This window comes from Agromyces cucurbitae (assembly GCF_058349945.1).
On sequence record NZ_JBYRES010000001.1, the window covers coordinates 709,710 to 767,380 of the forward strand.

The window sequence follows — 57,671 nt, forward strand, 5'->3', positions numbered from 1 at the left end:
CGACTGCCGCCGACTGGATCTCGGGCGCCCGCCTGCGCACGCTCCCGCTCGCGATCGCCCCGGTCGCCCTCGGCACGGGAGCCGGCGTGCTCGCGATCGCCGACGGCCCGTGGCATCCGGCCCGTGCCCTGCTCGCCCTCGTCGTCGCGCTCGCGCTGCAGATCGGCGTCAACTACGCCAACGACTACTCCGACGGGGTGCGCGGCACCGACGACCACCGGGTCGGCCCGGCGCGGCTCACCGGTTCGGGCGCGGCGAAGCCGAAGCACGTGCTCGCCGTCGCACTCGCCTTCTTCGGCCTCGCGGCGCTCGCGGGCCTCGCGCTCGTCGTCGTCACCCAGCAGTGGTGGCTGCTCGCGGTGGGCGCGGTCGCGATCGTCGCCGCGTGGTTCTACACGGGCGGCAAGCACCCGTACGGCTACTACGGCCTCGGCGAGCTGTTCGTGTTCGTGTTCTTCGGCATCGTCGCGACTGCCGGGTCGGCGTTCGTGCAGGCCCTCACGGTCAACCTCGAGGCGTGGCTCGGCGGCGTCGGCGCCGGGCTGCTCGCGTGCGCCGTGCTCATGGCGAACAACCTGCGCGACGTCGCGCAGGACCGGCTGGCGCGCAAGCGCACCCTCGCGGTGCTCGTCGGCGAGCGCGCGGGCCGCGCGCTCTTCGTCGTGTTCACGCTCGTGCCGTTCGCGATCGCGGCCTTCCTCGCGCTGTTCTACCCGACGGCGTGGCTCGTGCAGTTCGCGCTCCTCGCGGCGCTGCCGGCGTGCCTCATCGTGCTCACCGCGAAGACGCCGCGCGAGCTCATCACGGCGCTTCAGCTCACGAGCCTCACGGCGCTGCTGTACGGCGTCGGGCTGGGGCTCGCGCTCGTGTTCTGACGGAGCGCGTTACTCGGGCTTGCGGGTGGCGTCGGTCGCGGCATCCAGTGCCGCGTCCTCTTCGGCGTCGTCCTCGCGCATGAGCGGCTTCTCGCGGTGGCGCGCCTCGTAGAGGTCGCTCGACATCGCGTTGCGGGGCTTGCGCAGGAACACGAGCGACGCGCTCAGTCCGAACAGGGCGGCGACCGCCGCCGACACCCATACGTTCACGCCTGCGATCAGCAGCACGGCGAGCGGCGCGGCGAACAGCACGACGCGGATCGCCGTGTACCAGATCCAGACGGGTACGGATTTCACCCTGACAGTGTAGGCGCGGTGCCTGCGTGCGACTCCCAGCCTGCCGTGACTCTCGCGAGCATAGACTTGGGGCATGGCACGGCTGCTCTTCGGACTCGTCGTCGCCGTGGCGATCTTCATGATCTACGCGGTCGTCGACTGCGCGATGATCGATCGCTCCCGCATCCGCGGCATCGCGCGCGGCTGGTGGATCATCGTGATCCTCGTCATCCCCGTCATCGGCGGCCTGCTGTGGTTCATCGTGGGTCGCGCTCGCGCCGAGCGGCTGCCCGGCGGCCGCCGCCGCACGGTCGCCCCCGACGACGACGCCGACTTCCTCCGCCGCCTCGGCGACGACCAGGCGCAGTCCGAGCGCATCCGCCGCCTCGAAGAGGAGCTCGCCGATCTCGACGGCGAGACGGATGCCTCGGCCGACGGCCACGGCGCCGGTCACAAGGCCGAGCCCGGCAAGCGACCCGACAACCCCGAGACGCCGGGCGATTCCGGTTCCACGGGCCGGCCGAATGCCTGAGGGCCCGACCGCCCCCGCCACCGCCTATTCGGTCGCGCTCTTCGACGCCTTCGTCGCGGCGGGCGTCACCGACGTGGTCGTCGCACCGGGCTCGCGCTCGCAGGCGCTCGCGCTCGCGGCCGCCGAGTTCGAGCGGCTGGGCCGCATCCGCCTGCACGTGCGCATCGACGAGCGCGGCGCCGGGTTCCTCGCGATCGGCCTCGCGGTCGAGACCGGCCGCCCGACGATCGTCGTCACGACGTCGGGCACGGCGGTCGCGAACCTGCACCCGGCGGTGCTCGAGGCGCACCACTCGGGGGTTCCGCTCGTGCTGCTGACCTCCGACCGGCCGGCCGAGCTCCGCGGCATCCGCTCGAACCAGACGACCATGCAGCCGGGCATCTTCGCCGGTGCCGTGCGGCTCGAACGCGACGTGACCGCGCCAGAGGGCGCGCCCGGCGAGGCGGATGCCGCGGCCCGACTCGCTCGAGAGGCGGTCGCCGCGGCGCTCGGTCGTGACCTTGAGGGCGGGCGCATCGCGCACCCAGGGCCCGGGCCCGTGCACCTCAACCTGCAATTGCGTGAGCCGCTGTCGTCGGCGTGGAGCGCTGCCGCCGGATTCGGAGATTCTTCGCGACACGCCGATCCCGGCGGCCGCGCGCACCGCGTATCGGCAGGATCTCCGAATCCGGCAGCACCCGCCGGCGCGCTCATCGCCCGCGGTCCCCGCACGGTCGTCGTCGCGGGCGCCGGGGCGGGCGATGAGGCCGAGGCGTTCGCCCGGGCGGGCGACTGGCCCCTCATCGCCGAGGTCACGAGCGGGGCGCACTTCGGGCCGAACCTCGTCGTCGCCTACCGCGAGCTCCTGCGCGAGCCCGGGTTCGGCGACCAGGTGCAGCGGGTCGTCGTGTTCGGGCATCCGACGCTGTCGCGCGAGGTGCCGGCGCTCGTGCAGCGCGACGACGTGGAGTCGATCGTCGTGGCACCGTCGGGCATCGAGTGGTTCAACCCGGGCCGCCGCGTGCGCCGCTTCGAGCGCGCCGTGCATGCCGCCGAGACGCCGCCGAGCCCCGAGGAGCGGGGGTGGGTGCGCCGGTGGGTGCACGCGAGCCGCATCCTCGTCGAGGCCGGCCTGCCGACCGCGCCGCCGCCCGTGTCGCCCGGCATCGACGAGACCGGGCACGTGCACGACTTCGAGGCGCACCGCGAGTTCATGCGTGCCCAGCTCGACGGCGTGCGGGCCCCGATCACCCGGCGCATGCTCGTCGACACGGTGTGGGCGGCGACCTGGCCGCACGACCGGCTCGTGTTCGGGGCATCCCGGCTCATCAGGGACGCCGACCGGGCGGTGCCCGGGCGCCGCATCGTCGTGCATGCGAACCGCGGTCTCGCCGGCATCGACGGCACCGTGGCGACCGCGCTCGGCATCGCGATCGCGAGCCAGGCGGATGCCGCGGGCGCGGCGCCGAGCCCGATGCATGACGCGTCGGTGTCGCCGGTCGAGGAGCGCCCGACGGAGGAGGACGCGTCTCGAAACCAGCCCGACGCCGACCTCCCTGAGCCCGACGAGGCCGGCAGCGAGCTGGCCGCGGTGCTCGCGCAGGCGCAGGCGGTCGAGCGTGCGATCGCGGCGTCGCGCGGCGGCTCGGCCGACTCGAGCACCACGCGTGCGCTGATCGGCGACCTGACCCTGCTGCACGACGTCGGGTCGATGCTGCTCGGCGCGGGTGAGGCGAGGCCGCGGCTGCTCGTGATCGTCGGCAACGACGGCGGCGGAACGATCTTCGACTCGCTCGAGGTCGCCGGCACGGCGCCCGCCGACGCGTTCGACCGGGTGCAGTACACGCCGCAGCAGGTCGACCTCGCGGCGCTCGCCACGGCGTACGGCTGGAGCTACGTGCGGGCGACGACGCGCGGCGAGCTCGACGAGGCGCTCGCGTCGCGGGTCGAGGGCCCGACGATCCTCGAGGTGCCACTGCCGCGGTGAGGCTCTCGCCCGCCCGTGGCTCCCGCCGGTTCGCGCCGGAACCAACTTCCGGCACGGGAACCAGTTCGCAGGGTGGTTCCAAGGGCAGAACGTGGTTCCGATGCGCGCAGGCGGCGGGGGTGCGGGTGGGTCCACCCCTTGCCCGGGCGTCGGAGCCACCGGCAGGATTGCCGCATGAGCCGCGAATCGTTCTGGACCGCCGACCCCGCCGACCTGCTGCGCGTGCGCGAGGGGTTCCGTCTCGCCGACGCCGAGACCGACACGCACCCCGGCTTCGACGGCGGCAAGTCCGAGGGTAAGCAGGCGCTCGCCGAAGGCGCCGACATCCTCGCCGAACTGCAGGAGCGACTCTTCGCGGGCAGCCGCATGGGCGGCGACCGCCGTCGCATCCTGCTCGTGCTGCAGGCGATGGACACGGCCGGCAAGGGCGGCATCGTGAAGCACGTGATGGGCGCGGTCGACCCGCAGGGCGTGCACCTCGCGTCGTTCAAGAAGCCCACCGAGGAGGAGCTCGGCCACGACTTCCTCTGGCGCATCAGCAAGGAGACGCCCGCGCCCGGCATGATCGGGGTCTTCGACCGGTCGCACTACGAAGACGTGCTGATCGCGCGCGTGCGCGAGCTCGCCCCGCCCGAAGAGATCGAGCGCCGCTACGACGCCATCAACGAGTTCGAGCGCGGGCAGGTCGCGAACGGCACGACCGTCATCAAGGTCATGCTGCACATCTCGGGCGACGAGCAGAAGGCGCGGCTGCAGGACCGCCTCGATCGCCCCGACAAGCACTGGAAGTTCAACCCCGGCGACATCGACGAGCGGGTGCTCGCGCCCGCCTACCAGGAGGCGTACCAGCTGGTCTTCGACCGCACCTCGAAACCGGATGCCCCGTGGTTCGTGATTCCCGCCGACCACAAGTGGTACGCGCGGCTCGCCGTGCAGCACCTGCTCATCGACGCCCTCGAGTCGATGGACCTCTCGTGGCCGCTGGCCGACTACGACCTCGCGACCGAGCGGGCCCGCCTCGCCGCGAGCTGACGAGGCGGCTCGTCGGTCGAGTAGGCACGCAGCGCCGTATCGAGACCACGCCGGGGTGGCCTCGACACGCTCCTTCGTTGCTACTCGACCGACCAGCTCCGCACCGAGGCGTAGGCTGTACCGGTGAGTCAGACGCACGCCCAGGCGCGCCTCGTGGTCAGAACCGTGGCCGTCGACGAGACCGAACCGCTGATTCCGCGCACCGACCCGCGTCACCCGCTCGTCTGGCTGCGCCGTGGCGAGGGCATCGTGGGGCTCGGCGAGGTGCTGCGCATCGAGTCGTCGGGCGCCACCCGCATCGAAGACGCCGCGTCGGCGTGGACCTCGCTCGCCGAGGCCGCCGACATCGACGACCGCGTCGGCCTGCCCGGTACGGGCCTCGTCGCGTTCGGGGCGTTCGCCTTCGCCGACGAGTCGGCCGCCACGAGCGTGCTCATCGTGCCCGAACTCGTCATCGGGCGTCGCGACGGCCGGGCGTGGGTCACGCGCATCGGCTTCGAGACGCCCGCCGAGGTCACCATTCCCGAGCCGTCGCCGAAACGGCAGGTGCCCCGCGTGACCTTCGAGGCCGGGTCGATGCCGCCCGAGGCATACGAGGCCGCGGTCGCCGAGGCGGTGCGGCGCATCGACGGCGGCGAGTTCGAGAAGGCCGTGCTCGCGCGCCAGCTCGTCGGCACGCTGAGCGACGACGCGGGCCTCCGGGCGACGATCAACCGGCTCGCTGAGGACTACCCCGACACGTGGGTGTTCGCGGTCGACGGGCTCATCGGCGCGAGCCCCGAGACCCTCGTGCGCGTCGACCACGGCACGGTGTCGGCGCGCGTGCTCGCGGGCACCGCGCCGAGAGGTGCGGGCGAGGCATCCGACCGCGATCATGCCGCCGCCCTCGCGGCGAGCGAGAAGAACCTGGCCGAGCACGCGCTCGCGGTCGCGAGCGCGGTGCAGCGGCTCGCACCGCACACGACCCGGCTCGACACGAGCCCCGAGCCGTTCACGCTGCAGCTGCCGAACCTCTGGCACCTCGCGACCGACCTCAAGGGCACCCTCGGCGACGGGTCGAACTCGCTCGATCTCGTCAAGGCGGTGCATCCGACGGCGGCGGTCGCGGGCACTCCGCGCAAGGTCGCGCTGCGCGCGATCGCCGAGCTCGAGGGCTTCGACCGGCGGCGCTACGCCGGCCCGATCGGCTGGGTCGACGGCGACGGCGACGGCGAGTGGGCGATCGCGCTGCGCTGCGCGCAGGTCGACCCCGACGGCACGGTCACGGCGTATGCCGGTTGCGGCATCGTGCACGACTCGGTGCCGGCCGAGGAGCTCGCCGAGACCGACATGAAGTTCCGTCCGATCGTCGAGGCGTTCGGCGGCTGACGGCTGCGACGTCGCGCGCGTGTCACCCGATCTGCGATCGACCGTCGACTGGGTGACGCGAACACATCATGTGAAATGCGTGATGCGGAGTCGTTGTCTCCTTCGCGACGGTATGTCGGGGGATCCTCAGCGACGGTGACGGGCACCGCCTGCGGGGGACAGGGGGAACGATGTCGGTTCAGCGTTTCAACATGGGCAGCATCGAGTCACGGGCGCGGGGGCGCCTCGTGTTCGTGTTCGTCGCGGTGCTCGCGATGGTCATGGGGCTCGTGCTGCCGGGGGTGGTGCAACCGGCGTGGGCCGGCCCCGGCAGCCTCATCTCGGGCGTCGCGTGGGCGGATACGAACCGCAACGGCGTCCGCGATCCGGGGGAGCCGGTTCGAGCGGGCGTGCCGGTGCAGCTGCTGTCATCGCCCGGCGGGGCGGTGGTCACGTCGACCACGACGAATGCTGCCGGCGCGTACAGCTTCGCGAATACGGGGGACGGTGCCTACGTCGTGCGAGCCGATGCCCCGGGCGCATTCACGTTCCCCGACGCGACGAGCGGCCAGAACGACTTCGCCCGTGCCGGTACCCCGAACCCCGGTGAGCCCGAGCGGGGCGTGACCTCGCCGATCACGATCGCGGGCGCGACCCAGGTGACCGCGCTCGACGCGGGCCTGCAGCCGATCGCGAACCTCGTCGTGGCGAAGCTCCCAGAGGCCGATGCGTGCGACGGCTTCGCGATTACGGGCACGCCGCCGTTCGATGCGGTCGAAGGGCCGGGCAAGGACACCGGGCCGGGCAACTGCATCGTGCGCACCGGCGACACGGTGATGCAGTCGTACTCTGTCGCGCTCACCGGGCTTCCGACGGGCGCGTCCGTGCCGAACGTGGTTGCGCAGTTCGTCGTGTCGTCGCCCGACGGCGCGAAGCTGCAGCTCGCCGGTCCTGGGACGAACGGCATTCCGGCCGGATGCCTCGGGGCTGCGAACGGCGCGAACCCGCCGTCGTCGCGCACGCTGAACGCGGACGGCTCCATCACCGTGAACTGCAACCTGGGAGCGATGTCGTCGAACGTCGCCGCTGTGCAGTTCGCCTACCGGTTCGCTTCCGACACGCCGATCCCGGCGCATGCAGCCGTGCAGATGAGCGCGTTCGCGGGCGGCGGCGACGCGGGCGTCTCGAACATCGTGTCGGGTCCGACGGTCGAGGTCACCGGTGCCGCGGCCTGGGAACTCCAGAAGACCCCGCTGCCCTCGTGGGTCAACACCGGCCCGGGGCCCGACTTCACCCAGCAGACGGTGAACGGCGTCGACGCCGAGGGGTACATCGTGCGGTACGAATTCCGCGTCGACGAGATGTACGGACCGGGCGCGACCGAACTCGCGTGGCCGGTGTCGTTCATCGACGCGATGCCCGGGTTCCCGAACGCGAGCATCACGCAGTGCCGTGCGGGCCGTCTCGAGCAGGGCACGACCACGCCGTGGACGCTCACCTGCCCGATCGGCGAGCCGCAGGGCACCGACGGGTGGCAGCTCAGCATCAAGCCCAACAGCGGAGTCGGTGGGATCGGCAGCCAGGGCATCATGTGGATGGACGTGTTCATTCCGCTGGACGACATGAACCGGTACATCGACCCGACCTGGGAGCCCGGTGACCCGTACCCGACCGGCACCTTCGACTTCGACAACCTCGCCAAGGGTACCGACAGCTGGGTGATGAACGGCGGTGCGCCGAACTTCGGCGAGGACCACGAGAGCGGGTGGGACGGCACCGGCAACAACGTCGCCAACATCGCCGCGAGCGCCGCCGCTCCGAACTGGGACCTCGCGAAGGGATTCGCCGGCGGTCCGTACTACGCCACCGAGACCATCAACGGAGTGGCGACGAGTGGGTACTACGTCGACTACCGTCTGGTGATCCGAGATCTCGCCGGGCCGGCGAACGTTGCGCCGTGGCTCGATCGACCCGTGACCTTCAAGGACCGGTTGGTGAGTCATCCGGGTGCGTACCTCGTCTCTTGCCGACCGGTGACGAACGAGGGCGCGTTCCTCAACAACGGCACCGCGACCTGCGAGACCGGTGCGCAGCCGGCGGACGGCTGGGACATGAGCTTCGTGCCGAACAACTGGGGTTTCGACACCCGGCGCGGTGACTTCTACGCCCGCGTGTTCATTCCCATGGACACGCTGCCGGCCGACCCGTGCACGTCCAACGTCACGCTCGACCTGCGCAACGAGGCGATCGGCTCCGAGCACTGGACCGTCGACGGCGAGCCCAACAACGGCACCGGGTTCGAGCCGGGCTGGGACGGTACGACGGCGTCCGGCAACAATGTGATCGAGAACAAGATCCGGCCGTCGAGTGGCGACTGCGGTGTGATGAGCGGCGACAAGCGGTACACGACGTACTACGCCGACCCATGGCGGGTGCCGGCGGTGTTTGCCGGCGGCTCGGCCGACTCGACCGTCGCCGTGGGGGCCAACAACGACCGGGTGAAGGTCACGGACCTGCGCCTCTGCGACGTCTTCGACGTGTCGACCCTGCGGGTCCGTCCGGGCGCCGAGCCCACCATCACGGGTGACGCGGCCGGGGTCGTCGACCCGAAGGACTACGTGATCGAATACGCGGTCGGACCGAATGAGGTCGACACCCTGGTCGGCCCCATCGATGGTACGGGCCTGCATCCCATCGACTCGTCGTCACTCGGTGCCGCGGTCAAGGACTGCCGAAACTATCCGGGTCCGTGGTCGGCCGACCCCGAGACGGACTTCGGGTCGAACTGGCGCGACCTCGCCAACATGGTGCGCATCCGGCCGATCGACCCGACGCTCACCGAGATCGGCCCGTTCAGCGTCACGCTGCTCACGCCGCTGCAGGGACGGTCCGTCTACAACGGCGGACCGGACGCGGGCAAGCCCATCGAGCACCTCATCCGGCTCTCGAACTGGGGCGGTTGGCCGACCGGCGCCGACGGCAGCGGCTGGGCCACCGTCGAGCGGCATCGCCGCTACGAGACCGCCTCGCTCGCGGTGGCGAAGATCGTCTCGCCCACGCAGTACCTCCCCGGCGACCGCGCCGTGTGGGACCTCGACGTCCAGGCCATCCAGACGGCGGCCGGCATGACGATGTTCGACGTCAAGGTCATCGACACGATCCCCGAGAACCTGAACTTCGACCTGACGTGCACGCAGAACCTGCTCCCGACGGGAGTCACGGTGAATTACAACGCCGCGACACGGCAGGCGACGTTCAGCGGTGGAGACGTACCGATCACGAGCACGACCGGCAGCCAGTGGATCTTCCACCCGACCGCCGCCGGTGCGAGACACCTGCGCATCTGCACCACGGTCGACACGCTCGCCCAACCGGGCGACACCTACGTGAACACGATGCAGGCGACCGCCGCCAACTCGGCGAACAAGCCGACCGCCACCGCGACGATCCAGGTCGTCGGCTCGGGGCAGATGGGCATCACCAAGCGGGTCGACAAGCCGTACGTCGCGAGCGGCGAGCAGTATTCGTGGTCGCTCGACTGGGGCAACACGTCGACGGTGCTGTCGTTCCAGGCGCCCGACGTGATCGACGTGCTGCCGTGGAACGGCGACGGCGACCCTGCATCGGGGTCGGCGCGCGACCAGTTCTCGTCGGACTACACCGGGCTTGCGCGGCTCTCGGGTGCACTCGCGCCGCCGACCTACCTGCGTGGCGGCACGGGCGACGTGCCCGGCACCTGGTACTACACGACGGCCGACCCGTCGACGCTGAAGCACGATCCACGCGATGCGTCGAACGGCAACCCCGGCGCGGCCGGCGGGCTGTGGCGCACCGCCGCCGAGATCAGCGACTTCGACGACGTGACCGCGGTGCGATTCGTGTCGAGCTCGCCGCTGCCGACGCAGTCGCGGATCCGTGCGCAGATCACCGCGGTGTCGACGAGCACGACGCTCGACAACGTGTACGTGAACCGGGCGATGATCTTCTCGGGCACGTTCCAGGACCAGCCGCTGCTGTCGAACGAGCCGTACGTGCTCATGCCCGGATTCACCCTCGGCGACCTGGTCTGGATCGACTCCGACGGCAACGGCACGTTCGGTGAGAACGAGCAGGGCGTCGCGGGCGTGACCGTGCAGGTGCGTGACGAGAACGGCCGCCTCGTGGCCACGGCGGTCACCGATGCCGACGGCCGTTGGTCGGTCGAGGGCATCGCGGCGGGCACGTATAGCGTGCACATTCCGCCGGCGATGTTCGCGCCGGGCGGCCCGCTCGCAGGCAACGTGGTGCGCACGGTCGCCTCGAGCGACGCGCTCGACCCGAACGAGAATGCCGACAACAACAACACGGCGACGCCGGACCCGGTGACGACGGGTCTGACGAGCACCCCGGTCACGCTGTCGTACGAGTACACCGACGGCAACCTGGTCGGTGCGAACGGCCCCGACGGCGATGATGTCGCCGGCCTCGCCGATGACCTGATCCCCGACGACTTCACCGCGTTCACGGTCGACCTCGCGGTGATGCCGGCGCCGTCGATCGACCTCGAGAAGTCGACGAACGGGCAGGATGCCGACACCGCACCCGGTCCGCTCGTCGCGGTCGGCGGCGAGGTGCGCTGGACCTACGTCGTCACGAACACGGGTGGCGTCGACCTGGCGAACATCACGGTGACCGACGACCAGGTCGACGCGGCCGACATCGACTGCGCCGACACCGGGAGCAACGTCGTCGCCGGCCCGATCGGACCGGGCGGTACGTTCACGTGCGTCGCGACCGGCACCGCTACGGCAGGCCAGTACGAGAACACGGGCACGGTGGTCGGCACCGACCCGACCGATGTCGAGGTGACCGATGACGACCCGTCGCACTATCTCGGCGCCGAGCCTGCGGTCGATATCGAGAAGTCGACGAATGGTGAGGATGCCGATGAGGCGCCGGGTCCGCTGGTCGCGGACGGCGGCACGGTGGCGTGGCGGTATGTGGTCACGAATACGGGCAATGTTCCGTTGACGAACATCACGGTGACCGACGACAAGGTGGATGCTGCTGACATCGACTGCGCCAGCACTGGGTCGAACGTGGTCGCGGGTCCGATCGTGCCGGGCGGCACGGTGACGTGCGTGGCGGTCGGCGTGGGCGTTGCGGGCCAGTACGAGAACACCGGCAGCGTGGTCGCGACCGGTCCTGAGACGACCGACGTCGCCGGCGAACCGGTACCGGGCGTGCAGGTCGATGACGACGACCCGTCGCACTACTTCGGGGTCGACTCGGCGATCGACATCGAGAAGGCCACGAACGGTGAGGACGCCGATGAGGCGCCCGGCCCGCTGGTCGGGGTCGGTGGTGACGTCGAGTGGACCTACGTCGTGACGAACACGGGCAACGTGCCGCTGACCGACGTGACGGTCACCGACGACCAGGTCGACGCGGCCGACATCGATTGCGACGGCACGGGCGGCAACATCGTCGCGGGGCCGCTCGAGCCCGAGGGCACGTTCACCTGTGTCGCGACTGGTATCGCGACGGCGGGTCAGTACGAGAACACGGGCACCGTGGTCGGCACCGACACGATGGACGCCGAGGTGACCGACGACGACCCGTCGCACTACTTCGGCGTCGCGTCGGCGATCGACATCGAGAAGGCAACCAACGGTGCCGACGCCGACGAGCCGACCGGCCCGTACATCACGATCGGTGGTGCGGTCGAGTGGACGTACGCCGTCACGAACACGGGCAACACCGCGCTCACGAACGTGACGGTGACCGACGACCAGGTCGACGCGGACTCGATCGACTGCGATGCGACGGGCTCGAACGTCATCGCGGGGCCGCTCGCGCCGGGCGACACGTTCACGTGCGTCGCGACGGGCACGGCCACGGCGGGCCAGTATGCGAACCTCGGCACGGTGACCGGCATCGACCCGCTGGAAACCGAGGTGACCGATGAGGACGCGTCGCACTACTTCGGTGCGGAGCCCGCGGTCGACATCGAGAAGGCCACCAACGGGCAGGATGCCGACGAAGCGCCCGGCCCCCTGGTCGCGGTCGGCGGCGACGTCGAGTGGACGTACGTCGTCACGAACACGGGCAACGTGCCGTTGACCGACGTCGCGGTGACCGACGACCAGGTCGACGCGGCCGAGATCGACTGCGACGCGACGGGCTCGAACGTCATCGCGGGGCCGCTCGAGCCCGGCGACACGTTCACGTGCGTCGCGACGGGCACCGCCACGGCGGGCCAGTACGCGAACCTCGGCACGGTGACGGGGCTCGACCCGCTCGAGACCGAGGTGACCGACGACGACCCGTCGCACTACTTCGGTGCGTCGCCTGCGGTCGACATCGAGAAGGCGACGAACGGCGCCGATGCGGACGAGCCGACGGGCCCGTACATCGCGACCGGCGGTGACGTCGAGTGGACGTACGTCGTGACGAACACGGGCAACGTGCCGCTCACGAACGTCACCGTCACCGACGACCAGGTCGACGCGGCCGAGATCGAGTGCGACGCCACTGGCGGCAATGTCATCGCGGGGCCGCTGGCCCCGGGCGCGTCGTTCACGTGCGTCGCGACGGGCACGGCCACGGCCGGGCAGTACGCGAACCTCGGCACCGTCGTCGGCACCTCGCCCGAGACCACCTCGGCCGAGGGTGAGCCGGTGCTCGGCGTCGAGGTGACCGACGAGGACGCGTCGCACTACTTCGGAGCGTCGCCGGCCGTCGACATCGAGAAGGCGACCAACGGTGACGACGCCGACGAGCCGACCGGCCCGTACGTCCCCACCGGCGGTGACGTCGAGTGGACGTACGTCGTCACCAACACCGGCAACGTGCCGCTGACGAATGTGACCGTGACCGACGACCAGGTCGACGCGGCCGACATCGACTGCGACGCCACGGGCGGCAACGTGATCGCGGGGCCGCTCGCGCCCGAGGCATCCGTCACCTGCGTCGCGACCGGCACGGCGACCGCCGGCCAGTACGCGAACCTCGGCACGGTGACCGCCCTCGACCCGCTGCAGACCGAGGTGACCGACGAGGACGCGTCGCACTACTTCGGTGCCGAGCCCGCGATCGACATCGAGAAGGCCACCAACGGGCAGGACGCCGACGAGGCGCCCGGCGTGCCGCTCAAGGTCGGCGCCGACGTCGAGTGGACGTACGTCGTCACCAACACGGGCAACACGCCGCTGGTCGACATCGCGGTGACCGACGACGAGGTGGATGCCTCGGCGATCAGCTGCGGCGACGGCGACTCGAACGTGTTCGACGGGCCGCTCGCGCCGGGTGAGTCGTTCGAGTGCACCGCGTCGGGCACGGCGACCGCCGGGGCGTACGTGAACACCGGCACCGCGACCGGGCAGGTGCCGGGCTCCGAGCTCGTCGTCACCGACACCGACCCGTCGCACTACACGGGCACGGTGACGACCACTCCGCCGACCGAGACGCCGACGCCGACCGAGACGCCCGACCCGTCCGACCCACCGGCGACGACCGCTCCGGCGAGCCCGGCCGGCGACCTGCCCGACACGGGTGTCGCCCCCCTGGCCGGAATCGTCGGGGGAGCGCTCGCGATCATCGCGGGCCTCATCGTGATCGCCGTCGTCCGACGCCGCAGGGCCTAGGCGATCACGAGACCGAGCCGCGCCCCATGCCCCGGGGCGCGGCTCGGTCGTGTCGGCCGGGGCACGAGGCCCCTCGGTAGACTCGAAGGATGACGCGCGCAGACCTCGGCAAGGACCCCCGCGAGGTGTCGGCGATGTTCGATCGCGTCGCCGCCGCGTACGACCGCACCAACAACGTGCTCTCGGTCGGCAACGCTCCGCTCTGGCGCGTCGCGACGACCCGTGCGGTCGACCCGAAGCCCGGCGAGCGCATCCTCGACGTCGCCGCCGGCACGGGCACCTCGAGCGCGAGCCTCGCGAAGTCGGGCGCCTCGGTCGTCGCCGCCGACTTCTCGCCCGGCATGATCGAGGTCGGTCGCAACCGTCAGGCGCACGTGCCGAACCTCGTGTTCGTCGAGGCCGACGCGACGAAGCTGCCGTTCGACGACGAGTCGTTCGACGCCGTGACGATCTCGTTCGGCCTGCGCAACGTCAACGAGCCGAAAAAGGCCCTCGACGAGTTCTTCCGCGTGACGAAGCCCGGCGGCCGGCTCGTGATCTGCGAGTTCTCCCACCCGCCCGTCGCGTTCGTGCGGCTCGGCTACGACGTCTACCAGCGCTACGTGATGCCGCCGCTCGTGAAGCTCTCGAGCTCGAACGACACCGCCTACGACTACCTCAACGAGTCGATCAAGGCGTGGCCCGACCAGCCGACCCTCGCCTCGTGGATCCGCGAGGCGGGGTACACGAAGGTCGCGTGGCGCAACCTCACGATGGGGGTCGTCGCCCTGCATCGGGCCACGAAGCCGCTCGCCTGAGCGGCGAAGCCGGAGGCATCCGTTCGCCGTCGGTGACACGGCCCGGCATATCGGCACCGGTAGGCTGGTACGCGTGAATCCGAGCCACCCGGTCGCACGTCGCGGCTCAGCGCTCGCCGCCAATCTGGGGCTGAGCGAGCGGGTCTTCGCGTCCGCCGCCGACAAGGCCATGGCGCGGGCGATCGACGAGGGCATCGAACGCGTCGAGGCGGGCCTCGTGCGCGAGGTGCAGTTCGCCGACTCCATCGCCGACGTCTCGACGCGGTACCTGCTCGAGGCGGGCGGCAAGCGGGTGCGCCCCATGCTCACCCTGCTCACCGCGCAACTCGGCGCGGGCGTGACCGACGACGTCGTCACCGCCGCCGAGGCGATCGAGATCACGCACCTCGGCTCGCTGTACCACGACGACGTGATGGACGACTCCGACCGTCGCCGCGGCGTGCCGAGCGCCCACTCGGTGTGGGGCAACTCGGTCGCGATCCTCACGGGCGACCTGCTGTTCGCGCGCGCGAGCCAGCTCATGGCGAGCCTCGGCGAGCGGGCCATCAAGATGCAGGCCGACACGTTCGAGCGGCTCGTGCTCGGCCAGCTGCACGAGACCGTCGGGCCGACCCCGGCCGACGACCCGATCGAGCACTACATCCAGGTGCTCGCCGACAAGACCGGTTCGCTCATCGCGGCGGCCGCGCAGTCGGGCATCGTGTTCTCGGGCGCCGACCCCGCCTTCGAGGCGCCCATCATCGAGTTCGGCGAGAAGGTCGGCGTCGCCTTCCAGCTCATCGACGACGTCATCGACCTGTCGCCGCAGCCCGAAGAGACCGGCAAGGTGCCCGGCACCGACCTGCGGGCGGGTGTGGTCACCCTGCCGTTGCTGCGGCTGGCCGAGATGGCGAAGACGGATGCCTCGGCGGCCGAGCTGTACGCCCGCATCGAGCGCGACGTGCTGCCGGCGAAGCCCGCCGAGCTCGGCGATGCGCTCGACACGAACACCATGGCGTCGCGCATCGTGCCCTCGCGTGCGACGGTCGACGGGATCGTGGCCGAGCTGCGCGAGCACGAGGCCACGAAGGCGACGCTCGCCGAAGCGCACCGCTGGGCGAACGAGGCCGTCGCCGCGCTCGCCCCGCTGCCCGACGGCAGTGTGAAGAAGGCCCTGACCCGGTTCGCCGAGACGGTGGTCGACCGCCACAGTTGACACGCGACAGTTGAGACGCAGAGGAGAGACGTGACGAGGAACAAGCTGCGACTGGCGATCGTCGGAGCCGGCCCCGCCGGCATCTACGCCGCCGACATCCTGCTGAAGGCCGAGCGCAACTTCGACGTCTCGATCGACCTGTTCGATCACCTGCCGGCCCCGTACGGTCTCGTGCGCTACGGCGTCGCGCCCGACCACCCCCGCATCAAGGGCATCATCACGGCGCTGCGCGAGGTGCTCGACCGGGGCGACATCCGCATCTTCGGCAACGTGCGCTTCGGCGAGGACATCACCCTCGACGACCTCAAGCGCCACTACAACGCCGTCATCTTCGCGACCGGCGCGGTGCGCGATGCGCCGCTCAACATTCCGGGCATCGACCTCGAGGGCTCGTACGGTGCCGCCGACTTCGTGAGCTGGTTCGACGGGCACCCCGACGTGCCGCGCACCTGGCCGCTCGAGGCCGAGTCGGTGGCGGTCATCGGCAACGGCAACGTCGCGCTCGACGTGTCGCGCATGCTCGCGAAGCATGTCGAAGACCTGATGCCGACCGAGATCCCCGCCAACGTGGCCGCCGGGCTCGCGGCATCCCCGGTCACCGACGTGCACGTGTTCGGTCGTCGCGGCCCGACGTCGGTGAAGTTCACGCCGCTCGAGCTGCGCGAGCTCGGTGAGCTGCGCGATGTCGACATGATCGTCTACGACGAGGACTTCGACTACGACGACGCGGCACGCGCCGCGGTGTCGGGCAACAAGCAGGTGTTCGTCATCGACAAGGTGCTGAACCAGTGGCGTCAGCGCGAGGTCGGCCAGGCGTCGCGTCGGTTGCACCTGCACTTCTTCGCGAAGCCGCTCGAGATCGTGGGAGACGGCGACGGCAAGGTCGCGGGCATCCGCTGGGAGCGCACCCAGTCCGACGGTGCGGGCGGGGTCGTCGGTACGGGCGAGATCCGCGAGCTGCCGATCCAGGCCGTGTACCGTGCGGTCGGCTACTTCGGGTCGCCGCTGCCGGGTGTGCCGTTCGACAAGAAGTTCGGGGTCATCCCGAACCACGAGGGTCAGGTGCTGATTCGCGACAAGGAGACGGGCGAGTCGCGCCAGATGTACGGCGTGTACGCGACCGGTTGGATCAAGCGCGGGCCCGTCGGTCTCATCGGTCACACGAAGTCGGATGCGATGGAGACCATCAAGCACGTCATCAACGACCTCGGCAATTGGTGGCGGCCCGAGTCGCCGTCGGAGGAGTCGGTGATCGAGCTGCTCGAGTCGCGTGGCATCCGCTGGACCGATCTCGACGGCTGGCATCGTCTCGACGAGCACGAGATGGCGCTCGGTTCGGCCGAGGAGCGAGTGCGCATCAAGGTCGTGCCTCGCGACGAGATGGTCGACGTGTCGCGCGGCGAGGTCGCGTAACCACCGTCGGTCGAGTGGGAGGCCACGTCACGTACTGGTCGGTCGAGTAGGGCGAAGCGAGACCACGGCCGGTACTCGTCGGTCGAGTAGGGCGAAGCCCGTTTCGAGACCACGGTCGAGCGGATGCCTCGCGGCGGTTCCGCTTGCGCGAGTCGGTGGTGAAGCAGAGTTGCAGAGTGTGCCGGCCGATCGCGGCGCCGAAGGCGTCAGAGGCTGTTGCGACCCCGGTCGATCTGGCGCTGCACCTCGGCGAGCTCGCGCTGCAACTGCGGGTCGTGCGCCTTCGCGGTGAGCGGCCGGCGACGATTCATCACGGCGACGATGCCGACCAGAGCGGCAGCGGCGGTGATCGCACCGGTGGTGACGAGGGCGATGACGTAGGCGCTCATGTCGGCTCCTTCGGAGACTCGGTCGGTGACCCGTGATGGGTGTGCCCAGACTACGTGGGCCGGCCGGCGGCGGCACCCCTTCGCTCCTGTGCATCGGCCGTGAGTCGGGTCGGCCGCTCGTCCCATCCGTGTTGGCGTATCGCGACTTCGTCGCTTACAGTTTCGAACATCAGTTCGAATCCGTGAGGAGGTCACGATGCTCACGATCAGCGACGCCGAACCGGTGGCCGTCTGGCTCGACGGCTCCGAGCGGCCGGCGCGTCTCGTCTATCACGGCACCCGGTACCGGGTCATCGACACCCCGACTCCGCTCGCTCGGCAGCCCGAATGGCCGTCGGGCATCAGCCATCCGCCGGTCGACGTGCTGCTTTCGCCGGGCTGGCGGGTCACGGGGCGCACCGACGACCACGAGGTGCTCGTCTTCGACCTGCGGTTGGCCCCCTCGGGGTGGGTCGTCGAAGCGATCTACGAATGAACCGCGCGAATTACCGATCGAACCGAGCGCAGCGCCCGATGCGGCCCGCGCTGCACGCCGCCGGCCACGCGACGAACCCGCCGGGGGAGCAGTAGTGGGCACCAACCGCCGCTACCCCGAGCGAGCCGACGAGCGCACCGACGAGCTGCAGCTCGAGCAGGCGAAGCGTGGTGCGCCCGTGTCGCTCACGACCTCCGAGGTGCGTCGCACCGGGCGGCGCAACGACGCCCGCGAGGCCGTGCCGGTGACGGCCACGATCAGGTATCGCGTCGCGTACGAGGAGCCCCGTGACGTGCAGGGCGAAGCGATCGCCTGGACCCGCGGCGCCGTGCTCGTGAAGTACCCCGACCCGGCCACCCGTCACGACAACTTCGTCTGGGTCTACGCGAACGCCGTGCGCCGCCGCAGCTGAGCGGCGTCGAGCGGTCGGTCGAGTAGCGGCGACGCGGTTCGCGACCGCCCGCGAGGCCACTGGCGCAGCGGCGTCCACCCAGGCCCGAGGCATCCACACCCGCCCCGCCCTTCGGCCGCATTGCCGCTACGCTGCTCACCATGCTGCTCGACCCGCCCGCGCTCGTCACCGCGCTCGCCGCCGTGGGCGTCGGGTTCGTGCTGGGGTGGTGGCCGCTGGCCAGGTGGGCCGAGCAGTCGATGAAACATGGGCGGATGCCGCGGCGCACGATCCGCGTCGCGTCGGCCGTGACCGCCGCGATCACCTTCGGGCTGCTCGCCCTGCGCGTCGGCCCCACCTGGCTGCTGCCGGCGCTGCTCGCGTTCGCCGCGTTCGCGACGGTGCTCTCGATCGTCGACCTGGCCGAGAAGCGGCTGCCGAATGCCGTCGTCTTTCCGGCGCTCGCGACCGTCGGGGTGCTGCTCGTTCCCGCCACGTGGGCCACGGGGGAGTGGATTCGGCTCGTGTGGGCGCTGGCCGGAGCATCCGCCATGTTCGTCGCCTATTTCGTGCTCGCGCTCATCTCGCCGTCGTCGATGGGCATGGGCGACGTCAAGCTCGCGCTCGTGGTCGGCCTGCTCGCCGGATGGTTCGGCCTGTCGGCGTGGCTCATCGCGCTGCTCGCCGCGTTCGTGATCGGCGGCGTGCTCGCGCTCATCGCGCTCGCGCGGCGGAAGGTGACGTTGCGCGGGTCGATTCCGTTCGGGCCGTCGATGCTCGCGGGCGCGCTCGTGGCGGTGTGGTTGGCCGCGGGCTGAGCTCTCCCTCGAGCGGGTTGAGGAGCGAGCGCAGCGAGCGTCTCGAAACCCTCGGTGGTCGAGTAGCGACGACGCGTATCGAGGCCCTGCGCCGCGAGCACCCTCTGCATCCGGAAGTTGGACTCGCGAGGATCACGTTCTCGGGCATCAACCCACGAGTGCAACTCCGAGGCGGTCTGGCGCCCTGCCACGGATTCCGACTCACCCTGCCCCCGAGTGTCCCCCATCTATGCCATCGCGGGGTACTCCCCGTTCGAGGGGTGCGGAATGCAACGGCATACTGTCCTTCGTGAACCTCGACGAGGAGTGGTGGGACGTCGTCGACGCCGATGGCGTGCCGACCGGTGAGCTCTACCAGCGTGGTGCGCCCGGCTGGCCGAACGGACGCTTCCACCTCATCGTCGCCGTCTGCGCTCAGCACGCCGATGGACGTGTGCTCCTCACTCAGCGCGCGGCGCAGAAGCACGAGTTTCCGCTCGCGTGGGAGTTTCCCGGCGGCAGTGCCCTGGCCGGCGAGACGAGTCGCGAGGCGGCGAGCCGCGAACTGCGCGAGGAGACGGGCCTCGACGTCGAGCCCGATGTGCTCGAGCCCGTCGGCCGATTCGCCGAGGCATCCGCGTTGCTCGATCTCTACGTCGCCCGGGACGCGTTCGAGGCGGACCTGGCCCTCCAGCCCAGCGAAGTCGCCGCGGCCGAGTGGGTCACGGTCGCCGAGGTCGAACGCCGACTGGGTGCGGGCATGATGGCGGAGCCGTGGACCGCGCGGCTGGATGCGCTCTGGCCGTGGGGCGGTGGGGACGCTCTGCGGGGTGGGCGCGCCGTCGGAGAGCCGAGGGACCAGTAGCCGCGCGGGCACTCCAACGGGGACTGGCGCCGTCGGCTCCCGACCGCTTGTCTGGGTGCATGTCGGATGCCTCGAGCGAGACCAGGCCGCCCAACGCCATCGGCGCTCGAAACCGTGCTCCGAGCATCGGGCTGACCGTGCTCTGGATGCTGCTGCTGGTCGCAGGCTTCGGCGTCTTGTATTGGGGCAGTTGGCTGCTGGTCGCCCCCGCATACGGGATGCCGCGCGGTTTCGGCATCTTCACTGCGGGAGTCGCACTGATCGTCGTTGCGGCGATCATCGCGCTCACGGCCGGGGCTCGGTGGTGGCAAGCGCTGCTGATGGTCGCTCCGATCGCGGGTGTCCTGCTGGCGAGAGTCGTTCCGTCACCCGTGCCCATCACCTTCCTCGTCATCTACGTCGGCGGTTTCGTGGCGGGCGCGGTCGGTGCCGCTTTGGCTCTCGCTCGCATGTTCGGTCGACCGCTCGTCGCCGATGAGGCCGCTCAGGTCGAGATGCCGCGAACCCCGGTACGTCACAAGACGCTGCGGATCGTTGTGACGATCATCTGGATGCTGTTGGTCATCTACGGGGTCTGGCTGATCTTCATCAAGTCGTTGGAGGCGCTGTTTCAGCTCGCCCCGGTCACGATCGAAGAGGTCATGCCTGCCTACTTGGGATTCGCCGCGGGCGCCGGCCTCGTCATCGTCGCGGCGGTCATCACGCTCTTCCTCGGCGCGCGGTGGTGGCAGGCCCTGATGATCGCAGTGCCCGCGTTGAGCCTTCCGCTGGCCCTCATCTTCGGCGAGAACCTGCTGATCGTCTGGGTCGTGCTTGGAATCGGCGTCATCACCATTCCGATGGGTGGAACGGGGGCAGTGCTCGCGACGTTTCGGCCGCCTGCGGTCGAGTGGCCCGGGCGCGAAGCGACGCCATCGGCCGAGTAGCGCCGGCGCGCGGCATGGAGGCGCGGTGCCGATTTGGCGCAGGTCGAACGAGGCGGACGAGCCGGGTCCGTCACCATATCCGGGGTACATCTGTACCCCGGATATCGGGTACGTCTGTACCCCATCCCTGTACCCCGAAGAACCCCCAGACCGGGGGGCAAGCTGTTGCATCTTGCGCAAACAAGGGCGGATCTACGCCTTTCTTGCGCCCGGGCCGGGCCATCTCCCCCGAAGGGGGGCATAGGTCACCCGAACAACGGCGGATAGCTTCATTCCACCGCATGAACCGTGCGGCACCAGCCATCCTTCGGGGTGGCGAAGTGTCCCATCACCCGAAGGAACATCATCATGCTGAAGGCATACGCCGCGCTCCAGGCGCGTCTCAACTCGCTCCGCACCGACGAGGACGGCAACGCCGCCGAGTACGGACTCATCATCGCGATCGTCGCTCTCGGCATCGTCGTCGGCCTGGGCGCGCTCGCGCTGGCGCTGAACGGCATGTTCAACGACGTCGCAGCCAAGCTCTAAGGGGCTCGAGTCCAAGTTGCGCGGGCGGGCGGTGCCGATGGCACCGTCCGCCTCGGTGGCTTCTCATGATGAATCGACAACGCGACCGTGAACAAGGCGCGGCGGCGGTAGAGTTCGCGCTGATTCTCATCCCGCTCCTCGTCCTCCTGCTGGGCATTATCGAGTTCGGCTATGTCTTCAACCAGCAGCTCACGGTGACGAATGCCGCCCGCGAAGGTGCCCGCGTCCTCGCTATTACGAAAGACTCCGGCGAGGCAACCGCGGCTGCTGCATCGGCAGCGAGCACCTTGGGTGGCACTCCGACCATCAGCATCGTGCAGGTCTGCCCGACGAGCGGTGGCGGTGGAGACGCGGAGGTCACGTTGAGCTTGCCCATGACAACCCTCACCGGGATTGAATCCCTCGTCCCAGGGTTTCCGAGCATCACACTGACCGGGCGAGGAGTGACGCCATGCGGGGGATAATGCGACGGCTGCACGATGCGTTCAAGCGTGAGCGCGGGGCCTCTGCGGTCGTCTTTGCGCTCGCGCTCGTTCCATTGCTTGGCGCGGGCGCGATCGCGATCGACGTCGGGGCGCTGTACGCGGAGCGCGCGCAACTGCAGAACGGCGTTGACGCTGCTGCGCTCGCAGTGGCTGCCACGTGCGCGAAGAGCGAGTCCACCTGCGGTGGCAGCGCTGGGACCAGTGCTCAACGGTACGTCGATGAGAACGCCGCAATCGTCCGCGACCCGGCGGCCGACACTCCGAACATCAACTACACCGACAATACGGTGACCGTCACAGCAGCGACCGATGTCGACCACGTCCTGGCGCAGCTCATCGGCGCAGACTCCAGTGTTGTGACAGCGTCTGGATCGGCCGAATGGGGTCAGCCGGTCGCAGGATCGACATTGCCGCTGGCGATTGGGGTCTGCGAGTTCAATCAGTATCCGCCGCTCGATCCCACTGTGCCGGCGTCGAAGATACTCGTGCAATACAACACGACTGCCAGAGCGGGGTGCGACGAAACCTACGCGCCCGGTGGATTCGGCTGGCTTGATGCCACCGACTGCATCGCGAACCTCGACGTCTCAGGCGGAGCTATGTGGCACAAGGGCGACCGCGGCAACAACCTCTCGAAGAGTGGATGCGACGCAGATGCGGATATCGCACCGCTCCGTGGTACGACGGTGCTGATTCCGATCTACGACTCGTACAAGAAGGTCAACTCGACGTGCTCTGAGGCCAACATCGCGAGCGGTGGAACAGTCTGCTTGCGAATCGCCAAGTTCGCCGCCTTCGTGCTTACTGGTTTCAAACTCAGCGGTAGTAATGCGTACGTCGACTCAGGCGCACCTCCCTGCACCGGATCCTGCCGCGGACTGCAGGGGTACTTCGTCAAGTACGTGTCCGTTGATGAGGCATTCGAACTCGGCGATGGCGATCCCGACGGCCTCAGCGTTGTGCGGATGATCATCACCCCGGACGAGCTTGCCGACCTGACGGACTAGCAACCACGCGATATCTCCCGGCCGTGTCCCGGAGCCCTACAAGAAAGCGGACATCGTGAAGACCCGAATTATCGGCGCTATCCTCGCTGTACTGCTCGCCGTCGCCGGCGGGTTCGCCCTCTACCTGTACGCCCGCAGTGCTGATGCGCGCGCGACGGCGAACGCGGAATTCGTCGACGCATATGTGGTCGCCAAGGATGTTCCGCTCGGCACGCCCGGTGCGACGATCGGCGACTTTGTTGAAGTAAGCCGTGTGTCGAAGTCGGCGATGCCAGATGACGCGGTCCAGGCCCTCGATGACCTCAACGGGCTGGTTGCGACGACAGAACTCCTCACCGGCGACATCCTGCGCGAAGGTCGCTTCGCAGATCCACAAGACGCCGCGGCCGGAACTGTCGCGGTTCCCGAAGGTATGCAGGAGGTCACAGTCACACTGCCCGTTGCGCGCGCAGTCGGTGGAGACGTGAAGCCCGGAGACTACGTTGGACTCGTCTACTCCAGCAGCACGGCCTCACAAGCCAACAGCGAGCAACTAGCACTGACGAAGTTCGCCTTCCATCGCGTCCTGGTGACGAAGGTCACGCCCGGCCGAACGATTCAGACGTCGAGTGAAGATACGACTACGCAGGTCGACGCGTTCATGGTCACGTTCGCCGCGACGACGCCCCAGGTCGAGAAGATCGTCTACGGCGCCGAGCAGCAGGAAGACGGATTCGGTGGTATCTGGCTGACGCTCGAGCCCGAGTCGGCGACGCAGACCGGATCCACCTTGCGCAGCGGAGAGAACATCTTCCAGTGACCCGTTTTCTGCTCGTCAGTCGTAGCGCGGAGTATGAGAATCGGCTTCGTCGCCTGCTAGGCGCGCGCTTGCAGACGGTCCCGGGCGAGTATCTGGCGTTCGGTACGGCCGAGGTGGCGGGTCAGGTGCAGGCCGATCCAGCGATTGCGATGCTCGGTCCGCTGTTGAGCTTTGACGAATCGCGTGCCATTGCTGCTGCCCTTAGGGAGCGGAACCCCGGGCTCGGAATCATCGTCGTTCGTGAGCAACGATCCGACCTCGAGGACTGGGTCGACGCGATGGATATCCAAGCCGTGTTGAGCCCAGAAGCAACGGACACCACTACTCTCGATCTGATCGAGCGTCTCGACACGTGGCTGGTGGGCGCAGGCCGGGCGACACCGTACGTCGGTGACGATGCAGGGGATGAAGCCGATTCGGGCGCGGCATTGGCATTCGTCGAGCTCGAGTCTGATGACGAGGCGGAGACGGACGAGGACACAGCAGCCGCCGTCGAGGCGCCTGACCTCGAGGTCTGGGTACTGCCGCCGATGGATCCGGCCATTCGGAGCGAAGTCATTACCGTCGCGGCACCGAAGGGCGGTCAAGGCAAGACGACGATGGCCGTCAACCTCGCCGTCGGACTCGCCGAGGTCGCGGCAAATTCGGTGGTCCTCGTCGACGCAGATCTCCAGTTCGGCGATATCGCGAACGTCCTCGATCTTCGTCCGACTCGCGATCTCGCGGACTTCGTGCGAGCGGCCGATGACGAAGTGCGGATCAAGACGCAACTGATACGGCATCCCGATGACTTCTTCGTCGTGCCCGCGCCGCTCTCGCCGGAATTCGCGGACGACATCGACGCGGCAAGCCTGGGCAGACTCATCGACCAGTTGGCGACGATGTTCCGATACGTCATCGTCGACACGACTCCTGGTCTCGGTGAGCACACGATCACTGCGCTCGAGCACGCCACCGACGGTGTTTTCGTGAGTTCACTCACGGTCGCGAGTCTTCGTGCACTGCGCACGGAGTTCCAACTCCTGTCGGCGCTCGCGTTGATCCCCCGCAACCGTCACATCGTGTTGAACAACGTCGAGAAGAACACAGGTCTGATTCCGAAAGACGCGACGGCGATCATCGGAGCGGAGGCAGACGTCATCGTGCCGAGATCGCCGGGCGTCCTGCTCGCTGCGAACGCCGGGGTCCCCCTTATCCATAACGATCCGCGCGATGCCGCGGCGAAAGCAGTCCGATCCCTTGTCCAGCGGATCGATCCTGCCGCAGTGCCCACGCGACGTCGGATCCACAGAAAGGTGCGACAAGATGAGTCTGAGTGATCGGTTGCGGGCACGAACCACCAACCCGACCGACGTCGAACCCGGAACTGAGCACCTCGACGTCACGTCGCCGGACCAAGCAACTCCTAAGTCGGTCGACGCTGCGCAGACCACATCCCCCGCTGTCGAAGGTGGTTCCGCGCCGGGTTCGGCAAGTGGCGTGGAGTCGTCCCACACCTCTACATGGGAGGCTCTCGCGAGCCCGCATCAACCGCTTTCTACGGCAGTGGACCCGTTTGCAGAACTGAAGGAACGATCGGCGGACGAACTATTCCGGCGGATCGGGGGACGGCTCAACGATCCCAACCTCTCGGAGGAACAGCTCCACTCGATCGCGCGTGAAGAGCTCAGCCGCATCATCGAATCCGAGCAAGTGGCGTTGACAGCAGTCGAGCGCAACCGCCTGATCGTCGACATCGGCGCCGACGTGCTGGGATTCGGCCCGCTTGAAGCCTTGCTCGATGATGTGTCGGTCTCAGAGATCATGGTGAACCGATTTGACCAGATCTACGTCGAACGCAACGGTCGACTCTTCGAGTCGCACAGTCGCTTCTCGAGCGAAGCTCAGCTCCGGCGCGTTATCGAGCGGATCGTGTCGCGCGTGGGGCGACGTATCGATGAGGCTTCGCCGCTCGTCGATGCGCGCCTCGAGGATGGTTCGCGTGTCAATGCGGTTATTCCCCCCCTCTCCGTCGACGGGTCCTCCCTGACCATTCGAAAATTCTCGAAGACGCCCTACACCGTCGAAGATCTCGTTCGCTTCGAAACGATCGACCGTGAGATTGCCACGGTGCTCGATGCCGCAGTCCGCGCCAAGCTGAACATCTTGGTGTCCGGCGGAACCGGTACAGGCAAGACGACACTTCTCAACGTCCTGTCGGCGTTCATCCCGAACGACGAGCGAATCATCACGATCGAAGATGCCGTCGAGTTGCAGCTTCAACAGGAACACGTTGTCCGGCTCGAGTCACGCCCAGCCAACATCGAAGGGCGAGGCGAGATCACGATCCGTGATCTCGTCCGAAACTCGCTCCGCATGCGACCTGACCGCATCGTCGTCGGCGAGGTGCGCGGAGGCGAGAGCCTGGACATGCTGCAGGCTATGAACACGGGACACGAGGGATCGATCTCGACGATCCACGCGAACTCACCACGAGACGCTCTGGCTCGCCTGGAAACGCTCGTTCTGATGGCTGGGATGGACCTTCCGCTGCGCGCGATTCGAGAGCAGATTGCCTCGGCGATCGATGTGATCGTGCAGATCGGTCGTCTTCGCGACGGTACGCGCCGAGTGGTGAGTATCACCGAGGTACATGGCATGGAAGGCGAGGTGATCACGATGCAGGATGTCTTCGCATTCGACTACTCCGCCGGCACCGACAGCAACGGACGGTATCTGGGCCGCGCCGAGCCGACCGGCGTACGCCCGCGCTTCGTGGAGCGGTTTTCTGAAGCCGGCATCGAAGTGCCCGTCAGCGTCTTCCAGTATCAGCCGCGGTCGGGAGCGATGCTCGGAGAGATTCGATGAATGTCCTGCTCGCGTTCGGCATCATCTTCGGCGCTCTCGCGTTGTTCGCGATCGTGTTTCTCGTAATCGCGCCACCCCCGCGACGGGTTGCGGTCGAACGACGGATCGCTCCCGGCGAGGAACACGTTTCGGCGCTGAGCAAGGCGACGGACCGTGCGGTCGCCACGATTGAATCGGTCTCGTCGAAGCGCGAAGACCGAATGTTCGGTGAGACGAGACTGGAGTTGGCGGGCATCAAGACCGAGCCTTCAGCGTTCCTCATCGTCGTTTTCGCTGTCTCGGCAGTGCTCGGCCTGCTCGGGGTGGTCATCGGATTCGGTTCCTTCTGGTCATTGATCCTCGGCGTACTTTTCGCGGCGCTCGGTCCGCTCTTCGTCTCGCTCTTCCTCTCGAGCCGAACGGAGTCGCGCCGGTCCAAGTTCGGAGACCAGCTGGACGATACGTTGCAGTTGGTATCGGGCAACCTTCGGGCCGGGCACGGATTGATGCAGTCGATCGATTCCGTCGCTCAGCATGCCGACCCGCCGACGTCCGAAGAGTTCGCGCGCATCGTCAACGAGACGAGGATCGGGCGCGATCTCGGCGATGCGCTTTCGGGAACGGCAGAACGGATGAGATCCGACGACTTCACCTGGGCATCGCAGGCGATCCAGATCAATCGCGAGACGGGCGGAAACCTGAGTGAGACGCTACAGCGCACTGCCGCGACAATCCGGGAGAGGAACCAGATCAGGCGTCAAGTCAAGGCGTTGAGCGCGGAGGGTCGTCTGTCGGCGACGATTCTGATCCTCTTGCCCATTGTCGTCGTGCTGGGAGTCGTCGTGCTCCGTCCGGAATATCTGGCGCCGTTCGTCGAAACGCCCATCGGGTGGGTGGCGATGTTCGTCGCGTTCGTTCTGATGATCATCGGCATCGTCTGGATGATCGCGGCTGTCAGGGTGAAGTTCTAGGAGCTCGAATGAACGTCGTCATGATTCTCTCCGTCGCCGCTGTGGCCATCGGCATCGGGCTCTTCGTCTTCCTGCTCGTGTCTGCGATCCCTTCGAATGCTGATGTGCGAGCTGCCGTCTCGCCGACATCCGAGCAAGAGCGCCTGAGCGTGGAACGCCGAACGTTCTCCCAGACGATGGTCGCCGTCATGCCGACCGGTTACACCGGCTGGATTCAGCGCAAGATCATCTATGCCGGTCGAACGAATCAGTGGACGGTCGGCGGATACGTAACGGTCCGAGTCCTCGTCGGGATCGTTGGACTGCTCATCATCGTGCTCACGCTCATCTTCGCGAAGGGCGTGCTTCCGATCGTCGCCGGACTGCTGTTCGGTCTATTGATCACGATCGCACCGGATGTCATGCTCTCGAGTCGGGCAGACGATCGTCAGAAGGCGATCCTGCTCGCGCTCCCGGACACGCTCGATCAGATGACGATCGCTGTCGAGGCCGGTCTTGGTTTCGAAGCCGCGATGGCGAAGGCCGCTCGCGGTGGGAACGGTCCGCTCTCGGAAGAGCTCATTCGAACGCTCCAGGACATGTCGATCGGTCGTTCGCGTTACGACTCGTACGACGCTCTGCTCGCGCGAACCGATTGCGCCGACTTGAAGCGATTCGTTCGAGCTGTGCAACAGGCCGACCGATACGGCATCGCGATCGCTGACGTGCTTCGCGTCCAATCGGCTGAGATGCGGATCAAGCGTCGTCAGCGCGCGGAGGAGTCCGCGATGAAGGTTCCGATCAAGGTCGTCTTCCCGTTGGTCTTCACGATCCTCCCGGTGCTGTTCATCGTGCTGCTGTTCCCTGCTGTCGTCGGCATGGTGAAGACATTTAGCGGCTTCTGACGTAATTGGCTCCCTGATCAGCGAGGGGCCACTGACCCCACCTCGATAGGCTGACCCCACACACGCCGCCCAGGGGAGGGGGAGCCGTGGCCGAGCCGACATCCGCCGAGGCGAAGCCCTCCGTGGCGCTGCCCGATGGACGGACCCGGCCCGGCGAGACGCCGAGCTGGCGCCCCGACATCCTCGGCCCCGGCTTCGAGCAGTTGACGTTGCCGCTCGGCGACGATGCCGAGGGCGACGTCGTCGCGACCCTGGTCAGGCACCGGCCGGCTCGGCGGTGGAGGTGGCGCAAGCCCGAGGCATCCCGCATCGATGTGCTGTACGTGCACGGCTGGAGCGACTACTTCTTCAACCGCGAGCTCGCCGAGTTCTGGTCGGAGCTCGGCGCGCGCTTCTTCGCGCTCGACCTGCGCAAGTACGGGCGCAGCCTGCGCCCCGGCCAGACGCCCGGCCTCGTGACGAGCCTCAGCGACTACGACGCCGACATCGCGGCCGCGCTCGCGGCCATGCGGCAGGGCGGGGATGCCGCGGGCCGGCGCCTGCTCGTCATGGGGCACTCGACCGGGGGACTGACGCTGTCGCTCTGGGCGGCGCGCCACCCGGGCGTCGCGTCGGCGATCGTGCTCAACAGCCCGTGGCTCGAGTTCCAGCTCTCGCGCATCGGGCGCGAGGCGGTGGCGCCCCTGATGCAGTTCGGGGCGCGGGTGCATCCACTCGCGCCGCTGCCGAACGTCGACCTCGGGTTCTACACGCGCGCGGTCGCGAAGGAGCAGGGCGGCGAGTGGCAGTACGACCACGACTGGCGGCCCGACCGCGGGTTCGCGACGAACTCGGTGTGGCTGTCGGCGGTGCTCGCGGGGCACGGCACCGTCGCGGCGGGCATCGAGGTGGGGGCGCCCGTGCTCACGCTGCTGTCGAGGCGGTCGACGATCCAGGCCCGGTGGGACGAGGCGATGCGTTCGTCGGACTCGGTGCTCGTCGTCGACGAGATCGCCGAGCGGGCGACGCGGCTCGGGGCATCCGTCACCATCGACCGCATCGACGGGGCGCTGCACGATGTGGTGCTCTCGGCCGAGCCGGCGCGGGGTGCGGCGTACGCGGCGATCAGGCGGTGGGTGCGGGCGTACGGGTGAGCGGTCGGGTTTCGAGACGGCGCTGGCGCGCCTCCTCAACCAGCGGACCGCGCGGCCGCCGATAGGATTTCTCACGAGTGGCTCGGTGTGGGCCGAGAATGAGGGGCCATGGCCGGCATCGAAGAGGTCGCGAAGCTCGCGGGAGTCTCGACCGCGACAGTCTCGCGCGCGCTCAGCGGGCGCGGCCACGTCTCGGCCGCGTCGAAGGCGAAGGTCGTCGATGCCGCCGCTCGGCTCGGCTACGTCGTGTCGTCGAACGCCTCGTCGCTCGCGTCGGGGCGCACGCGCAACATCGGCGTCGTCATCCCCTTCTTGAACCGGTGGTTCTTCTCGTCGGTGCTCGAGGGCGCGCAGCAGGCACTGCTGCGGCACGGCTACGACCTCACGCTGTACAACCTCTCGGGCGACGGGCAGGAGCGCGCGAGCGTGTTCGAGCACTTCCTGCTGCGCCAGCGCGTCGACGCGGTCATCGCCGTCTCGCTCGAGCTCACCGAGCCAGAGGTCGCGCGGCTGCACGAGCTCGGCAAGCCGCTCGTCGGCGTCGGCGGCCCGATCCCGGGCGTGCGCACCCTCACGATCGACGACGTCGCCGTCGCACGACTCGCCACCGAGCACCTCATCGGCCTCGGCCACCGTCGCATCGCGCACATCGGCGGCGACCTCGAGTTCGACGTCGACTTCCACCTGCCGACGAACCGGCGGCTCGGCTACGAGGGCGCGCTTCGGGATGCCTCGGTCGAGGTCGACCCGCGGCTGTTCGCGCCGGCCGACTTCACCATTCGCGGCGGGTACCATGCGGCGAAGCAGCTGCTCGGCGCCCCGCACGACCGGCCCACGGCGATCTTCGCGGCGAGCGACGAGATGGCGATGGGGTCGATCCTCGCCGCACGCGACCTCGGGCTCGTCGTGCCGCGCGACGTGTCGATCGTCGGCATCGACGACCACGACCTCGCCGACTTCTTCGGGCTCACGACGGTCGCCCAGTTCCCCCGCCTGCAGGGCGAGCAGGCGGTCGAGATCCTCATGGACGAGCTCGAGCCGGCGAACGGCGGCGCGCCCGCCCCCGACTCGACGCCCCTGCCGTACGAGCTGCGCGTGCGCTCGTCGACGGCGCGGCCGCCCGAGTAGGGCTCCCGCGGGTTGAGGAGCGAGCGCAGCGAGCGTCTCGAAACCCGAGTTCGTTCGTGCGGGTTTCGAGACGGCGCTGGCGCGCCTCCTCAACCCACCGCATTCGCGAGCTGCTCGGTAAACTGGCGCGCATGGCAGATGCAACGTTCGACATCGTGAGCAAGGTCGACAAGATGGAGGCCGACAACGCGGTCAACCAGGCGCGCAAAGAGGTCGAGCAGCGCTACGACTTCAAGAACGTCGGCGCCTCGGTCGAGTGGAGCGGCGAGAAGGTCCTGCTGAAGGCCCAGACCGAAGAGCGCGTCAAGGCGGTGCTCGAGGTCGTCGAGTCGAAGTTCATCAAGCGCGGCATCACGTTGCGCGCGCTCGACACCGGTGAGCCCTACGCGTCGGGCAAGGAGTTCCGCATCGAGATCGGGCTCAAGAACGGCATCGACAGCGAGAACGCGAAGAAGATCTCGAAGATCATCCGCGACGAGGCGCCGAAGAGCGTCAAGAGCCAGATCCAGGGCGACGAACTGCGCGTCTCGTCGAAGAGCCGCGACGACCTGCAGGCGACCATGGCGCTGCTCAAGGGCAAAGACCTCGACGTCGCGCTGCAGTTCACGAACTTCCGGTAGGGTCTCGAGACGCGTCGCCTCCGGCGGCGCTCCTCGACCAGCGGGTGGGCGTCGCCTCCGGCGGCGCTCCTCGACCAGCGGTGGGCCGACCGGCGAAGCCCGACCGGGGCTCGCGCGGCGCGCCGCGCCCGCCCCGAGGCATCCGTGCGGTAAGAATGCCGGGTCAGGGCTCGCTCGTGGGGTGGCGGCATGCCGCCGCACGAACATGAAGGGAAACGCAGAACCATGAAGTTGGTCAAGCGCATACTCCTCGGCCTCGTCATCGTCTTCGCCGCGTTCTACCTGATCACGCGGCCCGAGGACGCGGCCAACGCGGTGCAGGGCGCCGTCGACGCCGTCTTCAACGCGATCGCCTCGATCGGCACGTTCTTCATGTCGCTCGTCTCCTAGCGCAGGCGGGCGACCTCGTGGGCTTCTTCGATCCGCACGTCGAGCGGCACCTCATCGCCGATGAGGGCGAGGTGATCGTCGACGAGGTCACCAAGCACTGGGCGGCGAACGTCGCGGCGTCGCTCGAGATCGCGGCGGCGGTGCCGGTGCTGCTGCTGATCGGCGTACTGCCGTCGCAGGCCTACTTCATCCCGATCTTCGGCGCGCTCTACCTCGTGCTCGACGGGCTGCGCCGCATCCTCGGCCGGCGCATGGACCGCTTCGTCGTCACCAACATGCGCGTGTTCCGCGTGCACGGAATCCTCTCGCAGCGCATCGCGACCATGCCGCTCACCCGAATCCTCGACATCTCGGTGCACAAGCCGATCATCGGGCGCGTGCTCAACTACGGCCACTTCATCTTCGAGTCGGCGGCGCAAGACCAGGGGCTGCGCGAGATCCGCTTCGTCGGGTCGCCCGACCAGCGCGGCCTGACCATCCAGCGCGTCATCCAGCGGGCGGGTCTGCGCGGCGGCGGGCGCGGCGGCGCGGCATCCGCCATGACCGGGATGCCGCAGCAGGGCGCACCCGATGAGCCGAGCCGTTCGGGCGCGGGCTTCGACGACGGCGAGGCGCGCACGCAGCCCGTGCCCGTGGTGAACGGCAGCCACCAGGGCTGGCTGTCGACGGCCGAGCGCACGCGCGACGAACTGAACACCACGTCGCCCATCCGTGCCGACGGCACGCGACGCGACCAGGGCGACACCACCGAGGTGCCCTGGTGGCGGCCGTCGGACTGACCGCGATCGGGTGACGCGACGCGGCTGACGCGCGGCCGCGCAGCCCGCACGCGCCGCCGCTCGCGCACCGCCGTTCGCTCGCAGCCGTTCGCGCGCGGTGGTGCGCGGTGGCGCGCGGTGACGTGCGGATGCTGGCGCCCGTCGCCCCTCGTGTGCGAGCATGGCGAGCATGGCGAATCGGGGGACATCGCTCGCAGCACTGGTCGGCGCCGTCGCACTGTCGTGCACGGAAATCGCGTTCGGGGCGGTCGCGCCCGCGGCGGCGGTCGACCCGGCCACCGAGATCGGCGCGTACGCCGACTGGACGGTGACCGGATCGGCGAACGCTTTCACGGCGACCGGCGCACTGCCGGCGTCGACGGGGTTCGGTGGGCCCATCAGCCTCACGACCGACTCGATCTCGCTCGGCGAGGCGTCGGGCGCGAGCGCGTTCCTCAACGCGTCGACCGACTTCGGCACCGAGTACGGGTCGAGCCGGCTGCAGCCGTACCTCACGATCCGCCCGCAGTCGGGCGCGCTCGCGCCGACCCCGCCGTCGGCCACCACTCCGCCGCCCTCGCGCACCGTCGTCGACCTCGGCGCCGACCGCGGTGACGACTGGGGCTTCGTGCTCGGCGACGTCGACGCCGACTGGGTGTTCGTGACCGCGTTCGACGACGCGGGCGCGGCGCTGCCCGTCTCGGCGCTCGGCGCGATGACGCCCGCGAACTACTGCGCGGCAGGCTCGCCCAAGCCGAGCACGTGCGCCGGACCCGGGCCGTTCACCGACATTCCCCGATGGGACGAGTCGGCGACGATCACGGACTACGGCATCGGCTTCGTGCCCGGCACCGTCGTCGGCAACTTCGACGACACCTCGGGCGCGTACCTCGGGTTCCGCCCCGACGCGTCGGTGCGCCGCATCGAGCTGCTCTACGGCGCCGTCAACGGGTCGCCGTCGTACCAGCTCTGGATCGCCGCGGCCGCGGCGAAGACCACGATCACCGGCACGGTCGAGCTCGATGACGGCGCCGCGCCGCCCGCCGGCACGGTCGTCGAGATCGAGGATGCCGCGGGCGAAGCCGTGCGCGACGTGCTGGGCGAGGAGCTGCAGGTGCCCGTCGCCGACGACGGCACCTACGAGGTCGACCTGCCCCAGGACGACAGCTACACGATCATCGTGGTGCCGCCCGCCGGGTACACCGCCCCCGAGCCGGTGACCGTCGACGCGACCGAGGCCGAGGTCGTCGCGCCCCCGATCGTCGTCGCGCCCGTCGTCGTCACGCCGCCATCGACCCCGCCGGCCTCGCCGCCCGCGTCTCCGCCGGCGTCGCCGTCGGCGTCGCCCACCCCGTCGGCACCCGCCGCCTCGCCCGCCGCGAGCGGCGACGAGCTCGCCGAGTCGGGGGCGAACGTCGCGCCGTTCATCGCGATCGCCGCGGTCGTCATCGCCGCGGGCGCCATCGCGCTCCTGGTCGCGGCGCGTCGGCGTCGGGCTGCTCCGGCAGCGTCGGCCACGGCCCCGGCGGCGGCGCCTCCGGCGGGGGCGGCCGACGGCAGCGCGCCGCCGAGCGAACCCGGGCAGCAGCCGTAGTCGCACGGCCCGGCGCGTCGTCGCGCACTGCGCCGTGAGGGGCGCCGGCCACGGGGCATCCGGCCCCTCGACGTCGCGCCCGCGGGCGGTTCGGACTCGATTTCCGCGAGAGGGCCTCTGCGGGTATCCTTGTCAGGCCCCCGGTTGTGTGCAGAACGTGGTCGGGTGCGACGGCGAGTTACCCAAGCGGCCAAAGGGATCTGACTGTAAATCAGACTGCATTGCATTCGGGGGTTCGAATCCCTCACTCGCCACCAGCAAAGCCCCGGTTCGCCGGGGTTTTCGCGTATCGGGGCACGGTGCCGTCCGCGTCGTGATCGCCGGCGTCCTTCTGACGTGGCTCGCGGCGGTGCTGCCGCCGGTCGCGGCGGCAATAGGATCGCGAACGTGCGCCACGAGTCCGTCGAACCGCATCCGCTCACCGAAGCCCACGCGGGCGAACTGCTCACGCTGCAGCGCGCGGCGTACGTCACCGAGGCGCAGCTCTATCGCGACGCCTTCCTGCCCGCGCTGACGCAGACGCTCGACGAGGTGCGGCGCGAGCTGCGGCATCCCGCGCTCGGAATCACCGACGACGGGCGACTCGTCGCCGCCGTGCGGTGGACGGTCGACGGACCGACCGCGCACATCGGGCGGCTCATCGTCGCGCCCGACCAGCAGGGGCGCGGACTCGGCACGACCTTGCTGCGCGCGGCCGAGGCGGCGAGCGGGGCCGACGTGTTCGAGCTGTTCACGGGTCATCTCAGCCAGGCCAACATCAGGTTGTACGAGCGCGAGGGGTATCGCGAGTTCCGCCGCGAGGCGCTGCAGCCCGGGGTCGAGCTCGTGTTCCTGCGCAAGACGGGCGCGGCCCGCAGAGGTCGTGGACCGGTGCTGTTCAGCTGATCGACTCGGCGAGGGAGACGATCACGCCCGCCGGGCCGCGCAGATAGCAGAGGCGGTAATAGTGCTCGTACTGCACGATCTCGCCGATGAGCTCGCCGCCGTGCGCGCGGAGGCGCTCGACCGTGTCGTCGATGTCGTCGACCTCGAACATCACGCTGCGATAGCCGAGCAGGTTCGGCGTCGCGTTCGACGGGGCGGGGGTGAGCACGTCGGGCGAGTCGAACCGTGTGAGCTCGAGGCGGCCGTGACCGTCGGGCGTGTGCATCATCACGATGTCGAGGCGCAGGCCCTCGATCGCGTTGATGCGGTCGACCCACTCGCCCTCGATCCGCGCCGTGCCCTCGGGTTCGAGCCCGAGCTCGGCGAAGAACGCGATCGCGGCGTCGAGATCGTCGACGACGACGCTGACATGGTCCATCCGGAGTGCCGTCATGGGGCGAGCCTACGCGCGGTCGGGCGGACGGGATGCGCTCAGGAGGGGCGAGGGTTGACCAGGGCGATGCGGATGCCGGTGCGGTGGTGGCGCGGGAGCGAGTTCTGGTGCGGGTGTCGGTGCGGGCTCGGGTGCGGCCTCGGGTTCGGGTTCGGGTTCGGGTGCGGGTGTCGGTGCGGGCGTCGCCGGGCGGGGCTAGCGTGGGGGCATGACCGAGCACGAGGCATCCATCGACCCTGCCGAACTGCCGGCGCTGCTCGCGCTCGTGCGCGAAATCGCCGTACAGGCCGCGGAGTTCGCAGCGGAGTCACGACGCGCGGGCGTCGAGGTCGCCGCGACGAAGTCGACGCCGACCGACGTCGTCACCGCGACCGACCGCGAGACCGAGGCGCTCATCCGCTCGCGCATCCTCGAGCAGCGGCCCGATGACGGCATCCTCGGCGAAGAGGACAGCATGCTCATCGGCACGAGCGGGCTGACCTGGGTCGTCGATCCCATCGACGGAACCGTCAACTTCCTCTACGGACTGCCGGGGTGGGCGGTGAGCGTCGCCGTCGTCGCGGGTCCCCCCGAGCCGTCGAGCTGGCGCGCGCTCGCCGGGGTCGTCGTGAACCCGTCGACCGGCGAGGTGTTCGAGGCGAGCGCCGGCGGGGGAGCGCGGCTCGGCGACCAGGTGCTGCGCGTCAACGAGGGGGTGCCGCTCGGGCGTGCGCTCGTCGGCACCGGGTTCGGGTACTCGGCCGAGCGGCGGCGCGAGCAGGCCGAGGTGCTGCTCGGGGTGCTGCCGCAGGTGCGCGACATCCGCCGGGCCGGATCGGCCGCGGTCGACCTCTGCGCACTCGCCGCCGGGCGGCTTGACGCGTTCTACGAGAAGGGCCTCAACCCGTGGGATCATGCGGCCGGCGCGCTCATCGCCCGCGAGGCGGGGGCGCTCGTCGGCGGTCCGCACGGCGGGGCCGAGAGCGACGAGCTCGTCGTGGCCGCGGGGCCCGGCCTGTTCGACGAGCTGTCGGTGGCGATCGCAGAGGCGGCGACGCGCGGGGAGTGAGCCGGCCGAGCGGCCCGGCCCGACGCGCGGGGAGTGAGACGGCCGAGCGGCCCGGCCCGACGCGCGACACGGCGGAGCGCGTCGTTCACCCGACCTGCGCGCGACGGAAACCGGACTTTCACATGGTGTTCACCGTCGAGAACGGGTACCCTTTATCGAGTTGTTATCTCGGCGCTCGCGTCGGGATGAGTACCTCCCCTGCAAACCTCTCGTCCCCGACGCCGAAAGCCCCCAACACGTGCTCGAGTCCCCCCTCGTGCCCGACGGATCTTCGCCAGGCACTCAGGCCGCCGCGCGGCCCGAGCGTCCCCTGACCCGTCGTGAGCTGCGCGAGCGCGAGGCGGCCGAGGCGCGTCAGTACGAGGCGGCAGCGGGTTCGGTGCAGGCTCAGTCGGCTCCGGTGTATCCGGCGCAGGCTCAGGCGGCGCCCGCTCAGGCGTATCCCGCGTATCCGGTTCAGGCTCAGCCGGCGCCGGCGCCGGCGCCGGCTCAGGCGGCCCAGGCGTATCCCGCGCAGGCGCATCCGGCGTATCCCGCGTATCCGATTCAGGACCAGGCGGCCCAGGTGAATGCGGCTCAGGCGCAGACGGCTCAGGCGTATTCGGCGCCGGCGTCGCCGGCTCAGGCGCACTCGGGTCAGGCCCACCCGGCTCAGGCGCATCCGGCGCCGGCGTCGGCGGCTCAGGTGCATTCGGCGCAGGCACCGGCACCGGTGTACCAGGGGCAGCCGCAGGCTCGACCGGCGCAGGCGTCCGCAGGTCCGTCGCAGCCCGCGCAGTCGCGCCCGGCCTCAGCTGAAGCACGCGTGGCACCGACCGCATCAGTTGCCGGCACTGCTGGGGCATCGCTCAGCCCGACGGCGCCGGCCGCACCGGCTGAGGCGCCGCGTCGCCCCGCGTTCGACGATCTCTTCGCCGGCCTCGGAGTCTCCGACTCGTCGCCGCCGTCGGTTGCCCCGGCGTCGGTCGACCCGCCGCGCGTCGCCGATCGGTCGGCGGCGGCCGCTGCTGCGATGACTGCTGCGTCGAGCGCAGCGACGGCTGCTTCGGGAGCGGCTGCCGCTCCGGTGACCGCTGCGCCGGCTGCTGCCGCTGCCGCTGCCACTCCTGCTGCTGTCACTCCTGCTGCTGTCACTCCTGCTGCTGCCGCTCCGGCTCCTGCCGCTCCGGCCGCCGCTGTCCCTCCTGCCGCTGCCGCTCCGGCTGCTGCGGCCGCCGCTGCTCCGGCGCCCGTCGCTGCCGGTCCCGTCACTGCCGCATCGGCGACCGCCATTCCGACGCCCGAGGTGCTGACGGGCGATTCCGCCGTCGACGACCTCGCCGCGCTCATCGCCGGATCCGGCTTCACGTCGAACGACGCACCCGCCGAGCCGGCGTCGACGCCTGCCGCCGGGCGTGCGTCGCGCTCGGCAGAGCACCCGGCGTCGAACCGTCGTGCACGGGCGGCCTCGGCTCCTGCGGCCGACGTGCACCCCGCGGCATCCGCCCGTCGTTCGAAGCGCCCGTCGCGTGGTGTTGCGAGCGGCGCCGGCCCCGCGGCATCCGCCCCGGTCGCGCGCAGCGCGTCGACCCGACCCGCCGCGGCTGCGAAGCCGGCCCGTCGCATCGGCCGCCGCCTCGCGCCCGTCATCGCGATGGGGTTCGCCGGCATGCTCGCGGTCGCCACGTCGGTGCCGGCGATGTCGCTCATGACGCCCGCCGAGGTGCAGGCGCTGGCGCTCGAGGGCTCCGGGTCGGCGTCGATCGACGGCCAGAGCATGCAGATCGCCGACGGCGTCGTGGCCGAGGGCGTCGACAGCGAGGGCTACAAGACGCAGACGATCGAGGAGTACGCCGAGGCGGCGGGCATCCGGCCCGAGGCGACGTTCACCAACAACCCCGCGGGCACGATCCAGTGGCCGTTCGCGATCGGCGTGCACATCGGCGACCGCTTCGGCTACCGCGACTGCGCCGGCTGCTCGAGCGACCACCACGGCCAGGACTTCAACCCGGGCTACGGCGCCGACATCCAGTCGATCGCCGACGGCGTCGTCGTGAACTCGACCGACGAGGGCGGATCACTCGGCACGGTCGTCATGATCCAGCACGAGATCGACGGGCAGATCATCGTGAGCGTCTACGCGCACATGATCTCGGGCTCGCGCCTCGTCGAAGAGGGCGACACCGTCGAGGTCGGCCAGGTCATCGGCGAGACGGGCAACACCGGCATGTCGACCGGCCCGCACCTGCACTTCGAGATCCGCATCGGCGGCATCGACGGCGAGTGGGTCGACCCGCTCGAGTGGCTGTACGCGAACACGAACTGAGTTCTCCACAGCGTGCGGTGATCCGGCGCTCGGCTGCTCGCAAGGCGGCAGACTCGCTGCATGCATCCGCCGCACGTCGTCGCCGCGCTGATCACGGCGAACGGCGGTGTGTGTTCGCTTCAGGCGCTCGCTGAAGCGGGCCTTCAGCGCGGCGACGTCTCCGCCGCGATAGCGGCGGGGGTCGCGACGCGCGTGCGCCGCGGGTGGTACGCGACGGCCGACCTGCACGACGACGCCGTACGGGCAGTGCGGGTCGGCGGCGCGGCGACGGCGGCGACTGTCGCGCGGCGGCACGACCTCCCGACGGCGGACGGCGGGATGCTCCACGTCCGCATCAGCCGGAGCGCCTCACGCCTCCACAGCCCCGACCTCGATGCGGGCGGCTCGCCTGCGGGCGGGGCGGCGGGTGGCTCGCCGGCGGGCGGCTCGGGGCCCGCCCGGGCGTCGCGCGACGGACGCCGCCCGCTCGACCGTTCACGCGACCGCGTCTGCCTGCACTACCGGAATGCGCCGTCTGCGACCGCCGCCTGCGACCCGCTCCACCTCGCGCTCGCGGAGATGCTCGTCTGCGCCACCCCCGGCGATGCGATCACGACGATCGATGCAGCGCTCGCGCGCGGCATCCTCGCCGCTCGTGACCTGGCCGTGGTGCGCTCGTGGGCGCGGCCCGCGGGCCGTTGGATCGTGGATCGCGCGAGCGTCGGCTCGCAGTCGGTGATCGAGTCGAAGGTGCGCATGCTGCTTCGGTCGCGGCGGATTCCGCACCGCACCCAGGTGCGACTGCACGGCATCGGACGGGTCGACCTGCTGGTCGGAGATCGGCTCGTGATCGAGGTCGACGGGTCGCAGTTCCATTCGGGCGACGACGAGTTCGAAAGCGACCGGAGGCGCGACTTCGAGCTGGCGGTGCGCGGTTACCTCGTCGTGCGGCTCAGCTATCGCATGGTGATGAACCACTGGGATGCGACGAGCGCCGAACTGCTCGCGCTCATCGGCCGCGGCGAGCACCGTTGGGGCTACCGCGCGCACGAAGTCGAACGCGACGGACTGGTGCTGCCGCGGCACGTGGGTCGCCGTTCCGGGCACAGTGGGATCGGGCCGAACCTGCGCTGGTAGCCGGGTGTCACGTTGCGCGGCGTCGGGAGGCGACGTTTGCGTAGCGCCGGGGAACTATTGCAGGAACATAGGGGCGATAGGCACCGTGACGAGGGGCATCACCCCTATGTTCCTGTAATACGTTGCGGATGCCGCGTGCTGGAGCCGCTCCGGCCAAGCCGTGACCCGGGCTACGCGCGCAGCCAGGCCGTCGTGTCGGGGGGCAGCAGGCGGGATGCCTCGTCGAGGGGGCCGCTCGCGACGAGCACGTCGCCCGCGGGCAGCGTCGCGGGCGCGGTGCCCGTGTTCGCGACCACGAGCACGTCGCCGTTGCGGAACGCGAGCACACCGGCACCGTCGGCGCCGCCGCCCACAGCCGCGCCGTCGGCGGAGCCGTCGCCGACACCCGCGCCGTCGGCGTCGACCCACTCGAGCGACCCGGCGGCGAGGCCGTGCGCGCGGCGGGCGGCGAGCAGCGAACGGTAGAGCGAGAGCGTCGAGTCGGGGTCGCCCTCCTGCACGTCGCGGGCGAGCGACGCCCACGAGTCGGGCTGCGGCAGCCACGAGGCATCCGTCGGGCCGAAGCCGTACGACGGCGCGGAGGCGTCCCACGGCAGCGGAACGCGGCAGCCGTCGCGACCGTAGCGCTCGCCGGCGGTGCGGAACCACGTCGGGTCCTGGCGGGCCTCGTCGGGCAGGTCGATGACCTCGGGCAGGCCGAGCTCCTCGCCCTGGTAGAGGTAGGCCGAGCCGGGCAGCGCGAGCATGAGGGCGGTCGCGGCGCGAGCGCGGCGGAGCCCGTCGGCGTAGGCGGGGATGCCGCGCGAGCGCGGTCCGAGGCCGTGGCCCTGCGGGTTCGGCTCGGTGACCGAGAGGCGGGTCGCGTGGCGCACGACGTCGTGGTTCGACAGCACCCACGTCGACGGGGCGCCGACGCTGCCGAACGCGGTGATCGAGTCGTCGATCACGCGGCGCAGCGCATCGGCCTGCCACGGCGTCTCGAGGTAGGCGAAGTTGAACGTCTGGTGCATCTCGTCGGGGCGCACCCACCGGGCCAGCTTGGCGAGCGGGTCGACCCACGCCTCGCCCGCGAGGATGCGGTCGCCGGGGTACTCGTCGAGCAGCGCCCGCCAGTCGCGGAAGATCTCGTGCACGCCGTCCTGCGCCCAGTACGGCGCGAGGTCGTCGGCCTCGGTCGAGATCTCGGGCTCGAGCGGCACACCGGTGGATGCCTCGGGTCCGGCGCCGTGCGCCGTGCCGACGTCGTGCTGGCCGACGTCGTGCCGGCCGTCGTCGGTCGCGACCCCGCCGGCGCCGCCCATGCTGCCGCCGTCGGCGGGCGGGGTGTAGTCGGGCAGGCCGTCGGCCTTGATCATGCCGTGGGCGACGTCGACGCGGAACCCGTCGACACCGCGGTCGAGCCAGAACCGCAGGATGCGGCGGAACTCCTCGCGCACCTCCTCGTTCGTCCAGTCGAAGTCGGGCTGCGACGAGTCGAAGATGTGCAGGTACCACTGGCCGGGCGTGCCGTCGGCCTCGACGACGCGCGTCCAGGCGGGGCCGCCGAAGACCGACTCCCAGTTGTTCGGCGGCTCATCGCCGCCGGGGCCGCGGCCGTCGCGGAACAGGTACCGCCCGCGCTCGGCGCTACCGGCGGGTGCGGCGAGCGCCGCCTGGAACCACTCGTGCCGGTCGCTCGAGTGGTTCGGCACGAGGTCGACGATGACGCGGATGTCTCGTGCGTGCGCCTCGGCGACCATGGCGTCGAAGTCGGCGAGGGTGCCGAAGCGCGGGTCGACGTCGCAGTAGTCGGCGACGTCGTAACCGGCGTCCTTCTGGGGGGACGTGAAGAACGGCGAGAGCCAGATGGCGTCGATGCCGAGCTCTTCGAGCGCGCCGAGCCGCTGCGTGATGCCGGCCAGGTCGCCCATGCCGTCGCCGTTCGCGTCGGCGAAGGAGCGGGGGTAGATCTGGTAGATCGCGGCGGTGCGCCACCATTCGGAAGTCATGTCCGAAACTGTACGTCATCTCCATACCGGATGGAAACGCTTGCAGTTCCCACGGGTTGCAGAAGCATCACGAACTGGTATCGATCGCAGCATCCCGGTTTTGTAATACGCGCAACGCAAGGTATATCTGTAATCGCTTGCAATCAGCGAGCGTCAATTGCAGAACGGCCTTTCGGGCGCGGTCGGCATCAGAGCCACCGGCGGAGGCGCCGATCTCACGCACACTGAGAAGGACACACCAATGAGGGTGAACAGGAAGAGCCTGCTTGCGGCCGGTGCGATCGCCGCCGTCGCCGCTCTCGGACTCGCCGGTTGCGCGGGCAGCGGCAGCGGTTCGGACGACACGTCGAGCGCGAGCGGTTCGCTGACGGTCTGGGTCGACGCCGAGCGCGTGGACGCGCTGAAGGGCGCGGCCGAGGCGTACCAGGACAAGACCGGCATCGAGGTCAAGCTCGTCGGCAAGGACAACGCCGACATCAAGAGCGACTTCATCCAGCAGGTTCCGACCGGCAAGGGCCCCGACGTCGTCATGGGCGCCCACGACTGGCTCGGCGAGCTCTCGACGAACGGCGTCGTGGCGCCGCTCGAGCTCGGCGACTCGGCGGCCGACTACCTCCCGGTTGCGATCGACGCGTCGACCTACGAGGGCACCGTCTACATGCTGCCGTACGCCGTCGAGAACCTCGCGATGCTGCGCAACGCCGACCTCGTTCCCGAGCCGGCCACGAGCTTCGACGACATGCTCGCCAAGGGCAAGGCCGCCGGCCTCGACCACCCGTTCGTGGTCGAGCAGGGCGCCGAGGGCAACCCGTACCACCTGTACCCGTTCCAGACCGCGTTCGGCGCTCCCGTGTTCGGCAGCGACGCCGAGGGCTACAACCCCGATGACCTCCAGCTCGGCAACTCGGGCGGCGAGCAGTTCGCCACCTGGCTCGGCTCGCAGGGCAAGAACGGCACCGGCGCGTTCAACACCGACATCGACGGCGACATCGCGAAGGACGCGTTCACGACCGGCAAGGCGGCCTTCTGGCTGACCGGCCCGTGGAACGTCGGCGCTGCCGTCGACGCCGGCATCAACGTCGCGATCGACGTGATCCCCAGCCCGACCAGCGAGGCCGCCCAGCCGTTCGCCGGCGTCAAGGGCTTCTTCGTCTCGGCCGAGTCGAAGAACAAGGTCGCCGCGAACGACTTCCTCGTGAACTACATCGGCACCGAGGACGTGCAGCTCGAGCTCTTCAAGGCCGGCAACGTGCTGCCCGCCCTCACCGCCGCCGCCGAGACCGCCTCGAGCGACCCGATCGTCGCCGGCTTCGCCGCCGTCGGCGCCGACGCCGTGCCGATGCCGGCCATCCCGGCCATGGGCCAGGTGTGGCAGTACTGGGGCATCGCCGAGGCCGCCATCATCAACGGTGCCGACCCGGTCGCCACGTGGCAGAAGCTCGCCTCCGACGTGCAGGCGGCGATCGACGCCAGCTGATCGTGAGTCCGTCGGTCGAGTAGGCGCGAAGCGCCGCATCGAGACCCGGTGACGTGGTCTCGATACGCCCCTCCTTCGTCGGGGCTACTCGACCGACGGACTTCCTGCATCCCCAGACGCGACACGAGAGACCAGGCACCAGCATGAGCACCGCGACCGACGACGTCCGCGAAGACGCCCCACCGAAGCCCACGAAGCAGCAGCGTCGTGCGGCGAACATCGCCGACGAGGCGTCGGGCGGCATCAAGCTGCTGCTCGTGAAGCTCGCAGGGGTCGGCATCGTCGACGCGCTCGCGCTGTACGCGGTGTTCGTGCTCGCGATGCACGAGCAGTGGCTCGTGCTCGGCCTCGTGGCCGCGGTCACCGTGATCGTCAACTGGATCTACTTCTCGCGCAAGAAGCTGCCGGCGAAGTACCTGACGCCCGGGGTCATCTTCCTCGTCGTGTTCCAGGTCTTCGTGCTCGGCTACACGGCGTACATCGCCTTCACGAACTACGGCACGGGCCACAACGGCTCCAAGGAGCAGGCGGTCTCGTCGCTCATGGCCTCGTCGCTCGAGCGCGTGCCCGACTCGCCCACCTACGGCGTGACCGTCGTCGAGCGGGGCGGCGAGCTGGGCCTGCTCGTCACCGACCCCGACGGCGATGCGCTCGTCGGCACCAACGAGGAGCCCCTGCACGAGGCATCCGGGGTCGAATTCTCCGGCGACGTCGCCGTCTCGGCCGAGGGCTGGAACTCGCTGCAGTTCGCCGACGTGCTCGCCCGCACCGACGAGGTGACCGCGCTCGCGGTGCCGTACTCGGAGGACCCGAACGACGGCGCGATCCGCACGCCCGACGGTTCAAAGGGCTACCTCTACATCTCGACCCTCGCGTACGACGCCGAGGCGGGCACGATGACCGACCTCGAGACCGGCACCGTCTACAGCGACACCGGCGTCGGCGCGTTCACCGCCGAGAACGGCGACGAGCTGCTGCCCGGCTGGCAGATCACGATCGGCTTCGACAACTTCGTGCGGGCCGTCACCGACACCCGCCTCGCGGGCCCGCTCGTCTACGTCACGCTCTGGACCTTCGCGTTCGCGCTCATCTCGGTCGCGTCGACGTTCTTCCTCGGGTTGTTCCTCGCGATCACGTTCAACGACATGCGCATGCGCGGCCGCAAGGGCTACCGGGTGCTGATGATCCTGCCGTACGCGATCCCGTCGTTCCTGTCGGCGCTCGTCTGGGCGGGCATGATGAACAAGAGCTTCGGCTTCATCAACCAGGTGCTGCTCGGCGGCGCCGAGGTGCCGTGGCTCACCGACCCGACGCTCGCGAAGGTGTCGATCCTCATCGTCAACCTGTGGCTCGGCTTCCCCTACATGTTCCTCGTGTGCACGGGCGCCCTGCAGTCGATCCCCGAGGAGCTGCAGGAGGCGGCGACCGTCGACGGCGCGAAGCCGTGGGCGATCTTCCGCCTGATCAAGCTGCCGCTGCTGCTCGTGAGCGTCGCGCCCCTGCTCATCGCGTCGTTCGCGTTCAACTTCAACAACTTCAACACGATCTACATGCTCACCGACGGCGGGCCGCGCGACGCGAACGCGCCGATACCCGTCGGCTTCACCGACATCCTGATCACGATGGTCTACAAGGTGGCCTTCACAGGCGAGAACCGCGACTACGGTCTCGCGAGCGCCTACTCGATCATCATCTTCATCGTCGTCGCGGTGATCTCGATCATCGCCTTCCGTCGCACCAAGAGCCTCGAGGAGCTGAACTGATGGCCGCTCGCAAGGACAAGTCGGGTACGGGTTCGGGCCCGGGCCTCGTCGCCCCCACAGGCGTCGGGCTCGCGGTCGCCGAGATGGAGGAGATGGATGCCTCGACCCGCGCGCACGCGTCGGTCGGCGGCCCCGAGGGCGGCGCCCCCATCGAGCTGCCCAAGCGGCCGTTCAACTTCAGCCGCTGGTTCTGGGCGACCGGCTGGCGCCACGTGATCGGCGTCGTCATGGTCGTGTTCGCGCTGTTCCCCATCATGTTCGTGGTGTCGTCGTCGCTCAACCCGCACGGCACCCTGACCGGGTCGAACGCGCTGTTCTCGCAGATCGGCCTCGACAGCTACATCCGCATCCTGACCGACCCGCAGGTGCCCTTCACGACCTGGTTCGGCAACACGCTCATCATCGCGGGCATCACCGCGGTGTGCACCGTGTTCCTCGGGGCGCTCGCCGCGTACTCGTTCTCGCGCATGCGATTCACGGGCCGCCGGTTCGGGCTCATCTCGATCGTCGTCGTGCAGATGTTCCCGCAGCTGCTCGCGGTCGTCGCGATCTTCCTGCTCATGTCGTCGATCGGCGACCTGTTCCCCGCGATCGGCCTCAACACCCACGTCGGCCTCATCATGGTGTACCTCGGCGGCGCGCTCGGCGTGAACACCTACCTCATGTACGGCTTCTTCAACACGGTGCCGGCGTCGATCGACGAGGCCGCGAAGCTCGACGGCGCGGGCCACGCGCGCATCTTCTTCACGATCATCCTGCGGCTCGTCGCGCCGATCCTCGCGGTCGTCGCGCTGCTCTCGTTCATCGCGTCGGTGAACGAGTTCGTGGTCGCCTCGGTGCTGCTCGTCGACACCGAGAAGCAGACCCTCGCCGTCGGCCTCACGAAGCTCGTGTCGAACCCGCGCTACGCCGACTGGAGCGCGTTCTCGGCCGGTGCCGTGATGGCGGCGCTGCCGGTCGTGGCGCTGTTCCTCTTCTTGCAGAAGTACATCGTCGGCGGGCTCACCGCGGGCGCGGTCAAGTAGGGGCCAGAGCGACCTGCTCGGTCTGCCGGGCGCCGTTGCGGGCACGCCGCTGCGCCCGCTGCAGATGTCGTTTCGAGCTATGCCAGCTGCGCCTCATCGGTGAGGCGCAACTGGCATTGCTCCGACCCAACAGCACCGCGTCGCGGCCGCGCCGGGCGGCCGTGACGGTGGTGCACGAGAGGATGCCTCCATGCTGACGCCGCACCACGACGGATCACCGCTGCACGTGTCGACCCAGAACCCCGCGCTCGGCGAGACCGTGCGGGTGCGGCTGCGCGTGCCCGAAGGCGCGCTCGCCGCCGACGGCACGCCGATCGGCGAGCTCGCCTGGGTCGGCACGCGGTCGAACCCGAACCGCGAGCCGCGCTTCGACGAGGCGCGGCGCCTGCCCGAGGCATCCACGCCTGCGAACGCCCCAGACGGCTGGGACTGGTGGGAGGCCGAGGTCGAGGTCGAGAACCCCGTGCACGGGTATCGGTGGCTGCTCGTCGGCACCGACGGACGGCAGCACTGGCTCAACCAGCTCGGCCTGTCGGGCGTCGAGACGCGCGACCGCGACGACTTCAGGCTCGTCGCGCACGCCGCCGCACCCGACTGGGTCGCGGGCAGCGTGCTCTACCAGGTGTTCCCCGACCGGTTCGCGAAGTCGGCCGGCGCCCCGTTCGACCGGCTGCGCGCGACCGGCGAACTGCCCGAGTGGGCGATCGCCGCCGAGTGGGGCGACGCGCTCGACCCCGTGCCGCCGGGCCGGTCGAAGCAGGTCTTCGGCGGCGACCTCGACGGCGTGCGCGAGAAGCTCGACCACCTCGTCGACCTCGGCGTGACACTGCTGTACCTCACGCCCATGTTCCCCGCGCGGTCGAACCACCGCTACGACGCGTCGACGTTCGACCGGGTCGACGACCTGCTCGGCGGCGACGAGGCGCTCGTGCGGCTCGTCGAGGCGGCGCATGCCCGAGGCATCCGCGTCATCGGCGACCTGACCAGCAATCACTCGGGCGATGCGCACGAGTGGTTCCGCGCGGCGCAGGCCGACCCCGCGTCGGCCGAGCGCGACTTCTACTTCTTCCGCGATGATGAGGCCGAGGGCGGCCACGGGTACGAGTCGTGGCTCGGCGTGCCGAGCCTGCCGAAGTTCGACTGGTCGTCGGCAGAGCTGCGGCGCCGCTTCGTCGAGGGACCGGGCTCGGTCGTCGCGAAGTACCTGCGGGCGCCGTACTCGCTCGACGGGTGGCGCATCGACGTCGCGAACATGACCGGGCGGCTCGGCGACGTCGACCTCAACGCCGAGGTGCGGCAGGCGATCCGCCGCACGATGCTCGACGTGAACCCCGACACGATGCTCATCGGCGAGTCGACGAACGACGGCGCCGACGACTTCCAGGGCGACGCGTGGCACGGGGCCATGACCTACGCGCCGTTCACGCGCCCGCTGTGGAGCTGGCTGCAGGAGCCCGGCAGCCCCGCCGGCGGCGGCATCGGCTTCGCGCTCGGCCGGGTGCCCGCGTTCACCGGCCGGCAGTTCGTCGACGCCCACCTGCGCTTCGCGGCCGGCTTCCCGTGGCGCACGCGCCTCGGCACGATGAACGCGCTCGACACGCACGACACCCCGCGATTCGCGACCCACGCCCTGCCGGGCACGGCGCCCGTGGCGTTCGGGCTCGCGGTGACGATGCCGGGCGTGCCCGTCGTGTGGGCGGGCGACGAGTTCGGCCTGACCGGCGTCGACGGCGAGGCATCCCGCACCCCCATGCCGTGGGGGAGTGAAGGCGACGCCGACGTCGCGCCCGTGCTGTCGGCGTATCGCGAGCTCATCGCGCTGCGCCGCGCGCACCCGGTGCTCGCGACGGGCGGCATCCGGTGGCTCGCGGTCGGCGACGACGCCGTCGCGTTCGTGCGCGAATCGGCCGAGGCATCGGTGCTCGTGTTCGCGGCGCGCGCGGCGACGACCGTGTCGTTCGAGCCGGGTGCGCTGCCCGGTGCGGATGCCGCGACCCGCGTGCACGGCGACGCCCGCCTGTCGCTGGCCGGCGACGTCGTCGAGCTCTCGGCGGAGGGGCCGGAGTTCTCGGCGTGGGCGCTGCCCGGGGTGGCGGCGCCGGGGGCGTGACGGCCGCCGAGCGACCCCGCCAGCGTCGCGTGCGTCGCCCGGTGACGTCGCGCGGCGTCTTGTCGGCCCGTGGTACGAAGCACCCCTCGAGAGGTGATATCCTCGTCTGGTTGCCGATTCTCGGTGACATGCCCCGATAGCTCAGTGGTAGAGCACTTCCATGGTAAGGAAGGGGTCGTCAGTTCAATCCTGACTCGGGGCTCTGGTTTCTCGGTTCGAGCGTTCGCGTTCCGTGCCGAAAGCCTCGCGGCGGGGTAGCTCAGGTGGTTAGAGCACACGGCTCATAATCGTGGTGTCGCGGGTTCGAGTCCCGCCCTCGCTACCAGAAATCTGGGGTTGATCTGGGGTTTCTTGTCCTATCGAAGGGCAAGGACTCGATGAGTTCAACGTTTATTCAACGCTTTTCCACCGGCGCCCGTGTTCAGCGGGCCTCCATGAGGAAGGTGTTCGAGCCATCCCGCGTGACTTGGGATGGCCTGGGACACCTAGTGCCATGGACACCGAACGACTCTCAGGACTCGGCCTCGAGCCGGTCCTCACGACGAGCGAGCTCGCCGAGTATCTCGGCGTGCACGTGCAGGCGATCTACGACCTGCGCGCGGCCGGCAGAGGCCCTGCCGGCATCCATGTCGGGCGCGAGATCCGGTACCGGGTCTCCGAAGTGCTCAGCTGGATGGACGCGTTGCACGACCCTGTGCCGTCCGATCGCGGGCGGTGAGCGCTGATGGCCGGCCGGCCGCGTCTGCCGATCGGAACCTTCGGCGACGTCAAGACGAATCAGGTCGGGCCCGGACGGTTCCGGGCGTACGCCCGCTTCCGCGACTGGGACGGCGAGACCCGGCAGGTCTCGGCGACGGGCGCGAGCCGGGGAGCTGCGAAGTCCGCACTCAAGGAGCGACTCGCGACGCGGATGCGGTTCGGCGACGGTGACACGCTGACCGCCGATTCGCCGTTCACGAAGCTCGCCGACGCGTGGATCGAAGACGTCCGACGCGACGTCGATCGTTCCGACGGTACGAAGGAGACGTACGCCCGCGAACTCCGGACACTCATCGTTCCGTACTTCGAGCACTTCACCGTGCGTGAGGTCACGGTCAGCCGTGTCGATCGGTTTCTCAAGGATCAGCGAGACAAGTCATTCGCGCGAGCGAAGCATTCCCGCACCCTCCTCGGCATGGTCATGGCGTTCGCCGTGCGGCAGGAGATCATCCAGCGGAACCCGGTCAAGGAAGCTTCGCGGATGAAGGCGCCGAAGCACACTCCGAAGGCACTCACGCCCGAGCAGATCGCGGCGATCCGCGTCGCCGCACGTGACTGGCGTAGCGGCGACGACGTCAAGGGGCCGAAGCCCGACGGCCAGGTGCGCGACCTCATCGAGGTCATGCTCGGCACGGCCACCCGCATCGGCGAGACCCTGGCGCTGCGGAAGTGCGACGTCGACGTGACTGCTGATCAGCCGCGGGTGAGCATCACCGGGACCATCGTGGTCCGCACGGGCGTCGGCGCGTTTCGGCAGGAGCACCCGAAGACGCACGAATCAGTTCGCACGGTTGCAGTGCCTGCGTTCGCCGCCGAGGTCATCCGTCGGAGACTCGCCCTCATCGCAGGTGAGGATGCCGAACACCCGCTCTTCTTCACGAAGCACGGAACCCCGCTTGCACCGCACAATGCCCGACGCACGTTCCGCGAAATCCTCAAGGACGCCGGACTTGAAGGGATGAATATCTCGCCGCACGCGTTTCGCCGCACCGGCGCGACGCTGCTGGCTAATGAGCTCGACCTGCAGGCTGCGGCCGACATGCTCGGGCACGCCTCGACGTCGACGACGAAGAAGCACTATGCGGAGCCTGGCACGGCACTGAAACCGTTGTCCGCGGAGGTGCTGCAACAGCTCGCACCCCCGGTCAGTGCGCCCGAAAGCGATGGAGCCTTCGGATCTTCCGGTTGATCTGGTCGACCACCGCAGGTTGAGGCACGGTGCCGCACCCGGTGCGGCACCGTCTCATCAGGCCTTTAAGGAATTCGACTGGCTGGCTCGCCGAACTGGCGATCACTGAGTTCGCGACTCGCGGCGCCGCTGAGTGCATAGCCATATCGAATAGGTGTGCATCTGCTCCCTCGCGCGGGTGCGTGCTCATCTGAACGTCGGTGTGCGGCTGCGTTGTCACCGCCAATTCGCGGGAGTTCGCGAGCCGGAACGGTGTACCGTGGGCGCAATTGGCCCGCTTCGAGGACTCATTCAACTCGGGCATTCAGATCCTCCGCGAAGCCTGCCACCGGCGCCGGCCCGGATCGATCATTGGCTGCAAGGTGACACAGACAGCGGTCGATGCCCAACCCCGCTGGAACCCAGCGTCCTGACGGCTCCGAAGATGCCACGCCTCTTGCAGTTCGAGGGGCGCACCTTTACGGCGTGGTCGGGGGTTGGTGCGGGTGACGGTGTCGATGCGGGTGATGAGTGCCGGTGAGGGGTACCGATATCTGCTGCGCTCGGTCGTCGCCGACGATGGGGTGCGGTCGCTCGCGACGCCGTTGACTCGGTATTACGAGGCGAAGGGCACCCCGCCTGGTCGGTGGATGGGTGCCGGTGTTCGCGGTCTCGCTGGGGGTGTGCTCTCGGCTGGTGGTGAGGTCACCGAGGAGCAGTTGCAGCTCCTGCTCGGATGCGGCCGGGATCCGGTCACCGGCGGACCGCTCGGTCGTGCGTTCCCGCAGTACGACTGCTGCAGGCGGGCGGTGGCGGGGTTCGATTTCACGTTCTCGGTGCCGAAGTCGGCGAGTGTGTTGTGGGCCGTGGCGGATGCGACCACGCAGGAGCGCATCGTGCGTGCGCATCACGACGCGGTCGAGCAGGTGCTGGCGTTCATGGAGCGCGAGGTCGCCGCAACCCGTACTGGCTTCGCGGCCGGCGGTGACGGCGCCGTCGCACAGGTCGATGTGACGGGGTTGATCGCGACGGCGTTCGATCACTTCGACAGCCGGGCCGGTGACCCGCACCTGCACACGCACGTGGTGGTGAGCAACAAGGTGCAAACGGTACTCGATCGCAAGTGGCGCTCCCTCGATGGGCGCCCGTTGCACGCCGCGGTCGTCGCGCTCTCGGAATTGCACCAGGCGCTGTTCCAGGATGCGCTCACCCGGGCCCTCGGCGTCGGGTGGGAGCAGCGCGAGCGGGGCCGTGACCGCAACCCCGCCTGGTCGATCGCGTCAGTGTCTGACGAGCTGGTGGGGGAGTTCTCGACCCGCTCGCGTCATATCGATGCCGTGACCGATCACTTGATCGCCGAGTACCTCGAGGTGCACGGTCACCGGCCGGGCCGGGCGACGATCATGAAGCTCCGCGCGCAGGCGACGCTGTCGACCCGGCCCGAGAAGCACGTCCGGTCGCTTGCTGAACTCACGCGCGGGTGGCGTGAGCGTGCAACGGCGGTGCTCGGGCAGGATGCAACCGCGTGGGCGCGCGTTGCATCCGCGGATACTGCGCCGCTGGTGTTGCGCGCGGACGACGTGCCGCTCGACGTCGTGGCAACGCTCGGCGCCCGGGTGTTGCGTGCGGTGAGTGAGAAGCGTGCAACCTGGCGGCACTGGAACCTCGTCGCTGAGGCCGCACGTCAAACCATGCAGTGCCGATTCGCAACACCTTCCGATCGCGAAGCTGTCGTCGGACTTGTCGTGGACGCGGCCGAGCACGCGTCGTTGCGGATCACGCCACCCGAGCTCGCGTCCAGCCCGGCCGTGTTCGCGCGTAATGATGGCACGAGCGTGTTCCGCCCGAAACACTCGGCCGTCTACACCTCCGAGGCGCTGCTTGACGCAGAGACACGCCTCCGCGAACGGGCGACGAACACCACCGGCCCGACCAGCAGGTCGGCCAGCATCTGTGAGGGCGCCCGTCGACGGCTGCCGGGCGGCGGCCGTCTCGGGGCCGACCAGGCGGCTGCGTTGCAGGCGATCGTTGAATCGGGCCGCGTGCTCGATGTGCTGGTCGGTCCGGCCGGTGCTGGGAAGTCAACGGTGATGGGGACCCTCCGCCATGCCTGGGAAGCGGAACACGGTCGCGGCTCGGTGATCGGTCTTGCCCCGTCGGCAGCCGCCGCACACGTGCTCGCGGTTGATCTGGGTATTGCGACGGAGAATCTCGCGAAGTGGTGGCAGAACCACCTCATGCACGGCGACGCGTTCCGGTCGGGCCAGCTCGTGATCGTCGACGAGGCATCCCTTGCGGGCACGTTCGCGCTCGACCGGGTGAGCGCCCTCGCGGCGAATGCGGGCGCGAAGGTCCTGCTCGTCGGCGATTACGCACAACTGCAATCTATGGATGCGGGCGGCGCGTTCGCGATGCTCGTGCACGACCGCCCCGACGCACCCGAACTCTCCGATGTGCACCGCTTCGTCAGCGAGTGGGAGAAGACCGCATCCCTCGAGCTCCGACGTGGCGACCCGGCATCCATCGACCGCTATCTTGCCCACGGCCGCGTGCGCGAGGGCGAAACCGAGGCGATGGCGGATACCGCGTACGCAGGCTGGCGTGCCGACGCCTGCGCGGGCCGGGTGAGCGTGTTGATCAGCGACTCGAACGAGGCGGTCGCAGCGTTGAACGAACGAGCGCGCAACGACGCAATCCTCGACGGCCGCGTCGACGCTCTGTGCGAGGTTGCTCTGCACGACGGCACCCGGGCCGCGGTGGGTGACACGATCATCACCCGCCGCAACGACCGGCTACTGCGCGCCGGCCGGGCGTGGGTGCGCAACGGCGACCGATGGACCGTCCTTGCCGTGCACCACCACGGTGCGCTCGAAGTGCGCAGATATGGACACCGGTGGGGGAGCAGCACCCAGTTGCCTGCCGAGTATGTCGCCGCGCACGTCGAGCTTGGGTACGCCGTGACCGCACATCGCGCACAGGGCCTGACCACAGACACCGCGCACGTCGTCGTCGCCCGTGGGATGACCCGCGAGAACCTGTACGTGGCGATGACCCGCGGCCGTGAATCGAACACCGCGTATGTCGCCCTCGACCGCCCCGATGTCGCACACACCGGCATCAGGCCCCGCGACGACGCCAACACCAACGCCCACTCGGTGCTCGCCGGCATCCTCCGTCATGTCGGGGCCGAACTCTCGGCACACGAAACAATCACCGTCGAGCAGGGGACCTGGGGCTCAATCACGCAACTCGCCGCCGAATACGAGACCATCGCCGCCGCCGCACAGCACGACCGTTGGGTCGCGCTCGTGCAGGGCAGCGGACTCACTCGCGAACGAGCGGACGCAGTAGTCAGCTCAGACGCGTTCGGGCCGCTCGGGGCGGAATTGCGTCGGGCCGAAGCACACGGCGCAGATGTAGCGAGGTTGCTCGCCGACGCGGTCGGAGAGCGCGGGTTCGACGACGCCGCAGACATCGCCGCGGTGCTGTGTGTGCGGGTCGCGCACACCGTGATGCAGGATGCCTCAGCCGGACGCTCAGCGTATTCCCCAAGTTTCATCGCCGGGCTGTGGCCGACGGCGGCCGGGCCGATGGATACCGCATCACGGCGCGCGCTCCGCGAGCGCGCCGAACTCATAGAAGCACGAGCGGCGGCGTTGGCCGAACAAGCCGTGGCATCGGGGGAACCATGGACCCGCATGCTGGGTACATCGCCGACAGGTTCCACAAGGAAGTTGTGGTTGCGTTGTGCCGCGACGGTCGCCGCGTACCGTGACCGCTACGGAATCGTCGGCGGCCGGCCCCTCGGCGTCGGACAACCCACCTCCGACAACCAGAAGGTGGACGCGCTGCGCGCCCGCACCGCATTCGAGGCCGCACGTCGCGTCACAGACCATGAGAAGGACCCGTGGAGGTCGAACGTCGCGTCGGGCCTTGCGGAGGTCGATCTAGGCATCTAACTCAGATCAGCCCGATAGAGCGCGCGCGACTGCCCTGATCGTGGACGACTTGACAGACGCGAACCCGCTTTGTACCGTTGAGTACAATCTGTACCAAACAGTACAATCTGCCACTATTGAATGGCTCATCATGGTCCGTCCGCCTCTACCCCCGTTCACCGAAGAGACCGCCATCCAGAAGGTTCGCGTCGCCGAGGACGGCTGGAACACCCGTGACCCAGAGCGCATCTCGCTCGCGTACAGCGAGGACAGCTGGTGGCGCAACCGGTCCACGTTCGTGCAGGGCCGCCCCGCAATCGTGGAGTTCCTCACCGGCAAGTGGGAGCGCGAACTCGACTATCGGCTCATCAAGGAGCTGTGGGCTTACACTGGCGACGTGATTGCCGTGCGTTTCGCGTACGAGTACCACGACACCTCGGGCCAGTGGTTCCGCGCCTACGGGAACGAGAACTGGCAATTCGACCAGGACGGACTCATGACGCACCGCCATGCGAGCATCAACGATGTGGCGATCGACGAATCCGATCGGAAGTTCTTCTGGGATGCGTCCGGTTCTCGTCCCGCAGATCACCCCGGCCTGAGCGAGCTCGGACTGTAATGTCCCGCACCCTCCTCGAACGCTCGGACGCCGTCCGTGCCCTCGCCGGCGTATTCCGCCGTCGAGGGTTCGAGAGCAGCTCGTTGTCCGTTATCCAGCAGGAGACTGGCATCGGCCGCGGGAGTCTCTACCACTTCTTCCCCGAGGGGAAGGCGGACATGGCCCGCGCCGTTCTCGAGCAGGTGGGCGATTGGTTCGAGGAACGGATCTTCATCCCTCTGCGCACCGCCGGCGATGCCACGGAGGCGGTCGCGGCGATGTCGCGGGAGGTGGCCGAGTATTTCATCTCGCGCGAGCGCGTGTGCCTGTTCGCTGCGATGACGTTGGGTGATGAGCAGGACGACTTCGCCGAGGCGGTCCGAGCCTACTTCACCAACTGGGTCGACGCGCTCACCAGAGCGCTGCGCACAGGCGCAATCTCACAGCAGGAAGCGGCCGACCGCGCGGTGGACGCGGTCGCGGCGATCCAGGGCGGACTGATCTTGGCCCGCGCATACCGCGACGACGCGACGTTCCTCGGGATCATCGCGCGCACAGAACGGCGCCTTCTCGATCCGACTCGCTGAACGGGCATCGAGCTGTCGTCGATCTGGCGACGAGTCTCGACCCGCGCCGGCTCTGCAAACGTGCTCCCCCTCCATCACTCCACGGTTTATGAGTGTGTCGGCCATGCTTCCGAAATGCTCGGCTGGGACCTCACCAGTCAGCGCGGCAAGACGCGCACGCAGATCGCGCTCGCGTTGCGACGGATCCGCAACGCTCAACACGCTGACCCACCGAAGTGACACCCGCGTTCCCACGCCTTTCGCCCCCCACAGCTACGAATCTGAATGAGCGGATTAGGGTTCTTCGCCAATCGGATCGCCGGACGATCCTCGGGCGCGGTACTGTGTCGGCGACATTCCGGTGTAGCGCCGGAAGGCGGTACCGAAGTGCTGACTCGTTGAAAATCCGAGTGTGTGTGCGATCGAGCTGATGCTGTCGGAACGCATGACGAGAAGTTGCTCAGCGCGCGCGATCTTGGCCCGCAACACGTAGTCCTTCGGTGTAGTCCCGAGTGATCGCGTGAACTGCATGTAGAAGTTCGTGCTCGACATCCCGGCGATGTCGACGAGCTCAGCGACGGAGATCGACTCTTCGATGTGGTCCTCGATCCATGCGACTGCGCGGCGCAGCCCCGGGTGCATCGGTGCGACGCCTGCATCCTGTTGGCTCCGGCGTGCGAGTTCTAGAAGCGCCGATGTGCACAAAGAGTGGCGCCATGCGTGAGTGAGGCGGGTCCTGTCGTCCGGGTCGGCCAGGGCGGTGGTCAGAAGGTTCACGGCGAACTCGGGCGCGAGACGCACGTCTGCGTCGTCAGAGATCAGGTGATCGATCAACTCGCCGAGCGAGTCCTCCGGCTCGTGATCGGTCGCGCTCCATCGAAGCAGAAGCCAGACGAGCTCACCGCGCGTTTGCGAACCGATTCCGGTCGTGTAGACGCTGCCAGGGCGGATCCGGATCAGTTCTCCCGGTTGGACGTGGACGACTCTCCCGTCGATGACGAAGTCAAATCGACTGCGGAGGGGAAACGCCAGAACGATCATGGTCGGATGCACCTGGGCGGGTAGCGCCTCATGGGCGGTCAAGTAGCGGTAGCGCCCGAGGCTGAGGAACGGCCCAGCGCCCTGAAGATCGACGATGGTGCGATCGGCCGTGGATTCCAAGTCAGGGCTTTCGGACGGAACCGGGTCAAGCGCCCGACCGCCCCCGCCTGGATCTTCATCCTCGACGGTTTCCATGAAGAAATCCTACGGAAGAACCGGAACGCGGAGTGCTGCCGACTTGGCGAGCATGTGGTGCAGACCAACCGATGGAGGTACCGATGTCAATGCCCGCCGCCGACGCCGAGCGATTCGAGATGGTGGAGTCGAGACTGCACACGCCGGTGATCGGTGACATCTTGGATGAACTCGGATACCATCACCAGTTCCTCAGCCCGGCGATCCGCCCGCTGCACGCCGACAGGCGACTCGTTGGCCGGGCCATGCCGGTGCTGATTTCCGATACCTTCGGTGCCAGGAGCAAGCCGTTCGGCCGCTTGACCGAGGCGCTTGATGCGCTCGAGACCGGCGAGATCTATCTGGCTCGGAGCGGTCGACTCGAGTGCGCAGCCTGGGGCGAGATCCTCACCGCTACTGCTCGTGGGCGCGGTGCGCGGGGTGCCGTCATCGATGGTTACCACCGAGACACCCGCGCGGTGCTCGCACAGGATTGGCCGGTCTTCAGCCGTGGCCCGTTCGCGCAGGACGCGGGAGCACGGGCAGAGGTCGTTGACTTCCGTGTCGAGGTCGAGATCGATGGTGTCAGGGTGCAGCCCGGAGAACTCATCGTGGGCGACTACGACGGGGTGGTCGTCGTTCCCCGCGCGGTCGAGGACGAGGTTCTGGAGCGTGCACTGGCAAAGGTCTCGGCCGAGGCCCGGACTCGGGCGGCCATCGAGTCCGGCATGTCGAGCACGACCGCGTATGAAACCTTCGGGGTTCTCTGATGCCCGAGTTCCTCTGCATCGGTGAGGCGTTGATCGTCTTCTCGCCCGCCGACGGTCTTGCCCTTGACGACGCACGCGATTTCGGGTCGAGCGTTGCCGGCGCAGAGTCGAATGTCGCGCTCGCACTCGCTTCGCTCGGGCATTCGGTCGAGTGGGCAGGGGCCGTCGGCGACGATCCATTCGGGAGCCGCGTCCTCGCGACGCTCGCGAGGGGCGACGTCCAGACATCGCACGCGCAGCGGTCGCCCGGCGGCTACACGGCCGTGTACTTCAAGCCTGGTGATGGAGGGGCGGTCCGCTACTACCGCCGGGGGTCTGCCGGATCGGCTCTCGGCCCGCACGAGATCGGAACGATCGCCAACGAAACTTCCGCCGAGGTCGTCCATGTCAGCGGTGTCACCGCGCAAGCTTCCGCGGCCGGCCTGGAGGCTCTGCGATTCCTGGTTGGCGCCCGCCCGTTCGGACCCGCGCTGGTGTCGTTCG

The 57,671-nt window shown here is 69.2% G+C and carries 48 protein-coding genes and 3 tRNA genes (2 of these 51 cut by a window edge); 46 read left to right on the forward strand and 5 right to left on the reverse strand.

Annotated features, from left to right (window positions below):
* Window positions 1-875: the 3' portion of a 1,4-dihydroxy-2-naphthoate polyprenyltransferase gene (locus AC3RJ6_RS03465; RefSeq protein WP_491425476.1), read on the forward strand. The gene continues 106 nt to the left of window position 1, outside the view; the window shows 875 of its 981 coding nt (coding positions 107-981); its start codon lies off the left edge, out of view; its stop codon occupies window positions 873-875.
* Window positions 876-884: 9 nt separating this feature from the next.
* On the opposite strand, the gene AC3RJ6_RS03470 is transcribed toward AC3RJ6_RS03465, so the two are convergent.
* Window positions 885-1,172, reverse strand: coding sequence for a DUF4229 domain-containing protein (locus AC3RJ6_RS03470; protein ID WP_491425477.1), 288 nt, complete (start codon window positions 1,170-1,172; stop codon window positions 885-887).
* Between the two features lie 73 nt (window positions 1,173-1,245).
* Here AC3RJ6_RS03470 and AC3RJ6_RS03475 point away from each other — a divergent pair, with 73 nt between their 5' ends.
* From AC3RJ6_RS03475 to AC3RJ6_RS03510, 8 genes are all read left to right on the forward strand, one after another.
* Entirely contained in the window at window positions 1,246-1,683 is a 438-nt protein-coding gene (locus AC3RJ6_RS03475; protein WP_491425478.1) for a PLDc N-terminal domain-containing protein, read from the forward strand.
* The gene (gene menD / locus AC3RJ6_RS03480; RefSeq protein WP_491425479.1) at window positions 1,676-3,649 is read left to right on the forward strand and encodes a 2-succinyl-5-enolpyruvyl-6-hydroxy-3-cyclohexene-1-carboxylic-acid synthase; all 1,974 of its coding nucleotides are present in this window, start codon (window positions 1,676-1,678) and stop codon (window positions 3,647-3,649) included. The genes AC3RJ6_RS03475 and menD overlap by 8 nt, the downstream gene beginning before the upstream one ends.
* A gap of 174 nt (window positions 3,650-3,823) precedes the next feature.
* On the forward strand, window positions 3,824-4,681 hold the full coding sequence (locus AC3RJ6_RS03485; RefSeq protein WP_491425480.1) for a polyphosphate kinase 2 family protein: 858 nt from the start codon (window positions 3,824-3,826) through the stop codon (window positions 4,679-4,681).
* A 123-nt stretch (window positions 4,682-4,804) separates the two neighbouring features.
* Entirely contained in the window at window positions 4,805-6,049 is a 1,245-nt protein-coding gene (locus tag AC3RJ6_RS03490; protein WP_491425481.1) for an isochorismate synthase, read from the forward strand.
* 191 nt (window positions 6,050-6,240) lie between these two features.
* Entirely contained in the window at window positions 6,241-13,653 is a 7,413-nt protein-coding gene (locus tag AC3RJ6_RS03495; protein ID WP_491425482.1) for a DUF7507 domain-containing protein, read from the forward strand.
* 89 nt (window positions 13,654-13,742) lie between these two features.
* Window positions 13,743-14,450, forward strand: a complete 708-nt coding sequence (ubiE, locus tag AC3RJ6_RS03500; RefSeq protein WP_491425483.1) for a bifunctional demethylmenaquinone methyltransferase/2-methoxy-6-polyprenyl-1,4-benzoquinol methylase UbiE — start codon at window positions 13,743-13,745, stop codon at window positions 14,448-14,450.
* Between the two features lie 73 nt (window positions 14,451-14,523).
* A complete protein-coding gene (locus AC3RJ6_RS03505; protein WP_491425484.1) occupies window positions 14,524-15,645 on the forward strand; it encodes a polyprenyl synthetase family protein in 1,122 nt (373 codons plus the stop codon).
* A 30-nt stretch (window positions 15,646-15,675) separates the two neighbouring features.
* Window positions 15,676-17,058, forward strand: a complete 1,383-nt coding sequence (locus AC3RJ6_RS03510) for an FAD-dependent oxidoreductase (protein WP_491425485.1) — start codon at window positions 15,676-15,678, stop codon at window positions 17,056-17,058.
* Window positions 17,059-17,264: 206 nt separating this feature from the next.
* Here AC3RJ6_RS03510 and AC3RJ6_RS03515 read toward each other — a convergent pair whose 3' ends face one another.
* Window positions 17,265-17,447, reverse strand: coding sequence for a hypothetical protein (locus AC3RJ6_RS03515; protein ID WP_491425486.1), 183 nt, complete (start codon window positions 17,445-17,447; stop codon window positions 17,265-17,267).
* A 196-nt stretch (window positions 17,448-17,643) separates the two neighbouring features.
* Between AC3RJ6_RS03515 and AC3RJ6_RS03520 the strand changes: the two genes are divergently transcribed.
* The 21 genes from AC3RJ6_RS03520 (at window position 17,644) to AC3RJ6_RS03620 (ending at window position 34,909) form a co-directional block, all read left to right on the forward strand.
* On the forward strand, window positions 17,644-17,922 hold the full coding sequence (locus AC3RJ6_RS03520; protein ID WP_491425487.1) for a DUF6504 family protein: 279 nt from the start codon (window positions 17,644-17,646) through the stop codon (window positions 17,920-17,922).
* A gap of 94 nt (window positions 17,923-18,016) precedes the next feature.
* Window positions 18,017-18,334, forward strand: coding sequence for a hypothetical protein (locus AC3RJ6_RS03525; RefSeq protein ID WP_491425488.1), 318 nt, complete (start codon window positions 18,017-18,019; stop codon window positions 18,332-18,334).
* Between the two features lie 140 nt (window positions 18,335-18,474).
* The gene (locus AC3RJ6_RS03530; protein WP_491425489.1) at window positions 18,475-19,131 is read left to right on the forward strand and encodes a prepilin peptidase; all 657 of its coding nucleotides are present in this window, start codon (window positions 18,475-18,477) and stop codon (window positions 19,129-19,131) included.
* A 289-nt stretch (window positions 19,132-19,420) separates the two neighbouring features.
* A complete protein-coding gene (locus AC3RJ6_RS03535; RefSeq protein WP_491425490.1) occupies window positions 19,421-19,975 on the forward strand; it encodes an NUDIX hydrolase in 555 nt (184 codons plus the stop codon).
* A 59-nt stretch (window positions 19,976-20,034) separates the two neighbouring features.
* Complete coding sequence (locus AC3RJ6_RS03540; protein WP_491425491.1) at window positions 20,035-20,901, forward strand: hypothetical protein; 867 nt, start codon at window positions 20,035-20,037, stop codon at window positions 20,899-20,901.
* Between the two features lie 348 nt (window positions 20,902-21,249).
* Window positions 21,250-21,429, forward strand: coding sequence for a Flp family type IVb pilin (locus AC3RJ6_RS03545; protein ID WP_491425492.1), 180 nt, complete (start codon window positions 21,250-21,252; stop codon window positions 21,427-21,429).
* A 68-nt stretch (window positions 21,430-21,497) separates the two neighbouring features.
* Window positions 21,498-21,893: a TadE/TadG family type IV pilus assembly protein gene (locus AC3RJ6_RS03550; protein WP_491425493.1), complete on the forward strand. Its 396-nt coding sequence runs from the start codon at window positions 21,498-21,500 to the stop codon at window positions 21,891-21,893.
* Window positions 21,893-22,921, forward strand: coding sequence for a TadE/TadG family type IV pilus assembly protein (locus AC3RJ6_RS03555; RefSeq protein WP_491425494.1), 1,029 nt, complete (start codon window positions 21,893-21,895; stop codon window positions 22,919-22,921). Before AC3RJ6_RS03550 ends, AC3RJ6_RS03555 begins: the two co-directional genes overlap by 1 nt.
* A 55-nt stretch (window positions 22,922-22,976) precedes the next feature.
* Window positions 22,977-23,720 carry a Flp pilus assembly protein CpaB gene (gene cpaB / locus AC3RJ6_RS03560; RefSeq protein WP_491425495.1) on the forward strand — a complete coding sequence of 248 codons (744 nt, stop codon included), beginning with the start codon at window positions 22,977-22,979 and terminating at the stop codon, window positions 23,718-23,720.
* A complete protein-coding gene (locus AC3RJ6_RS03565; RefSeq protein ID WP_491425496.1) occupies window positions 23,717-25,039 on the forward strand; it encodes a CpaE/TadZ family protein in 1,323 nt (440 codons plus the stop codon). The genes cpaB and AC3RJ6_RS03565 overlap by 4 nt, the downstream gene beginning before the upstream one ends.
* The gene (locus AC3RJ6_RS03570) at window positions 25,026-26,567 is read left to right on the forward strand and encodes a TadA family conjugal transfer-associated ATPase (protein WP_491425497.1); all 1,542 of its coding nucleotides are present in this window, start codon (window positions 25,026-25,028) and stop codon (window positions 26,565-26,567) included. Before AC3RJ6_RS03565 ends, AC3RJ6_RS03570 begins: the two co-directional genes overlap by 14 nt.
* The gene (locus tag AC3RJ6_RS03575; protein WP_491425498.1) at window positions 26,564-27,517 is read left to right on the forward strand and encodes a type II secretion system F family protein; all 954 of its coding nucleotides are present in this window, start codon (window positions 26,564-26,566) and stop codon (window positions 27,515-27,517) included. The genes AC3RJ6_RS03570 and AC3RJ6_RS03575 overlap by 4 nt, the downstream gene beginning before the upstream one ends.
* Window positions 27,518-27,525: 8 nt before the next feature.
* Entirely contained in the window at window positions 27,526-28,401 is an 876-nt protein-coding gene (locus tag AC3RJ6_RS03580) for a type II secretion system F family protein (RefSeq protein ID WP_491425499.1), read from the forward strand.
* A gap of 128 nt (window positions 28,402-28,529) precedes the next feature.
* Window positions 28,530-29,534, forward strand: coding sequence for an alpha/beta hydrolase (locus AC3RJ6_RS03585; protein WP_491426220.1), 1,005 nt, complete (start codon window positions 28,530-28,532; stop codon window positions 29,532-29,534).
* Window positions 29,535-29,642: 108 nt separating this feature from the next.
* The gene (locus AC3RJ6_RS03590; RefSeq protein ID WP_491425500.1) at window positions 29,643-30,662 is read left to right on the forward strand and encodes a LacI family DNA-binding transcriptional regulator; all 1,020 of its coding nucleotides are present in this window, start codon (window positions 29,643-29,645) and stop codon (window positions 30,660-30,662) included.
* Window positions 30,663-30,793: 131 nt separating this feature from the next.
* Window positions 30,794-31,282: a YajQ family cyclic di-GMP-binding protein gene (locus AC3RJ6_RS03595; protein ID WP_231047934.1), complete on the forward strand. Its 489-nt coding sequence runs from the start codon at window positions 30,794-30,796 to the stop codon at window positions 31,280-31,282.
* Between the two features lie 225 nt (window positions 31,283-31,507).
* Window positions 31,508-31,672, forward strand: coding sequence for a hypothetical protein (locus AC3RJ6_RS03600; protein ID WP_491425501.1), 165 nt, complete (start codon window positions 31,508-31,510; stop codon window positions 31,670-31,672).
* 17 nt (window positions 31,673-31,689) lie between these two features.
* Window positions 31,690-32,451, forward strand: a complete 762-nt coding sequence (locus AC3RJ6_RS03605; protein WP_491425502.1) for a PH domain-containing protein — start codon at window positions 31,690-31,692, stop codon at window positions 32,449-32,451.
* Window positions 32,452-32,620: 169 nt separating this feature from the next.
* Window positions 32,621-34,024: a hypothetical protein gene (locus AC3RJ6_RS03610; RefSeq protein WP_491425503.1), complete on the forward strand. Its 1,404-nt coding sequence runs from the start codon at window positions 32,621-32,623 to the stop codon at window positions 34,022-34,024.
* A 172-nt stretch (window positions 34,025-34,196) separates the two neighbouring features.
* Window positions 34,197-34,281, forward strand: a tRNA-Tyr gene (locus AC3RJ6_RS03615).
* Between the two features lie 130 nt (window positions 34,282-34,411).
* Window positions 34,412-34,909, forward strand: a complete 498-nt coding sequence (locus AC3RJ6_RS03620; protein WP_491425504.1) for a GNAT family N-acetyltransferase — start codon at window positions 34,412-34,414, stop codon at window positions 34,907-34,909.
* Here the strand turns inward: AC3RJ6_RS03620 and AC3RJ6_RS03625 are convergent.
* Complete coding sequence (locus tag AC3RJ6_RS03625; RefSeq protein ID WP_491425505.1) at window positions 34,902-35,342, reverse strand: VOC family protein; 441 nt, start codon at window positions 35,340-35,342, stop codon at window positions 34,902-34,904. The two genes, AC3RJ6_RS03620 and AC3RJ6_RS03625, sit on opposite strands and share 8 nt — an antisense overlap.
* 208 nt (window positions 35,343-35,550) lie before the next feature.
* On the opposite strand from AC3RJ6_RS03625, the gene AC3RJ6_RS03630 reads away from it, so the two are divergent.
* The 3 genes from AC3RJ6_RS03630 to AC3RJ6_RS03640 all read left to right on the forward strand — a co-directional run bounded on the left by AC3RJ6_RS03630 (window position 35,551) and on the right by AC3RJ6_RS03640 (window position 39,811).
* Window positions 35,551-36,390: an inositol monophosphatase family protein gene (locus AC3RJ6_RS03630; protein ID WP_491425506.1), complete on the forward strand. Its 840-nt coding sequence runs from the start codon at window positions 35,551-35,553 to the stop codon at window positions 36,388-36,390.
* Between the two features lie 1,066 nt (window positions 36,391-37,456).
* Window positions 37,457-38,695: a M23 family metallopeptidase gene (locus tag AC3RJ6_RS03635; RefSeq protein ID WP_491425507.1), complete on the forward strand. Its 1,239-nt coding sequence runs from the start codon at window positions 37,457-37,459 to the stop codon at window positions 38,693-38,695.
* Window positions 38,696-38,755: 60 nt separating this feature from the next.
* Window positions 38,756-39,811, forward strand: a complete 1,056-nt coding sequence (locus AC3RJ6_RS03640) for an endonuclease domain-containing protein (protein WP_491425508.1) — start codon at window positions 38,756-38,758, stop codon at window positions 39,809-39,811.
* Between the two features lie 170 nt (window positions 39,812-39,981).
* Here the strand turns inward: AC3RJ6_RS03640 and AC3RJ6_RS03645 are convergent, their stop codons facing one another.
* A complete protein-coding gene (locus AC3RJ6_RS03645; RefSeq protein WP_491425509.1) occupies window positions 39,982-41,799 on the reverse strand; it encodes a glycoside hydrolase family 13 protein in 1,818 nt (605 codons plus the stop codon).
* Between the two features lie 241 nt (window positions 41,800-42,040).
* Here AC3RJ6_RS03645 and AC3RJ6_RS03650 point away from each other — a divergent pair, with 241 nt between their 5' ends.
* From AC3RJ6_RS03650 to AC3RJ6_RS03700, 11 genes are all read left to right on the forward strand, one after another.
* Complete coding sequence (locus AC3RJ6_RS03650; RefSeq protein ID WP_491425510.1) at window positions 42,041-43,276, forward strand: sugar ABC transporter substrate-binding protein; 1,236 nt, start codon at window positions 42,041-42,043, stop codon at window positions 43,274-43,276.
* A 143-nt stretch (window positions 43,277-43,419) separates the two neighbouring features.
* Window positions 43,420-45,039: an ABC transporter permease subunit gene (locus tag AC3RJ6_RS03655; RefSeq protein WP_491425511.1), complete on the forward strand. Its 1,620-nt coding sequence runs from the start codon at window positions 43,420-43,422 to the stop codon at window positions 45,037-45,039.
* A 92-nt stretch (window positions 45,040-45,131) separates the two neighbouring features.
* Window positions 45,132-46,064: a sugar ABC transporter permease gene (locus AC3RJ6_RS03660; protein WP_491426221.1), complete on the forward strand. Its 933-nt coding sequence runs from the start codon at window positions 45,132-45,134 to the stop codon at window positions 46,062-46,064.
* A 190-nt stretch (window positions 46,065-46,254) separates the two neighbouring features.
* Window positions 46,255-48,174, forward strand: a complete 1,920-nt coding sequence (locus AC3RJ6_RS03665) for a glycoside hydrolase family 13 protein (RefSeq protein WP_491425512.1) — start codon at window positions 46,255-46,257, stop codon at window positions 48,172-48,174.
* Window positions 48,175-48,304: 130 nt separating this feature from the next.
* Window positions 48,305-48,376, forward strand: a tRNA-Thr gene (locus tag AC3RJ6_RS03670).
* 46 nt (window positions 48,377-48,422) lie between these two features.
* Window positions 48,423-48,499: transfer RNA gene (locus tag AC3RJ6_RS03675), tRNA-Met, on the forward strand.
* 168 nt (window positions 48,500-48,667) lie between these two features.
* Window positions 48,668-48,892: a helix-turn-helix transcriptional regulator gene (locus AC3RJ6_RS03680; RefSeq protein WP_491425513.1), complete on the forward strand. Its 225-nt coding sequence runs from the start codon at window positions 48,668-48,670 to the stop codon at window positions 48,890-48,892.
* Between the two features lie 6 nt (window positions 48,893-48,898).
* Window positions 48,899-50,122, forward strand: coding sequence for a tyrosine-type recombinase/integrase (locus tag AC3RJ6_RS03685; protein ID WP_491425514.1), 1,224 nt, complete (start codon window positions 48,899-48,901; stop codon window positions 50,120-50,122).
* Window positions 50,123-50,619: 497 nt separating this feature from the next.
* Window positions 50,620-54,060 carry a MobF family relaxase gene (gene mobF, locus AC3RJ6_RS03690; RefSeq protein ID WP_491426222.1) on the forward strand — a complete coding sequence of 1,147 codons (3,441 nt, stop codon included), beginning with the start codon at window positions 50,620-50,622 and terminating at the stop codon, window positions 54,058-54,060.
* Window positions 54,061-54,190: 130 nt separating this feature from the next.
* Window positions 54,191-54,658 carry a nuclear transport factor 2 family protein gene (locus AC3RJ6_RS03695; RefSeq protein ID WP_491425515.1) on the forward strand — a complete coding sequence of 156 codons (468 nt, stop codon included), beginning with the start codon at window positions 54,191-54,193 and terminating at the stop codon, window positions 54,656-54,658.
* Window positions 54,658-55,224, forward strand: a complete 567-nt coding sequence (locus tag AC3RJ6_RS03700; RefSeq protein ID WP_491425516.1) for a TetR/AcrR family transcriptional regulator — start codon at window positions 54,658-54,660, stop codon at window positions 55,222-55,224. The genes AC3RJ6_RS03695 and AC3RJ6_RS03700 overlap by 1 nt, the downstream gene beginning before the upstream one ends.
* A 273-nt stretch (window positions 55,225-55,497) precedes the next feature.
* Here the strand turns inward: AC3RJ6_RS03700 and AC3RJ6_RS03705 are convergent, their stop codons facing one another.
* Window positions 55,498-56,439 (reverse strand): AraC family transcriptional regulator, encoded by a 942-nt coding sequence (locus tag AC3RJ6_RS03705; protein ID WP_491425517.1) that lies wholly within the window; start codon window positions 56,437-56,439, stop codon window positions 55,498-55,500.
* Between the two features lie 83 nt (window positions 56,440-56,522).
* Here AC3RJ6_RS03705 and AC3RJ6_RS03710 point away from each other — a divergent pair, with 83 nt between their 5' ends.
* Both AC3RJ6_RS03710 and AC3RJ6_RS03715 read left to right on the forward strand, forming a co-directional pair.
* A complete protein-coding gene (locus tag AC3RJ6_RS03710) occupies window positions 56,523-57,188 on the forward strand; it encodes an RraA family protein (RefSeq protein WP_491425518.1) in 666 nt (221 codons plus the stop codon).
* A protein-coding gene (locus AC3RJ6_RS03715) for a sugar kinase (protein ID WP_491425519.1) crosses the window boundary here: on the forward strand, window positions 57,188-57,671 show its 5' portion. 416 nt of this gene lie beyond the right edge of the window; 484 of the gene's 900 nt are visible here — the first part of the coding sequence; its start codon is at window positions 57,188-57,190; its stop codon lies off the right edge, out of view. Before AC3RJ6_RS03710 ends, AC3RJ6_RS03715 begins: the two co-directional genes overlap by 1 nt.

Coding starts and splice junctions, on each gene's coding strand:
- AC3RJ6_RS03545 (WP_491425492.1), top strand. CDS start 21,250: ATGCTGAAGGCATACGCCGCGCTCCAGGCGCGTCTCAACTCGCTCCGC.
- mobF (WP_491426222.1), top strand. CDS start 50,620: ATGCGGGTGATGAGTGCCGGTGAGGGGTACCGATATCTGCTGCGCTCG.
- AC3RJ6_RS03555 (WP_491425494.1), top strand. CDS start 21,893: ATGCGACGGCTGCACGATGCGTTCAAGCGTGAGCGCGGGGCCTCTGCG.
- AC3RJ6_RS03660 (WP_491426221.1), top strand. CDS start 45,132: ATGGATGCCTCGACCCGCGCGCACGCGTCGGTCGGCGGCCCCGAGGGC.
- AC3RJ6_RS03655 (WP_491425511.1), top strand. CDS start 43,420: ATGAGCACCGCGACCGACGACGTCCGCGAAGACGCCCCACCGAAGCCC.
- AC3RJ6_RS03640 (WP_491425508.1), top strand. CDS start 38,756: ATGCATCCGCCGCACGTCGTCGCCGCGCTGATCACGGCGAACGGCGGT.
- AC3RJ6_RS03575 (WP_491425498.1), top strand. CDS start 26,564: ATGAATGTCCTGCTCGCGTTCGGCATCATCTTCGGCGCTCTCGCGTTG.
- AC3RJ6_RS03710 (WP_491425518.1), top strand. CDS start 56,523: ATGTCAATGCCCGCCGCCGACGCCGAGCGATTCGAGATGGTGGAGTCG.
- AC3RJ6_RS03600 (WP_491425501.1), top strand. CDS start 31,508: ATGAAGTTGGTCAAGCGCATACTCCTCGGCCTCGTCATCGTCTTCGCC.
- AC3RJ6_RS03630 (WP_491425506.1), top strand. CDS start 35,551: ATGACCGAGCACGAGGCATCCATCGACCCTGCCGAACTGCCGGCGCTG.
- AC3RJ6_RS03595 (WP_231047934.1), top strand. CDS start 30,794: ATGGCAGATGCAACGTTCGACATCGTGAGCAAGGTCGACAAGATGGAG.
- AC3RJ6_RS03650 (WP_491425510.1), top strand. CDS start 42,041: ATGAGGGTGAACAGGAAGAGCCTGCTTGCGGCCGGTGCGATCGCCGCC.
- AC3RJ6_RS03700 (WP_491425516.1), top strand. CDS start 54,658: ATGTCCCGCACCCTCCTCGAACGCTCGGACGCCGTCCGTGCCCTCGCC.
- AC3RJ6_RS03515 (WP_491425486.1), bottom strand. CDS start 17,447: ATGAGCGCCTACGTCATCGCCCTCGTCACCACCGGTGCGATCACCGCC.
- AC3RJ6_RS03485 (WP_491425480.1), top strand. CDS start 3,824: ATGAGCCGCGAATCGTTCTGGACCGCCGACCCCGCCGACCTGCTGCGC.
- menD (WP_491425479.1), top strand. CDS start 1,676: ATGCCTGAGGGCCCGACCGCCCCCGCCACCGCCTATTCGGTCGCGCTC.
- AC3RJ6_RS03590 (WP_491425500.1), top strand. CDS start 29,643: ATGGCCGGCATCGAAGAGGTCGCGAAGCTCGCGGGAGTCTCGACCGCG.
- AC3RJ6_RS03685 (WP_491425514.1), top strand. CDS start 48,899: ATGGCCGGCCGGCCGCGTCTGCCGATCGGAACCTTCGGCGACGTCAAG.
- AC3RJ6_RS03645 (WP_491425509.1), bottom strand. CDS start 41,799: ATGACTTCCGAATGGTGGCGCACCGCCGCGATCTACCAGATCTACCCC.
- AC3RJ6_RS03665 (WP_491425512.1), top strand. CDS start 46,255: ATGCTGACGCCGCACCACGACGGATCACCGCTGCACGTGTCGACCCAG.
- AC3RJ6_RS03705 (WP_491425517.1), bottom strand. CDS start 56,439: ATGGAAACCGTCGAGGATGAAGATCCAGGCGGGGGCGGTCGGGCGCTT.
- AC3RJ6_RS03540 (WP_491425491.1), top strand. CDS start 20,035: ATGTCGGATGCCTCGAGCGAGACCAGGCCGCCCAACGCCATCGGCGCT.
- AC3RJ6_RS03520 (WP_491425487.1), top strand. CDS start 17,644: ATGCTCACGATCAGCGACGCCGAACCGGTGGCCGTCTGGCTCGACGGC.
- AC3RJ6_RS03570 (WP_491425497.1), top strand. CDS start 25,026: ATGAGTCTGAGTGATCGGTTGCGGGCACGAACCACCAACCCGACCGAC.
- AC3RJ6_RS03680 (WP_491425513.1), top strand. CDS start 48,668: ATGGACACCGAACGACTCTCAGGACTCGGCCTCGAGCCGGTCCTCACG.
- AC3RJ6_RS03610 (WP_491425503.1), top strand. CDS start 32,621: ATGGCGAATCGGGGGACATCGCTCGCAGCACTGGTCGGCGCCGTCGCA.
- AC3RJ6_RS03625 (WP_491425505.1), bottom strand. CDS start 35,342: ATGACGGCACTCCGGATGGACCATGTCAGCGTCGTCGTCGACGATCTC.
- AC3RJ6_RS03475 (WP_491425478.1), top strand. CDS start 1,246: ATGGCACGGCTGCTCTTCGGACTCGTCGTCGCCGTGGCGATCTTCATG.
- AC3RJ6_RS03695 (WP_491425515.1), top strand. CDS start 54,191: ATGGTCCGTCCGCCTCTACCCCCGTTCACCGAAGAGACCGCCATCCAG.
- AC3RJ6_RS03580 (WP_491425499.1), top strand. CDS start 27,526: ATGAACGTCGTCATGATTCTCTCCGTCGCCGCTGTGGCCATCGGCATC.
- AC3RJ6_RS03530 (WP_491425489.1), top strand. CDS start 18,475: ATGCTGCTCGACCCGCCCGCGCTCGTCACCGCGCTCGCCGCCGTGGGC.
- AC3RJ6_RS03495 (WP_491425482.1), top strand. CDS start 6,241: ATGGGCAGCATCGAGTCACGGGCGCGGGGGCGCCTCGTGTTCGTGTTC.
- AC3RJ6_RS03550 (WP_491425493.1), top strand. CDS start 21,498: ATGAATCGACAACGCGACCGTGAACAAGGCGCGGCGGCGGTAGAGTTC.
- ubiE (WP_491425483.1), top strand. CDS start 13,743: ATGACGCGCGCAGACCTCGGCAAGGACCCCCGCGAGGTGTCGGCGATG.